The following is a 54211-nucleotide window of genomic DNA, read 5'->3' on the forward strand; positions in this document are numbered from 1 at the left end:
CGGTTCGTCGTGATCTCCCGGCCGGCGCGGACCGCGCCCGACAGCCAGCCCGACGCGAGCGGGCTCCAGGCCAGCACGCCGAGGCCGTACTCCTGCGTCACCGGCAGGACGTGCGCCTCGATGCCGCGTTGCAGGATCGAGTAGCTGGGCTGCTCGGTGACGTAGCGGCCCAGCCGGTTTTCCCGCGCGGCCCACTGGGCCTGCACGATCCGGTACGCCGGGAACGTCGACGAGCCGAAGTAGCGGATCTTGCCGGCGCGCTGGAGGTCGGTCAGCGCGGAAAGCGCTTCCTCGTCGCTCGTGGCGGGGTCCCAGCGGTGCATCTGGTACAGGTCGACGTGGTCGACGTCGAGCCGGCGCAGGCTGTCTTCGAGGGCCTTGAAGATCCAGCGGCGCGAGGTGCCGCGGTGGTTGCGCTCCTCGCCCATCGGCATGGCGGCCTTCGTGGCGAGCACCAGGTCGTCGCGGCGGTTCCTGATCGCCTGGCCGACCATGACCTCCGACTCGCCCTGGCCGTACATGTCGGCGGTGTCGATCAGGTTGACGCCGTTCTCGAGGGCGGCGTCGACGATGGCGGTGGCCTCGTCCTGGGTGGTGCGCCCGATCGCGCCGAAGTTCATCGCGCCGAGGGCGAGGCTGCTGACCTGGACGCCGGTGCGGCCCAGGGTGCGGTACTGCATGAGGGGATCCCTCCGTGGGATGATGGCAAGCGGAACGTTGCTCCGTTAACCATACGGAGCATTGTTCCGGTTAGCAACCCGGGAGGTGTGGTGTGAGCAAACCCAAGCGCGCGGACGCCCGGCGCAACGAGAAGACGCTGCTCGACGCGGCGGCCGCCGTCTTCGTCGCGTCGGGGGTGGACGCGCCGGTGCGGGACATCGCGGCGAAGGCCGGCGTCGGGATGGGCACGATCTACCGCCACTTCCCGACGCGGGCCGATCTGATCGTCGCCGTCTACCGGCACCAGGTGGAGGCCTGCGCCGACGCGGGCCCGGTACTGCTGGAGACGGCGTCTTCGCCGCACGCGGCCCTGGCGGAGTGGATCGACCTGTTCGTCGACTTCCTGGTGACCAAGCACGGGCTCGCGGGGGTGCTGCAGGGTGACGGCTTCGCCTCACTGCACGCGTACTTCCTCGATCGCCTGGTCCCGGTGTGCGCCCAGCTGCTCGAAGCCGCCGAGCTGACCGCGAAGGTGCGCCCGCTGGAGCTGATGCGCGGGGTCGGCAACCTGTGCGTCGGCGCGGAAGACGGCAATCCGGACTACAACGCTCGCCGGCTGGTCGGGCTGCTCATCGCGGGGCTGCGCGCGTGACGATCGAGCAGCTCACGACCGACCCGTACCCGCTGCTGGCCCGGCTCCGGGCGACCGAGCCGGTGGCCTGGCTGCCGGAGCTGACCGGCTGGCTCGTCACGCGGCACGACCTCGCACTGCACGTCATGCGTGATGCGGCGACGTTCACCGTGGACGACCCGCGCTTCTCGACCGCCCGGGTCGTCGGCCCGTCGATGCTCTCGCTCGACGCGGGTGCGCACACCCGGCACCGGACGCCGTTCGCCCGGCACTTCCGGCCGCGGGAGATTTCCGAGCGCTTCGAAGGGTTCGTCCGCGCGGAGTGCGCCCGGCTGGTCGACGGGTTCGCCGCCGCCGGGCGGGCGGAGCTGCGGCGGGCGCTGGCCGGCCCGCTGTCGGTCGCGGTGGTGGCCGACGCGCTGGGCCTGGACGGCACTGACACCGCGAAGGTGCTGGCCTGGTACGACGCCATCGTGTCCACAGTGGACGACATTTCGGCCGGACGGGAGCCGGGAGACCGGGGCGCGGCGGCGTTCGGCGAGCTGCGCGCGCACATCGAAGGAACGGTCGGGCGGCCGTCGCTGCTCACCGAGGCGGCCACGGCGCTGGAACTGCCGGAGGTGGTGTCGAACGCGGCGGTGCTGATGTTCGGCGGCATCGAGACGACCGAGGGCATGATCGCCAACCTCCTGCTGCACCTGCTGCGCGACCCGGCCCAGCTCGAGGCGGTGCGGGCGGACCGCGCGCTCGTCCCGGCCGCGATCGAGGAGTCGCTGCGCCTGGAACCCGCGGCGGCGGTGGTCGACCGGTACGCCACCCGGGACGTCTCGCTCGCGGGTGCGTCCATCGCCCGTGGTGACCTCGTGACGGTTTCGCTCACGGCCGCCAACCGCGACCCGGCGGTGTTCGAGAACCCGGACGTCTTCGACCCGGCCCGGCCGGACCTGCGCAAGCAGCTGGCGTTCGCGCACGGGCCGCACTTCTGCCTCGGCGCCGACCTCGCCCGGCTGGAGACGCGGATCGCCGTGGAGACCGTGCTCGACCGGCTGCCCGGGATCGAGCTGGCAGAGCCGGCCGCGCCGGCGGGACTGGTGTTCCGCAAACCCGTCGCCGTCCCCGCGCGGTGGCTGCCATCATGCCCGGATGACGGCGTGGCGTGAGTTCGAAGCGGCGGAACCGGAGTTCGCTCAGCGCGTGCGGACGTTGTTCGACGCGCGCAGGCACAAGACGATGGCGACCCTGCGGGCCGACGGTTCGCCCCGGATTTCGGGGATCGAAATGAAGTTCGACGACGGCGAGCTGACGTTCGGCTCGATGCCGAACGCGCGCAAGGGTGCCGATCTGCGGCGGGATCCACGGGTGGCGCTGCACAGCGCGACCGTCGACCCGGTCGACGGTGAAGAGGCGAAGTGGCCGGGGGAGGCGAAGATCTCCGGCCGGGCCGTCGACGACGGCGAGCGCTTCCGCGTGGACGTCGCCGAGGTGGTGCACACCCACTTGAACGAGGCGGCGACGCTGCTGGTCGTCGAGTGGTGGACGCCCGAGGGCGGCCTGCGCAAGGTCGAGCGCGAGTAGACCGGCCGGAAGCGTCCGGGCGCCCGTCATCATCGACATTTAAGTCAAGCGCTTGACGTAATCTAGTTTCGTGGCCATGCTGCATCACAGGGGTCATTCACCAACGAGGAGACCGCCATGACGCAAAGCCACACCGAGCTGCCGCGCTTCCCGTTCGTCGCCGACACCGCCCTGGCGCCGCCCGCGGAGTGGGCCGAGTTCCGGGCGAAGTGCCCGGTCGCGCCCGTGCGGCTGGCCAGCGGGGACGAGGCCGCCCTGGTCACCCGCTACGCCGACGTCAAGAACGTGCTGTCCGATCCGCGGTGGACCCGGCCCACGCCGGCCGACAACGCCGCCCGCGTCGCCGACACCGAGTCCGGCGGGGTGTTCAACAGCGAGATGGCGACCGTCCTCCCGCAGCACGGCGAGGCCCACCTCACCTGGCGCCGCACGATCGGGAAGTGGTTCACCGCCAAGCGGATGAACGCGCTGCGGCCCGGGATGGCCGCGATGGCCGAGCAGCTCGTCGACGACCTCGTCGCGAAGGGCGCGCCCGGGGACCTCAAGGCCGGGCTCGCCTTCCCGCTGCCCGTCTGGGTCATCTGTGACATGCTCGGCGTGCCCGACACCGACCGGGACCGGTTCGCGCACTGGTCGGACGTCATGCTCAGCATGACCCGCTACACCCAGGCCGAGTTCGACGCCGCGCAGCAGGAGTTCGGGCGCTACATGGGCGGGCTCATCGCCGCCAAGCGCGAAGACCCCGGCGACGACATCCTCAGCGCGCTGCTGCCCGAAGGCTGGCCGGACTCGATGCTGATCGCCACCGGCATCGGCCTGCTGATCGCCGGCCACGAGACCACCGCCAACATGATCGCCAAGATGGTCGCGATGCTGCTCGCCGACCGGACGCGGTGGGAGCGGCTGCTGGCCGACCCGGCGCTCGTGCGCACCGCCGTCGAGGAGTCCCTGCGGTTCGACGCGAACGCGGGGATCGGCATGTCCCGCTACCTTTCCGACGACTTCGAGGTCGCCGGCACCGTCCTGCCCGGTGGCACCACCGCGATGTGCAGCATGGCCGCGGCGAACCGGGACGAGACCGCGTTCGAGAACGCGTCCGAAATGGACCTCGGCCGCAGCCCGAACCCGCACCTCGCGTTCGGCGCCGGCGCGCACGCCTGCCTCGGGCAGCCGCTGGCCCGCACCGAACTGCAGGTGACGCTGGAAGTCCTGCTGCGCAAGCTGCCGTCGCTCGAGCTGGCCGTCCCCGCGGACGAGCTGCGCCGCGTCGAAGGGCTCGCCGTCGGCGGACTGCGGGAACTGCCCGTCCGGTGGTGACCGCGGTGGACCGGGCGTACGCGACGCGGGAGGCGATCCTGACGGCGGCGGAACGGCTCTACGCCGAGCACGGCGTGCTCGCCGTGTCCAACCGGCAGATCAGCGAGGCCGCCGGGCAGGGCAACAACACCGCCGTCGGGTACCACTTCGGCACCCGCGCCGACCTCGTCCGGGCCATTGCCCGCCGGCACTCCGCGGCGGTGGAAGAGCTGCGGGCGCGCATGCTCGCCGGGCTCGGCGCCGGCGCGGACCTGCGCGACTGGGTCCGGTGCCTGGTCCACCCGTCGACCGAACACCTGGCGCGGGCGGGCACGCCGAGCTGGTTCGCCCGGTTCACCGCGCAGGTGATGACCGAGCCGTCGCTGCGGTCGGCCGTCGCCGCCGAGACGCTCTCGTCGCCGTCGCTGGCGCGGACCGTGGAGGGGCTGAGCCGGTGCCTGCCCGAGCTGCCCGCCGACGTCCGCGCCGAACGCAGTGCCATGACCCGTCAGCTGCTGATCCACACGATGGCCGAGCGCGAACGCGCGCTCGCCGAAGGCAGCACTGCGCCGATCGTTGCCAATCCGATCACAGTCACGGCCGAATGGCTTCGTAGCAACGGTCGCGCGCCGCCCGGGGGGCGGCCTACTTTTGGCCGGATTGGCAACACCCCGCGAGCCAACTGGCGTGAAGCCGCCACCGGCCTCACCGACGCCCTCGTCGGCCTCTGGCTCGCTCCCGTGACACCCCGGAACCCAGGAGAGGAACAGGCATGAAGGTCACTGTGGACGAAGGAAAGTGCTGCGGCGCCGGCACCTGCGTGATGCTCGCGCCGGACGTGTTCGACCAGCGCGACGACGACGGCATCGTCATCCTCCTCGACGAGACCCCCGGCGAAGAGCTGCACGCGACCGTCCGGGAGGCGGCGAGCGTCTGCCCCGGCGTCGCGATCTCGGTCAGCGAGGACGCGTGAACGTCCTGGTCGTCGGCGCTTCGGCGGCCGGCCTCGCGACCGTCGAAGCCCTGCGCCGCAAGGGCTACGACGGTGGCGTGACCGTGCTGGGCGCCGAAACGCACCTCCCCTACGACCGGCCGCCGCTGTCCAAACAGGTCCTCGCCGGGAGCTGGACACCTACGCAGGCGAGCTTACGTACCCCCGACGCCCTGTCCGCGTTGGACGCCGAGTTCGTGCTCGGCGATCCCGCGGTGCGGCTGGACGCCCGCGCGCGGACCGTCCACACGGCACAGGGGCGGGCGCTGACCGCGGACGCTGTCGTGCTCGCCACCGGGCTCCGGCCCCGCACGCTGCCGGGCCAGGCCGGCCTCGCGGGGGTCCACGTGCTGCGCACCCTCGACGACGCGCTGGGCCTGCGCGCGGACCTGGCGCCGGACAAGCGGGTCGTGGTCGTCGGCGACGGCGTCCTCGGCGCGGAGATCGCGGCGACCGTGTGCGGCCTCGGCGTGCCGGTCACCCTGGCCGGTCCGCAGTCCGCGCCGCTTGCGTACCAGTTCGGGCCCCTGGCCGCGGGTCTGCTCGCGTCGCTGCACGCCGACCGCGGTGTCGCGCTGCGACTGGGGTCCGCGGTCACCGGACTGTCCTCCGAGGACGGTCGGGTCACCGGCGTCCGCCTGGAGACCGGTGAGGTGCTGCCCGCCGACGTCGTGGTGGTGGCGTTCGGCGCGGCCCCGGCGACGGACTGGCTGGCGGGCAGCGGGCTGCTGTGCGACAACGGCGTCGTGTGCGACTCCCGCTGCCGGGCGGCGGACGGGATCTACGCGGCCGGCGACGTGGCGCGCTGGCACCACGAAGGCCTGGACGCGCTGCTGCGCTTGGAAAACCGGACCAACGCGACCGAGCAGGCGGCCGCCGTCGCGGGCACCATCCTCGGCGACGACCGCCCGTACACGCCGGTGCCGTACTTCTGGACCAACCAGTTCGACGCCCGGATCCACGTGTACGGGACACTGTCCGCCGACGCCGAGGTGTCCATTGTGGACGGCGAGGTGGCAGCGAACCGGTTCGTGGCCGAGTACCGCGAGGGTGGCCGGGTGACCGGCGTGCTCGGCTGGAACATGCCCAAGCAGGCCCGGCTTCACTCCACCGTGACGGACTTGGCGAGGTTGCGCGGCTTGTCGATGTCGTAGCCCAGGGTCAGCGCCGCGTGGTAGGCGAGCAGCTGCAACGGGATGGTCAGCAGGATCGGGTCGAGCTCCGGCTCGGTCCGCGGCACGACGATCCGCGGGACGTCCAGCTCGCCGAAGTCGACGTCCTCGTGCGTCACGGCCAGGACGGCCCCGCCGCGGGCCTTGATCTGCTGCAACGCGGCCAGGTTCCGGCCGGCGAGCTCGTCGGCGGGCACGATCGCGACCGTCGGGAGCGTGTCGTCGATCAGGGCCAGCGGGCCGTGCTTCAGCTCCGACGTCTGGTACGCCTCGGCGTGGCGGTAGGAGATCTCCTTGAACTTCTGCGCGCCCTCGCGGGCCACCGGGTAGCCGCGGACGCGGCCGATGAAGAACAGGCTCTTCGCGGTGGCCGCGGCCTTCGCGTGCTCCGCGATCTCCGGTTCGGCGTCCAGGACGGCCTTGATCTGGCCGGGCAGCGCGCGGATCGCGGCGATGATCCGCTGACCGTCCGCATTGGACAAATCGCGGACCCGGCCGAGGGCCAGCGCGATCAACGCGAAACCGACGGCCATGTTCGTCAGCGCCTTGGTCGAGGCGACCGCGATCTCCGGGCCGGCGTGCAGGTAGACACCGCCGTCGCAGGCACGCGCGATGGTCGAGCCGACGACGTTGACCAGGCCGACCACCCGGCCGCCCTTGCGCTTGATCTCCTCGACGGCGAACGCGGTGTCGATCGTCTCGCCGGACTGGCTGACCGCGATGTAGAGCGTGTCCGCTTCGATGATCGGGTTGCGGTAGCGGAACTCCGACGCGGCTTCGGCGTCGGCCGGGATCCGGGCCAGCTCCTCGATCATCGTCGCGCCGATCTGGCCGACGTAGTAGGCCGAGCCGCAGCCGAGGATCTTCACGCGGCTGAACCCGCGCAGCTCCCGCGGCGTCAGGTTGAGCCCGTCGAGCCGGGCGACGCCGAACCGGTCGTCGAGCCGGCCGCGGATGATCCGCTCGACGGATTCGGGCTGCTCCTGGATCTCCTTGACCATGTAGTGCGGGAAGCCGCCGAGGTCGAGGTCTTCGGCCGCGATGTCGATCTCGGTGGCCGGCTTGGTGGTGTCGCTCTCGTCGACGGTGAAGGTGCGGTAGCCGGTGGCGAAGACCGTGGCGAACTCGCCGTCGTCGAGGTGCGCGACCTGCGAGGTGTGCCGGACCAGCGCGGCGAGGTCGCTGGCGACGAACATCTCGCGCTCGCCGACGCCGATGATCAGCGGGGAGCCGTTGCGGGCGATGACGAGCCGGTCGGGGTGCTCGCTGTCGGCGACGGCGATCGCGTACGTGCCGGTGATCCGCGAGACGGCCTCGACCACGGCGTCTTCGAGCGTTTCCGCGGCCGAGCGCGCGATCAGGTGGGCGAGGACCTCGGTGTCGGTCTCGGAGGTGAGGGTGACACCGGCGTCGGTGAGCTGGGCGCGCAGCGCGTCGGCGTTGTCGATGATGCCGTTGTGGACGACGCTGATCCGGCCGTCTTCGGACGTGTGCGGGTGCGCGTTGGCCTCCGACGCCGGGCCGTGCGTCGCCCAGCGCGTGTGGCCGATGCCGGCCTTGCCGGCCAGGCGCTTGGGCAGCGCGGCGGCGAGGTTGCGGACCCGGCCGACGACGCGGTGGACCTGCGGGGCGCCCTTGGCGCCGAGGACGGCGATGCCCGCGGAGTCGTACCCGCGGTACTCGAGCCGGGTCAGGCCTTCGAGGAGGATGGGGGCGGCGTTCTGGCCGCCGATGTAGCCGACGATCCCGCACATGGCGAACCTTCTTTCAGCCGTAGACGATGCGCCGCAGCTGGCGCTCGGACAGGTCGGGCGCGGCCACCAGCCGGCCCCGGAGCTCGGCGGCGATGAGCGGGAAGATCTCGGGGTTCTTCCGGCCCTCGGCCTGCAGCTCGGCGTGCCGGCGGCGGACGTAGGCCTCGGTGGGTGTCCGGTAGTAGGCGAGGACGTCGTCGACGACGCGGGCGGCGACCCCCGGCGGCAGACCGGTGGACGCGGCCACGCGCTCGACGATGTCGGTCTCTGCCACGTCGGCCATCATGCCTTGCGCGTGTCGACGACTTCAAATTCCTGCCCGAAATCGGGCAAGCTTTAATGGTTGGACAGGTTTAGGGGTGGCGGCGAGGGTGGGGATGTGCGTCAAGAAGACATCTGGGACGTCGAGGCCGCCGAACGCTACGACACCCCGGGCCGCGGCATGTTCGCGCCGGAGGTCGTGGACCCGGTCGTCGACCGCCTCGCCGCGCTGGCCGGCGACGGCCGCGCGCTGGAGTTCGCGATCGGCACCGGCCGGGTGGCCGTCCCGCTCGCCGCGCGGGGTGTGTCCGTCACGGGCATCGAGCTGTCGCGGCCGATGCTCGGGAAGCTGCGCTCGAAGGCGTCGATCCCGGTGGTCGTCGGCGACATGGCCACGGCGACGGCGCCGGGTGAGTTTTCGCTGGTCTACGTCGTGTACAACACGATCGGCAACCTGCTGACCCAGGACGAGCAGATCGAGTGCTTCCGCAACGCGGCCCGTCACCTGGGCCCGGGCGGCCGGTTCGTGGTCGAGCTGGGCGTCCCCGAGCTGCGCCGCCTCCCGCCGGACCAGGAGGCGCTGGTCTTCACGGCCGAGTCCGGGTACGTCGGGGTGGACACGTACGACACGGTCAGCCAGCACCTGGTGTCGCACCACTTCACGTTCGGCGAGGGGCGGCAGGCCCGGGTGAGCCGGTGCCCGCAGCGCTACATCTGGCCGGCGGAGCTGGACCTGATGGGGCGGCTGGCCGGGTTCGAGCTGGAGTCCCGGCACGCGGACTGGACCGGCGGGGAGTTCACGACGCGATCGCGGTCGCACGTGTCGGTCTACCGGCTGCCGTCGAGCTGACCTCGACCAGCGGGAGCCGGACCGTCGCGTGCGGGATGATCCCTCGCTCGGCCAGTGCCGCCTTGGCCGCCGTGGTTCCGGGGCCGGCTCGCATGATCGTCTCCACCAGCGGGATCAGTGACCGGGTGATGTCCCGTGCCGGCTCGAGGTCGCCGCGGTGGACGGCGGCGATCAAGGCCGCCGTGCGGTCCGCCGCCACGTTGGCGACCACGCTGACCACGCCCGCCGCGCCGCACGCGAGGTACGGCAGGTTCAGCTCGTCGATGCCGCAGTAGTACGCCAGTCCCGTGCTCGCCATGACCGTCATCGCCTCGAAGAGGTCGCCCTTCGCGTCCTTGACCGCCCGGATCCGGGGGTGCGCGGCGAGCTCGGCCAGCGTCGCCGGCGTCATCGCGATGCCGGCGCGCGCGGGGACGTCGTAGAGCATCACCGGCAGCCCGGTCGCGTCGGCCACCGCGAGGCAGTGGGCGACGACGCCGGCCTGCGTCGGGCGGGAGTAGTAGGGGCAGACGAGCAGGAGCCCGTCCGCGCCGGCCGCCTCGGCGTCGCGGGCCCGGCGGACGCTCGCGGCGGTGTCGTACGTGCCGACGCCGGCGATCACCCGCGCCCGGCCGGCGACCCGCGCCACGACGCTCCGGACGAGCCCGGCGGCTTCGGGCTCGGTCAGCGTGGGGGACTCGCCGGTCGTCCCACCCACGACGAGGCCGTCGCAGCCGGTGGCGAGCAGATGGTCGACGAGGCTCGCGAGGCCGGGGCCGCTGATCGCCCCGCCGGGCTGCATGGGGGTCACCATCGCGACGAGGTTGGCGCCGAAGTCGGTCATGACGTCGACTCTGCCCGGGGTGAATGCTGCGGTCCAGCGATGCTTTTTTGGCAGTATTGAGTAGCCTGGCTTGATGATCGAGGTGGGCGCGCTGCGGGCGCTGCGGTCGGTGGCGGCACTCGGCACCCTGGCCCGGGCGGCCGAGGAGCTGGGGTTCACGGCGTCGGCGGTGTCGCAGCAGCTCAAGCGGCTGGAGCGGCAGGTCGGCGTGCCGGTGCTGGCGCCGGCGGGCCGCGGGGTGGTGCTGACCCCGGCCGGCCAGGCGATCGCCGACTCGGCGCCTTCGGTGTTCCAGGCGCTGGAGCGGTGCGCGGAAGCAGCCCAGTCGGTGTCGGAGGGCGCGCCGCGCGGCACGCTCCGGGTGGTGGCGTTCTCGACGGCGATCCGCGGCTTGCTCGCGCCGGTGCTGCGGGGACTGTCGGAGCGTTGCCCGGACCTGCGGGTGCGGATCACCGAGCAGGACCCGGACGAGGCGTTGCGCAGCGTCGACGCGGGAACGGCCGACGTCGCACTCGTCCACGACGCCGACGGGCTGCCGGCCCCGGCGCCTTCGTCGTTGACGCAGCTTTTGGTGCACACGGACGTCGGCGACGTGGTGTTGAGCCGTGCGCACCCGCTGGCGTCGGCCACCACGCCGCTGGGCCCGCTCGATCTCGCGGGGCATGCGTGGGTGACCAGCCCGCCGGGAACGGTTTGCCACCAGTGGTTCCGCCGGTTGTTCGCGGACGCGCCGGAGGAGCCGGACGTGCGTCACCTGGTCGACGACTTCGCGACGCAGCTGGCGTTGGTCGGGGCGGGGGAGGTGATCGCGCTGATCCCCCGGCTGGCCCGGCCGCCGTTGGGGGAGGATCTGGTGACGCGTCCGTTGCGCCGTCAGCCGAAGCGGGAGGTCCACGCGGCTTGGCGGCGGAGCGCGGACGCGAGCCCGTCGATCCGGGCACTGCTCGCGGAACTCGGTTAAGCTGACCCCGAGCGGGTGCAGCGTCGGAACGCCCGCCCGGAATGCCCATGGCGCACACCTCAAAGGAGTGCGCCTTGATCACCTTCGCCGGCATGAGCCTGCCCGTCACCGACTTGGGGCGTTCGGTTCCCTTCTACGAGTCCCTCGGCTTCACCACCGAAGTCTGCAACGGCCGGTTCGTGTTGCTGCGCCTGGACTCCGGCACCCTCGGCCTGCTCGAGCTCGGCGCCGTCGTGGCCCGGGAAGCCGCCAACCTGAGGCAGTTCGTCCAGGTCGAACTGCTCGCCGACGACCTCGACGAGCTCTACCGGGACCTCCTCGCCCGTGGCGTCTCCGTGCCCAACCCGCCCCGCGACCGGGGCTTCGAACGGCAGCTCCAGCTGCGTGACCCGGACGGCTTCACCGTCGAGTTCGCCGATCGGAGCGCGCGAGGTCTCCGTTCCACGCCGGTGGGGCCAGGTCGGTGACTCCGACGCGGGCCAAAGCGCGGCGGGCCGTGTGGTCCACCACGTCGTCCAGGGTGGCCGGGTTCGGGTAGAACGCCGGGACCGGTGGGGCGATGATCGCGCCCGCTTCGGCGGCTGCGGTCATCGCCCGCAAGTGGCCCACGTGCAACGGTGTTTCGCGCACCATCAGCAGCAGCGGGCGCCCCTCCTTGAGGCACACGTCCGCCGCGCGGCTGACCAGGTCGTCGGTGTAGCTCCAGGCGATCGCCGACAACGTCTTGATCGAGCACGGCGCGACCAGCATCGCGTCCACCGGGAACGAGCCCGACGCGATCGACGCGCCGATCTCGCCCGGCCGGTGGTGCACCGAGGCGAGTTTTCCAAGTCCGACGGGGAAAGCCCGCACTCGTGGCGCACGGTCACCGCGCCCGCCTTCGACAGGACCAGGTGGACCTCGACGTCCGGCCGGTAGGCCAGCAGCTCGAGGATCCGCACGCCGTAGCACGCGCCGCTGGCTCCGGTGATCGCGACGACCAGCGTGGTCATTCGATCGCCTCGATGCGCCGGCCGGTCTTGTCCGGCGCCGCGATCGCGAGGACCGCGGCGGCGACCGGGCCGACGATGCCGAGCGCCAGCGCGAGCGGCACCGTGCCCGCCAGCGACAGCGCGACCAGCGGGAACAGCCCGGCGCCGAACCCGCGGCCGGCGTAGTAGGACAGGTTCGACCCGCTCGACCGCACGCGCGTCGGGAAGAACTCGGCCATCCAGATGCCCAGCACGCCGAACCCGCCGCTGCCGCCGGCGCACATCATCAGCGCCCAGAACGTCGGGTACGCCCAGAAGTCCGTGCCGATCCTGGCCGAGCCGCTCACGACGAGGCTGAGGAACCAGCCGAACCCGAGCACCCCGAACACCGCCGACGCGAACATCGCCCACTTGCGCTTGAGGACGTCGGACAGGATTCCCGTGAGGGGATAGGTGATTCCGGTGACGATCAGTCCCAAGAGGACGATCAGGCTCGCGGTGCCCAGCGGCACCTTCTCCACCTTGATCAGGAACGTCGACAGGTAGGAGATGAGCGAGTTCGTCGTCAGGAACAACGCCGTCGCCAGCGCCATGAACACGATCGTGCCCTTCGCGTAGCCGCCGCGGAACACGTCGAACAGCGGGACCTTGGTGCGCCGCAGCTCTTCCGGCACCCGCCCGGCCTTCAGCTCGCGCTGGTAGAGCAGCCACTGCTCGGACTCGGGCAGCAGCACGGCCGACGCCACGCCGATCACCAGCGTCGCGACGCCGATCAGGACGTACCCGGTGCGCCAGCCGCGGTCCTCGCCGAACGCGACGAGGCAGCCGTACACCACGCCTTCGGTCAGGATCTGGCCGACGAAGTACATCGCCTGGATCGAGCCGCCCATCATGCCCCGCTTGCGCGTCTTCCAGCACTCGGCGAACATCGAGAACGACAGGCCGAACAGGCCGCCCATCCCGACGCCGGCGAGCAACCGGGTCAGCAGGAACACGAAGTAGTTCGGCGCGAGCCCGCCGAGCAGCGCCGCGACGCCGAACGCGAGCACGGACCCGGTGTAGGTCCACCGCCTGCCGTAGAGGTCGCCGAGCCAGCCGCACAGGATCCCGCCCGCGATCGAGGCGAACCCCTGCAGCGTAGCGACCTGCACGATCTGGATGGTGCTGACGTGGAAGCTTTCGGCCAAATAGGACAGTGGGTAGCCGACGAGGTTGAGCTCGGCGCCGTCGAAGAGCGTGCCGAGGAAGGCGAAGAAGAGGATGCGGGCGGTTTGCGGGCGTGCCGAAGTGAGCCCACCGGCACCGGTGGGCGTGCGCAGGGTCGACAAGGAGGTTCCCTTTCCCGGGGATCAGTCAGGCAGCTGTTGGCCCCGGGTCTCGGGGCAGAACGGGGCGACGACGAGGCCGAGCACGTAGATCGACCCGACGGCGGTCGCGGCGACGCCGTACCCGCCGAGCTTCGAGATGATCGCGCCGGCGGTGAGCGGGCCGAGGAAGGCGATGAACCGCGCGGCGTTGAACACGAACGCCGCGCCGGTGGCGCGCAGGTGGGTGGGGTAGAACTCGGGCAGCCACACGGGCATCCAGGTGTACTGGCCGAGCGTGAAGAAGCCGTTGACGACGAGCACGACGACGATCAGGCCGAGGCTGTGCGTCCACAGGAACAGCACCGGGGTGAGGACGAGGGAAGCCGCGAAGTACAGCAGCACCGCGGGTTTCCGGCCGACCCGGTCGGCGATGAAGCCGAAGGCGATGTACCCGGCGATCGCGCCGGCGTTGTAGATCATCCCGGCGCCGCTGGCCCACGCGGTCGTGGACTGGCCGGAGCCGGCGGCGCGCGAAGCGACGTAGGCCGGGACCCAGGTCGAGATGCCCCACCAGCCGAGGGTGGTGACCAAGGACATCAGCGAGCCGAGGATGGTCAGCCTGCGCAGCTTGGGGTCGACCAGGATCTGGCGCAGGGTGAGACGGGTGAACGACTTTTCGTGGGTGGTCAGCTCGCCGTCCCGCTCCTTCAGCTCGCGGCGGCGGCGGTGTGCGCTGGTCCACGACTCGGACTCGGGCACCTTGCGGCGCAACCACAACGCGAACAGCGCGGGCAGCACGCCGATGAGGAACATGTACCGCCACGAGGCCGGCCCCAGCGGCGCGATGAAGTACCAGCACGCCGACGCGACGAAGAACCCGAGCCCGAGCCCGCACTGCATGAGGCCGGCGGCCTTGGCCCGCGCGTGCGCCGGCCAGGTCTCGGCGACCAGCGACGTACCGGTGCCCCACTCCGAGCCGAGCGCGAAGCCGGTGATGAACCGCAGGACGAGGAACGACGTCCACGACCAGGAAACCGCGGTGAGCCCGGTGAAGGCGGCGTAGAGCACCATCGACGTCAGGAGGGCTTTGCGGCGGCCGAAGTAGTCGGCGAACACCCCGCCGGCGATCCCGCCGAAGCCCCAGCCCAGCAGCGTGACGGCGATCGTGGCGCCGGTCAGGAACGACACCTGCGTGGCCGGGGCGCCGGGCTCGAGTGTCCTGAGGACGAGACTGGCGGTCAGGATGAGCGCGTAGGTCTCGAAGCCGTCGAAGAGCCAGCCGAGGTTCGCGGCGAGCAGGGACCGCCACTGCGTGCGGTCGAGTGTCTTGGCCCAGGGTTTCCGGACGAGCGCGACCTCGGACACGGGATCTCCTTTCCGGGCCGCCGTGGGCCGGATCTTGTCCTCCATCGAGGACATCGAGTCCTGCTGGCGGGAACGGTAGGCGAGCCGGCGGGCGAGGTCAAGAAAGTGTCGACAGTTGGCGTGGTCGCGAGGCGGCGAAAGCGGTGCTTTCTCGGTCTTGGATGCGCATCTGCGGACTTGCTGGGCTGCTGCGGCCGCGTTCGCGGATCAGTGCGCGGTGATCCACTGTGGACTCGGCGCCGGCGCATGTAGTGAATGACTCATTCATGTCGCCAGACGACAGGAATGAGTCATTCACTACATGCGAGAGGCTCAGCCGGAAACTTTCGCCGCGCCGCCGGTGCGCTCGGTGATCCGCAGCGCGCAGTCGCGGATCAGGGCGCCGTAGTGATCCACAGTGGACTCGTTGAGCTCCGAAGCGAACGCCAGCGAGCACACGACCATGCGGACGTGCCCCTGGGCGTCGAAGACCGGCGCCGCCACGCCGGACTGGCCGAGGTCGTACTCGCGGATGCTCTCGGCGTACCCGCGCTCGCGGGTGTCGTCCAGGACTTCGCGCAGCTCGTCGGGGGTCGCGACCGTCTCGGGGGTGAACTCCTCGACGCCGAACTGCGCGACCAGCCGGTCCACCTCGGCCGGCTCGGACCAGGCGTGGAACGCGCGCATGATGGCCGGCGCGGAGAACGGGAACGTGTCGCCCACGCCGACGGTGATCCGCACGCCCTTGCCGCGGTCGCCCTTGGCCAGCACCGAGTACTCGCCCTTCCCGTGCGGCTGCACGGCGAAGACGACGAAGTTGATCCGCTGGTTGAGCTCGTCGAGCTCCTGCTGGACGATCTCCGTCATCCAGTCCTCGGCCAGCCGGGCCATCGCGAGCAGGCGCGGCCCGAGCGACCAGCCGTCGCGGCTGGAGGTCCAGCCGGCGCGCTGCAGCGTGCCGAGGATGTTGTAGCAGGTGCTGCGGTTGAGCCCCAGCTCCTCGATCAGCACCCCGGAGGCCACCGGTTCCGGCCAGTCCCGGGCGATCCGCTCCAGGAGCCGCACGGCGCTCAGCACCGCTGGTACGTCGCTCGTCATCCTCGCCCCTCGTCGTTCTTCCTTCGCGCACGGTAGCCGAGCGGGTTTGCGTGTCGCCAGGACCGTGTTAGTGTCCTCTATATCAGACACCTAGTCCTCTCTGGCGGTCAGTAATTTGGTGGTCACATGAAGCTCGGATCCTCCTTCCTCGTCCCCGCCGGACACGATCGCGTGTTCGCGCACTTCCTCGATCCCGACTCGATGCGGGTCAGCGTGCCCGGCTGCACCGAGCTCGACCGCGCGGATCCCGCGCACTACCGCGGCCGGCTCGTCAACGAAATCGCGCACGTGCGGTTCAGCGCCGGGTTCTCCGCGGAGATCACCGAACTGGACGAGCCGAAGCTGGTGCGCGCGCTGCTCAAGGGCGAGGACCACAAGCTCGGCAGCTCCATCAAGATCGACGCCCGGCTCGCCGTCCAGCCCGACGGCGCGGACTCGTCCAAAGTGGACTACAGCCTCGACGTCGCGATCTGGGGCCGGATCGGCCGGCTCGGCGAGTCGCTCGTGCGCCGCCGGTCGCAGGAGGTCGAAAAGGAGTTCGTCGCGGCCTTCTCCGAGATCTGCGCCGCCGGCCCGCCGGGGCCGGACAACCCCGGCCTGCGCAGCGTCCTCGAGCGACGCAACGGTCCCTCGGAGAAGCCCGAGACGCCGGTCTCGTGGTGGCGCCGCCTGCTCGCGCGCCTGTTCGGGAAGAAGAGCTGATGCCCGTCTACCACTACCCGGACACGCTCGGCGAAGCCTGTTCGATCCTGGCGGCCGGCGAAGACGCGATGGTCTACGGCGGCGGAACGGCCGTCCAGATCCTGCTCAAGCAGGGCGTGCTCTTCGCGTCCGACCTGGTCGACATCGGCGCCGTCCCGGGCCTCGGGGAGATCACCCGCACCAAGGACGGCCTGCGCGCCGGTCCGCTGGTCACGTTGCGGCAGCTGGAAACCAGCCCGCTCGTGCGGGAGCTCGCGCCGCTGGCCGCCGAGGTCTACGGCCGGGTCGCCAACCCGCGCGTCCGCAACACCGCGAGCGTCGGCGGCAACCTCGCGCACGGCGACTACCGGCTCGACCCGCCGACCGCGCTGATGGTCCTCGACGCCCGTATCGAGCTCACGTCGTCGCGGGGCAAGCGGACCGTGCCCGCGCGCGAGTTCTTCGTCGACTTCCAGCAGACCGCCCTCGCGCCCGGCGAGATCATCACCGCGGTCGAAATCCCGCGACAGCCCGAAGACGCGGGCGCGCACTTCGCCAAGCTGTCCAGCCTGGCGGTCAACGACTGGCCGGCCGCGTCCGCCGCCGCGCTGGTCGTCCCGGTCTCCCGCGGCCGCCGCCAGGTCCGGCTCGGGCTCGGCGCGCTGGCCCACGTGCCGGTGTTCACCCAGTTCGAGCTGGCCGCCGACACCCCGGCCGACGAAGCCGTGGCCACGGCGAAGGAAGTCGCCCGGCCGCTGATCGACCCCCTGCCGGACGTGCGCGGGGGAAACGCTTACAAGACGCGGCTCGGCCTGGTGGCCGTCGAAGAAGCCGTGCGAGGTTCCTGGAAGGAGCGAGACGATGAGCGACGGATCCCGTTCCTCGGCCGGCGTCGCCGTCGGTGAGCGGTGGGCCCGCACCGACGGGCGCGCCAAGGTCCGCGGCGAATTCCGGTACGCCGCCGAAGAACCCGTCCGGCCGTGCCTCGACGTCGCCGTCCACCGCAGCACCCGGCCGCACGCGAAGATCGTCGCGGTCGACACCTCCCGCGCGCTCGCGGCCGAGGGCGTCGTCGCGGTCGTCACCGGCGCGGACCTGTTCGCCCTGCTCGGCGACCGGATGATGACCGGGCCCGCGTTCTCCGACCAGCCGTGCCTGGCCGTGGGCAAGGTCCGGTACGTCGGCGAGCCGGTCGCGGCCGTGCTGGCGCACAGCGTCGCGGCGGCCCGCCGGGCGGCCGAGGAGATCCAGGTCGACTACGACGAGCTGGACCCGGTGCACGACGTCGACGCCGCCATCACCGGAACCGCCTACGTGCACGAGGAACTCCGGCCGTCGGCGGTGTTCGGCGACCTCAAGCACCTGCGCGGCAAGCGCGACACGAACGTCAACTACGAGTTCACCCTGCGCCGAGGCGACCCGGACGCGGCCGGGGGAACCAAGGTGAGCGCGGAGTTCTGGGCGCCGCCGACCCACCACGTGCCGATCGAGCTGCCGTACGCGGCCGCGTGGCCCGAGGGCGACCGCGTCGAACTGCTGGCCACGACGCAGACGCCGTCGTACGTCCGCCAGAGCCTCGCCGACCTGCTCGACCTGCCGCTCAACCGGGTCCGGGTGCGGACCGCGCCGCTCGGCGGCAGCTTCGGCGCCAAGATGTACGACCGCCTCGAACCGCTGGTCGCGGCGCTGGCGTGGACGCAGCGGAAAGCCGTGCGCATCACCGCCACCCGCGAGGAGGCGTTCCTGCTCACCACGCGCCACGGCGCCGCGGTGTCCGGCAGCATGACCGCGGGCGAGGACGGCCGGATCGTCGCCGCCACCGCCGACGTCCGGTACGACACCGGCGCGTACGCCGACGTCGGGCCGCGCATCACCGCGAAGTCCGGCATGGTCGCCACCGGGCCGTACAAAGTGGACAACGTGTGCGTGCGGTCCCGGTGCGTCTACACGAACAAGCCGTCCGCCGGGCCGTTCCGCGGCTTCGGTGTCCCGCAGGTGACGTGGTCGCACGAGTCCCTTGTGGACGAACTGGCGCGCGAACGCGGCGAGGACCCGGCCGAGTTCCGGCGGCGCAACCTGCTGCGGGAAGGCGACATCGCGCCTGTTGGCACGCCCATGCACAGCGCGGACTTCGTCGGCTGCCTGGACGCCGTCACCGAAGCCATCGGCTGGGCCGAGCCGCTGCCGCCGGCGGACGGCCGGTTCGTGCGCGGGCGGGGCGTGGCGGTCGGGATCAAGGCCGTGCTGACCCCGACGATCTCCAACGCGACCGTGCAGCTCAACCAGGACGGCTCGGCGACCGTGCTGATCAGCACCGTCGACATGGGCCAGGGCAGCGACACGATCATGGCGCAGATCGCGGCCGAGGTGCTGTGCCTCGGGGAGGGCCGGGTGCGCGTCATCGGCGCGGACACCGACGTCACGCCGTACGACACGATCACCGCGGGTTCGCGGTCGACCTACCACACGGGCAACGCCGTCCGGCTGGCCGCGGAGTCCATGCGCGACAAGCTGTTCGCGCTCGCGGCGAAGCACTTCGACGTCGAGCCGACCGACCTCAAGATCACCGGCGACGGGCTGGTCAGCGCCCAGAACCAGGCCACCGTCAGCATCCCGGACCTGCTGCTCGCGCACTTCGGCGCCCGGGGGACCACGCTCACCGCCGAGGCGAACTTCAGCACGACGTGGCAGCCCTACGACCACGAGACCGGGCAGTCGCCGCAGGTCACCGAGCACTGGTTCGCCGGCGCGGCCGCCGTCCAGCTGACCGTCGACACCGCGACCGGGCGCGTGCACGTCGAGCACCTCGCGGTCGCCGGCGACGTCGGCCGCGCGATCAACCCGGCCATGGTCGAGCAGCAGCTCTCCGGCGCCGCGATCATGGGCCTGGGGCACGCGCTGTTCGACCAGCTCGTGTTCGACGAGGGCCAGATCGTCAACGGCACCCTGCTGGACTACCAGCTGCCGTCCATCAAGGACATGCCGGACAAGCTGACGCCGATCGTCATCGAAAGTCCCCATCGGACCGGCCCGTTCGGCGCGAAGGGCGTCGGGGAGACCGCGATCATCCCGCTCGCCCCGGCGATCGCCAACGCCGTGCGCGACGCGACCGGCGTCCGGCTGACCGAGCTGCCGCTCACCCCCGAGCGGATCCTCACCGCGATCACCGAGCAGGAGCAGCCATGAGGGAGATCCAGCTGACCGTCAACGGACGGCGCCGCCGCCTCGCCGTCGCCGACGACGAACTCCTGCTCGACGTGCTGCGCCGCGAGTTCGGCGTGACGAGCGCCCGCGAAGGCTGCGGCGTCGGCGCGTGCGGGGCCTGCACTGTCCTGGTGAGCGGACGCAGTGTCTCCAGCTGCCTGACCCGCGCCGCGCGGTACGACGACGCCGAGATCACCACGGCCGACGGGCTGCCGGACGACGACGAGGTGGTCGAGGAGTTCGTCGCGGCGCGGGCGATGCAGTGCGGCTACTGCATCCCCGGCTTCGTGCTGATGGCGCACGAGCTCCTCGAAGAGAACCCGCGCCCGACCGACGACGACGTCGCCGAGCACCTGGAAGGCAACATCTGCCGCTGCGGCACCTACGGCGAGATCCGCACCGCGATCAAGGCCGCGGCCGCCCGCCGGGAAGCCCGCGAGGGAAGGAAGAGCGCGTGAAAGAGCTGCACGTCCACCGCACCGGGACCCAGGGGCGGCCCGTCGTTCTCCTGCACCCGCTCGCGCTCAGCGGCGCGGTCTGGGACCCGGTCGCGGAGTACCTCGGGCCGCAGCACCAGGTCCTCGCCCTCGACGCGCGCGGGCACGGGGAGTCCTCTTGGGACGGCGCCGAGTTCTCGGTGGAAGACATGGCCGCCGACGCGGCCGCCGTGATCGAGGACTTCGGCGCCGGACCCGCCGACGTCATCGGGCTGTCCATGGGCGGCAGCACGGCGCTGGTGCTCGCCGCGAGCCGGCCGGACCTCGTGCACCGGCTCGTCCTCGCCGACGCGACCGCGTGGTACGGCCCGGACAGCGCGGCCGAGTGGGCGCAACGGGCCGAGCGCGCACTCGGCCTGGACCGCCACGCCCAGCTCGAGTTCCAACGCGACCGGTGGTTCGCCGACGCGTTCCGCGCGGCCCGGCCCGACGAGGTCGAGCGCGTGTGCGAGATCTTCGTCGCGACGGACTCGAAGGCGCACGCGGCCGCGTGCCGGGCCCTCGGTGGGCTGGACGCGCGAGACCGGCTCGGCGACGTCCGAGCCGAGACGCTGGTGCTGGTCGGCGCAGAGGACTACGCGACGCCGCCGGAGATGTCCCGTGAACTGGCGGCCGGGATCGCGGGCGCGCGGCTGCGGGTGCTCGACCGCGCGCGGCACCTGAGCCTGCTGGAACGGCCGGACCTCTGGCCGGTCGTCGCCGCGCACTTCGCCGGGGAGCCGTCGTGACGGAACCGCTGCTGAGCCTGCGTTCGCACCTCGACGCCGTCGCCGGGTTCGGGGAGCTGCGGACCGTGCGGGGCGCGCACTGGGACCTCGAGCTCGGCGGGATCGCCGAGCTGAGCTACCGGCTGCCCGGGACGCCCGCGGTGCTGTTCGACGAGATCGCCGGCTACCCGGCGGGGATGCGCGTGCTCACCGGCAGCACCGGCTCGCCGCGGCGGTTCGGGCGGACTCTGCGCCTGGGCGACGACCTCGACGACGTCGGCGTGGTCGAAGCGCTGCGCGGCAAGCCGTCGCGCTGGGCGGCGGCGGCTCGGGCCTTCCCGGTCCGGCCGGTCGGCGACGCTCCGCTGCTGGCCAACGAGGTCCCCGGCGAGAAAGTCGACTTGTTGACCTTTCCGGTGCCGCGCTGGCACGAGCACGACGGCGGCCGGTTCATCGGCACCGGCTGCTTCGTCGTCACCAGCGACCCGGACACCGGGGTCCACAACGGCGGGTGCTACCGGATGGAGGTGGCCGACGACGGCCGGTCCGTCACCCTCGCCGTGGTGCCGGGCAAGCACGGCGACCAGAACATCCGGCGGTGGTTCGAGCGCGAAGGCCGCGCGCCGGTGACTGTCTCTTTCGGACACGACCCGCTACTGCTCGTGTTGGGCGGAACCGAGGTACCGCACGGGATTTCCGAACTGGAGTACGCCGGTGCGGTGCTCGGCGAGCGCGTTCCGGTCGTGACCGGGCCGGACACGGGCCTGCCGATCCCGGCGGGCAGCGAGCTGGCGATCGAGGGCTGGCTGCGGCCGGACCACCTGCGCGAAGAGGGGCCGTTCGGCGAGTGGACGGGCTACTACTCGGGCCGCCGCCGGCCGAACCTCGCGGTGGACATCACGCGGCTGTACCACCGCGACGACCCGATCCTGCTCGGCGCCCCGCCGGGCAAGCCGCCGCACGACTACTCGTACATGCGCACGGTGATGAAGTCGGCGATGATCCAGGACGAGCTGGCGGCGTCGGGTGTCCCGGGCGTGGTCAAGGCGTGGGCCCACGAATCGGGTGGCGGACGGCTGTTCGTCGCGGTCTCGCTGAAGCAGCGGTACGCGGGTCACGCGCGCCAGGTGGCGTACCTGACCGCGCAGTGCCCGGCGGCGGCGTACATGAACCGGTACGTCGTGGTGGTCGACGACGACATCGACCCGGCGGACCTCGACCAGGTCATCTGGGCGATGTCGACGCGCAGCGACCCGGCCGGCGACATCGAAGTGCTGAAGCGGACGTGGGGCAGCAAGCTGGACCCGTTGTCGGTGGAGGGTGAGCCGCCGTTCAACAGCCGCGCGATCATCGACGCCTGCCGCCCGTACGAGCGGCTGGAGAGCTTTCCGCGGGTGGCGGAAAGCCCTCCGGCCTTCTTGCGGGAGCTCGAACGCAAATGGCGTGCCGAGCTGGGGTGAGCGGTACTACGTGCGGTAGCGGAAGAGGATGCGGCCCCGGGCGAGGTCGTACGGGCTCAGCTCCACCAGGACCCGGTCGAACGGCAGGATCTTGATGTAGTTCTTCCGGATCTTCCCGCTGATGTGCGCGAGGACGTGGTGCCCGTTCGGCAGCTCCACCTTGAAGGTGGCGTTGCGCAGGCACTCGATCACGGTGCCCTCGACTTCGATGCCGCCCTTATTCGCCATGGCGCACCAGTTCCAGGGTGCTGCTCGCCCGCCGGCCGCCGACGCTCTCGAACAGCGCCGTCGCCGCCGGGTTGGCTTCGTTCACTTCCGCCGACGCCGTCGGGATTCCCTCCGCGTGCAATGAACCCAGCACGTCGGCCAGCAGCGCCCGGGCGATACCGCGGCGCCGCCGGTCGGCGCGGACGGCGATCAGCCCGATCCGCGGCAGCCGCGTCACCTGGACGACCCGGACCAGGCCCACGTACGAATCGCCCGAGGCGGCGGCCGCGTACAACGCCGGGTCCACGATGGTGTCCCCGGCCGGCCGGGGCAGCACCTCGGCCGGCATCTCCTGCCAGCCGACGCTCGCCTCGACCTCGGCCCGGACCACGCGATCCAGCGCGCGCAGCGGACCCTCCGTCGCCGAGCCGCGGGGCACCAGAGTCACCCCCGATGGCGGAGTTGTGGCCGCCTGCTGAGTGGGCACCAGGTAGTCCCACTCGCGACGGCGGATCGTGAAGCCGGCTCGCTCCCACCCCGCCGTCAGGTCGGTGTGGGCTTCGTCGACGACCGTGTGCAAGGGCGCGGGCAGGTCCGCGACCATCGCGTCGGCGAGCTGGTCGAAGACCGAGCGGTGCCAGGCGTCGATGCTCAGGAACGTGCGCCCGTCGGGGCGGGTGGTGGCCTCGCCGCGGCCGACGACGACGTCGTCCTCCAGCGCGTGCCAATGCCGTGGCGCGACTCGCGTGATCGCCACCGCGGGTTCGCCCGCGGTGAAATGCGTGGTTTGCATGGGTTCGTACCTCTCGGGAGTGCTCGAAGCGCTCCCGGCGACCCCTACGTCAGTCGCCCGACCGTGACGACGAGGGGAGCACCCACATCGAAACAGCGTTCATGGGGCTCACCTCCCGGCGTCGAGTCACGGTCCCCGGCACGATAGCGACCCGGCACCCCGGCGCCCAACTCATTTACCGGCGGTGCGGCGCTCCCGCAGCCAGAAGGCGATCCGGGCGGGGAAAATCAGCAGCAACAGGACGTAGTAACCGAATCCGGGCTTGATGAAGCCCACCACGACCGCGAGCGCGAACACGACCGAGCTCAACGCGTGGTTCCAGAACACCTCGTCCGACACGGGCTCGGCGTCCCCGCGGATCGCCGGGTCGCGGCGGATGATGAACACCATCGTCGTGTGGCACAGGCTGCTGGCCAGCAGCGTCCCGAGGTAGAACAGCACGGTGAAGCGCTCGGACTGGTACGCGCCGATCAGCTCGGTGGGGAAGGGCAGCAGGGCGATCGTCAGCAGCCAGAGGAAGTTGACGCGGATGAGCGCGGTGCTGTACGAGCGCACGTGCTCGAAGATCCGGTGGTGGACGCCCCAGAAGCGGCCGATGACGACGAAGCTGAGCAGGAAGCTGACGATCTTCGACCAGTTGTGCGTCACCGCCTCGACCGCGGGCTTGTGCTCCGCGACCAGCTCGGGCACCAGGTCGGTGAGCGGCAGGACCAGCAACGTCAGGGCGATCGCGACCACGGCGTCGGTGAAGAACACCAGCCGCTCGGCGGACTTCTTCTGCTCCACGCGATCATCCAACACCACCGCGGCCCGGCTCACCGCCGCGGCAGCACCAGCAGTGCGTCGCCGACCGGGCGTTCGCCCGTCGCGTCCGAAGGCGAGCTGACGAGCTTGCCGTCGATCGCCATCGCCGTCGAGCCGCCGCCGTCGAGGTTGATCGCCGTCACCGCGCCCAGGCGCGCCATCAGCTTTGCGCCCTCGATCAGGGACAGCCCTTCGGCGAAGCCCGGCTGACGGCCGTCGGCGGTGACGATCAGCAGCCGCCCCCGGCGGTCGAGGCCGACCATCGTGCGCGGGTTGCGCTTGACGCCCCAGCCGTACACGAACGACGGGTCGCCCGGGTGCACGATGCCGTCCGAGGCCGCGTTCACCGCGATCCGGCCGTCGTGGACCAGCCACGGGCCGCCGTTGACGACGCCGGTGGGGTGGATCGGCCGGCCGGCGTCGAAGACGCGCGTCCCGACCGGCAGCCTCGTGCCGGGCCGCGCGTGCCCGGTCAGCCACGTCGCCGCCGCGCCGATGCCCTGCACGGTGTGCCCGCCGGCGGGCACGTCGCCGCCGGCCGGACGCACCGCCGTGACGACGTCCCGGGCATCCAGCACGGCTTCGACGCCGTCGCCGGCCGGGGTCGGCGTGCCGAGCTGCGGGGTGAACAGCACCAGTTCGTCGGGGTGCGTGCAGGTCGTGTCGTGCAGCGGCCGGTCGGTCGGGACGTCGCCGGGCTCGCCGCAGTTGCGGATCAGGCCGGGCTTGCGGTTGACGCCGTTGACCTCGCGGCCGCCGACGGTGAGTGCGGTCCGCGGGACGCCGATCGACGGCCGCTCGCCGAGCAGCAGCGCGGGCCGTCCGGCGGTGGCTTCGCTCTGCAGGAGGCCCTGGTAGACGCCGATGCCGGCCGGTTCGCCGGGGATGCCGTCGCGCGGGTCGATGACGAAGAAGCCGCCGTTGGTCCCGACGAGCGCGCCCGCGGCGGCCGCGAGTGCCGACGTCGTGCGCCGGCCCGCGACCGACTCGCCGTGCGAGGCCACGACGTCGCCGCGGAACCGCCGCGGATCGACGACGGCGACGCGGACGCGTTGCGGGCCCTGCGCTTCCGGCCCGTCCTGGCCGGTCCACTCGACGGCGCCGGTGAAGCCGTTCGCGGCCATGGCGCTCGCGGTGGCGGCGGCCTGCGCACGGTCGGCGAAGGAGCCGACCCGCACCCGCCAGCCGAGGGCACCCCGCGGGGTGTCGGCGAAGGCGGGCCAGTCGACCTCTTCGGCGCGCGCGGCGAAACCCTTGCCGCGCAGGGCGGTCACGAGTGCTTCGGCGTGCTCGCGGGTGCCGAGCACCGACGGCGGCGCGTCCGGGTCGGGGCTCGACCCGCCGGGCACCTGCGTGGTGACGGTCCAGGAGTTGTGGCCGGTGCCCTCACCGGTGACGGTGGCGGAGACGGTCAGGCCCGGCGCGAGCACGTCCTCGCCGTGAGCTTGGGCCGGCGAACCCAGCGCGAGGGTGAGCGCGGCGGACAGAACCAGGGCGAGCGGCATCCTCGTCTTCACGCGAAGCAACGTACCCGGGCCACGACGGATTCCACACGGCTCTCGGCGGAATTCCCGGTGTACAGCAGCGTGCCGGTCTCAGCTCGGCGGACGGGAGGACGGCGACCGGCCGGTCCGGTTCGGCCCGCCGGCGCGCCGGGTGACGATGCGTTCGGTGCTCGCCGGGGGCGCCGGCTCGGGGCGGTCCAGCCATTCGATGGGGTTGCGGAACTCCCACTGCTGCGGCCGGCCGGGCGAGATCTGCTCGAAGACCATGGTGCGGAGGGTGTTGTCGTCCAGGAACGGGTAGTGGTACTGGCGGAGCAGGTCGACGTGGCGCTGGACGAGCCGGTCGAGCTGGGAAGCGGCCTCGCGGTGGCGGCGGCTCGCTTCGGAGCTGCGCCGCTGCTGCGGCGGCCGCGCCTGGCCGCGGAGCGCGGCGACCTCCGCGCGTAGCGACTCGTTCGCCGCTTCGAGTTCCCGGTAGACGCGGACGGTGGAGAGGAGCAGCGTCGTCGTGTTGTCGAGCTTCTCCCGCAGGCGGACGACTTCCGCGGTCGCGTTCGGGTGGGCGTCGTCCGCGGTGGGCGCGGGCGAATTCCGGCGGATCGTGCCGACGTCGACCGTGGCCGCGGTCGCCCAGTCCGGCAGCCGGGGCTCGATGCGCTCGCCGGCCGGGAGCTCGCACCCGGTCGCCCGTTCGTAGAGGGCGGCGGCGACGGCAAGTGCTTCCGGCAAGTGCTCGGCCGGCACCCGGACGGTGAGGGCGTCCCGGATCCGGTCCCAGCTCGCGCACCGCACGGCGGACTTGCCCAGCCACTTGCTCATCGAGTCGCGCAGGGACGCGGCCGATCTGCCGAACGCCCAGTGGCCTTCCCGGTCGGCGTACGTCTCGTGCAGCCGCTGCGCCACGGTCGTGATGCGTCCGTGGTCGTCGCTGAGCACGACGACGAGGTACAGCACCAGGACCCGCACCGCCGGGGTGAGCTTGTCCCGGTGCCGGAAGTCTTCGGTCGACGACAGCCCGGTCAGGACCGAGCGGCCGCGCCGGGCCGGCCACCGCGGCGGCGGTTCGGCTGCCGAGCCGCTCTCGCCGGGTTCTTCCTTCGTGCGGTGCGCCTCCACCAACGCCCGTCCTCCCGCTCGCACTCGTGGTGCTCCCCCTCGACGGGCGCCATCGCCGCTCGTCCCGACCGCGGAAGAGGAGACCTTTCCCGGACTGGCCCGTCGGGTCACGATGGGTGCGACCGGACTTCGCGGTGTCGCTCGGTGAGGAAGTGCCGGTCTGGCGTCCACCGGTCGGGTAGGGGTGGGCGTCCCCGTTGAGGGGACAACCTAACGGGTGACGGACGACCACGCCGCAGTGGCCTGGTCGTACCCGGTCCGGCTCGGCCGCGCACCGCGGAGGCGTCCGGCGGATCGCGGAGCGGACGGGCGAAAGCGCGGCGGAAACCGGATGCCGGCCGGGCTTTCCCGGTCACCGGCCGCTGCGTCGAAGAGCCGGTGCGGGCGCCGAGCCCGGGTGGTCCCCGTGCACCCGGAGACCACCCGGGAGCCCGGCCACTCGATCCTCACCCGCGTCGAGGGTGCGTCGAGAGATCACGAATCCCCGTTCCGGCGCAGCGCGATTATCGCCGCTTCCGGATTGAAATGTGCCGCATTGATCAATGTAGCCGCTGGTCAGAACGAGGGCTATACCTTTCACCCGCTTATCGGAATAGATCCGGACAGGATGCGGCTCCGAGGGGTGGACGCAGAGTGTTGCTGAGCTGCTGTTTCCTGGACGGCGGTGATCCGGCGGGTAATGCGGCATGTGATCCGGAACACAACCGATCGGTAACTTGTACCAGCCGTTTCACTTGCCGTCCGGGCCGGACAAAGCCGGACAATGGAAATTGCGGCCGGGCGGCTTGGAAAACGTGACCCGTTCGTGTTCGATTGCCGGTGAACCCGATCGAGTGACTCGGCGCGTTACGGCGGTGCACCCCGCCGCGCCCGGTCACCCGGCCGGCGTTCGGTCGTCCCCACCCGCGTCGGCGTCCGGTCCGGGCGCGCAGGAATCAGCTGAGGATCCCCATGGAGATGTACTCGTCGTCGCAGTACCCGCGGCCGGCCGTCCGGCGCCGCAGATCCGGAGCCCGCGCGGCCGAGCGGGTGGTGGGACGCCTGCCGTGACCGCGGATCCCGAGTTCGCGGCGCGGGACCTGTTGCGCCGCCTGCACTTGCTGATCGCCGGTTACCCGGTCGAGCGGCACCGGGTCGAGATCATGGCCGCCCTGCCCGACGTCCCCGAGCACGTGCTCTGCCGGGCCTGGGACCTGCAGGCGACGGTGCTCCTCGCGCCGGAGATCTACGTCGCCGTCGTGCGCGCCTGCGGTGGCGACGACGCCGCCGTGGGCCGGATGTTCGTGCTCTACGTCCGCGCGGTGCTGGCCCGGGACGCGGTCGAGGCCGGCGGGCCGGCGGGGACCGACGACCGCTTGGACCCCGCTCGCATCGACCTCGCCCTCACCGTGCCCGCGGTGCCGGCGGCCCGGCCGGAACCGCTCGTCGCGTCCGGTCCGCGGGCCGCCGCGCGGAGTTCCGTCGACCAGCCGACCGTGCCGCGGCTGAGACTGCCCCCTTCGGGGCTCGGGTTGCCGCCGGAACTGCAGGAGATCGGTACCCAGGCCCAGTTCGCGAACTACCTCAAGACCCTCATCGCCGAGTCCGGGTTGACGCTGCGGCAGGTCGAGAAGGCCACCAAGGAGCACGACGAGACGGCGGTCACCTGCCGCAGCACGCTCTCCGACGCGTTCGGCCGCGGCACCGTGCCGAAGAACGAGCGCACGCTGGAGGTGCTGCTCACCGTGCTGATCAGCCAGGTCACCGGGCGCGACGCCGGTGGTGCCATGGTGCGGCGGCGCGTGGCCGAGGCGCTGCAGGTCTGGCACCGCGTCCTCCGCGTGCGTCCGGAAAACGCGCCGGTGCTGGTCGCCGGCCGCGCGAACGGCTGCCCGCCGGTGTGCGACGCCGTCCTCGACGAACTGACGCGCGCCACGCGGGCCGCGATCGCCGAGGGCTCACCGGACGCCGCGGGACTCGCCCGTGCGCAGCGGATCCTCCGCGGCATCGGGTGAACCGGCGGCGGGCGCGTGGCCGGTGGGCTCGCCCGGCCGGGCCCGGTGCCGGGCGGGCCGGGCGAGCCCGGCGACAGGACGCCGCGGCAACAGCGTCTCCTGTCGGATCCCCGATGCTCCGGCCGGTCACAGCAGCAAGCCCAGGGAGGTGCCGGTCCGGACGGCGCCGGACGCGACCCGGCTCGAACATACCCCCTCGCGGCGCGGGTGCCGTGCTCGAGTTGGACAGCGGAACGGGTTCCCACCTGCGCAGACGCGGCGTCGACCAGCCACGTTCCGGGCTTCGCGGGTCCTCGGCGGACCGGCATTCGGTGTCCAACTCGGCCGCCGAGGTGGACAGATTCGTTGCGGTGCAAGCCTTTTCCCGCTCGATCTTCGCCTTCGGGGCACCCGCGCACGACCTCGTCGTGCAAAGATGTCGGCCAGGCGCTCCTCCTCGCGTGGTGTGCACGCGGAAAGCGCCCCGCCCGGCGGGACGGCAATCCCGGCGGCGGCGACCCGAGATCTCAGTCTCCGGCCGGTCACTTCGCAGAACGCCGCCCGGCACACCCGGGCGGCGCCGAAGTCCACGATGGGAACGAACCATGTCCGCACACCCGCCGCCGGCCACCGCCTCGGCGGCCGGCCGCGACGAGCCCCGACGGCGAAGCTGGGAACACCTCGAGGTGGACCGGCTCGTCCGGGCGCTCAACGAGCTCGACACCACGGCCCGGCGAGCCGAGTTCCTCTCGGCGCTGACCGATTCACCGCACCGCGGGCGCCCGCCTGCCCGGCCCGCTCCGGCGAACCCGGCCGTCCACTCCGGAAAACTGGTCCTGCCCCAGCACGAGCTGGTCGTGGACAACCCGGTCGACCTGGCCCGGCTGCTCGCGCGGTGCATGGCGGGCGCGGGACTGACCGCGGGGCAGGTCGCGGCGAAGTCGGGGATCCCGCGTTCGCAGACGTACAACCTGATCGATCCGAAGCGGAATTCGCTGCCACGCAAGGAAAGCCAGGTCGAAGCGTTCCTCACCGCCTGCCGCCTGCACGGCGAGCAGATCGGCTTCGTGCTGGCCCGGTGGCGCCGGCTCGACGCCGATCGGGGGCGCTTCAAGGCCACGATCACGGCTCCCGCGCCGAAGGTGCCGGACCGGTCGGCACCGGCCCCGGTGAGCGCGCCGGAGCCGCCGCCGGACCGGCGAGAGCCGTTCGGAGCTTCGCGCCGCGGCCTGGCCGGGTCGGTCGCCGTGGTGCTGCTGGCCGGGATCGCCCTGGCCGTCGATCCGGCCGCGATCTGGTCGGTGGTCGTCACCGCCATGGCCACCGCGATCGTCGCCGGGAAGGTCCTGCGCCTGAAGGAGCGGCTCAGCTTCGCGCTCCGCGGGTGGGTGATGCAGGCGGTCTCGTCCGGAGGTGACCGCTCTCACCGGCGGTGACCCCGAGGGGACGGGCACGGCGCGGCCTCGCGGCCGCGCCGTGTCCGTCGGTCAGGAGCGGACGTTCTGCTGGGCTTCCTGCGCCCGGTCGGTGACGTCGCCGGTGGCCGAGCGCGCCTCCTCCTTCACCGTCGACGCGCTGTCGGCGGCTTCGGACTTCACCGACTCCACCGCCTGCTGCGCCGGCTCGCGGAGGTTGTCCTTGAGTTCCTCCGCCGCCTGCTGGGCGACCGGGGCCAGCTGCTCGCGGGCCAGGTCCGTCGCCTGGCTCGCCAGCTTGCGCTCCGGCTCGCTCGCGGGCAGCAGGGACGACACCAGCCAGCCGGCGCCGAACGCGATCAGGCCGGCCGCCAGCGGGTTTCCCTGCGTGCCGCGGCGGATCTGCTGCGGTGCTTCGGAGACCGCGTCGGCCGCGGAGCTCACCTTGTCCTGCGCCGTCGAGGCGACCGAGCCGACCTTGTCGCCGGCGACCGAGGCGTGGTGGTCCGCGGTACCCATGACTCGGTCCTTCGCGCCGCCGAACGCCGCGCGCACCCGGCCGACCCGGCGTTCGACGATGCGGCCGGGGCTCACCTTCTCGGTCAGCGCGTTGACGTCGGTGCTCAGGTTCCGTTGCGTGCCTTCGATTTCCCGGCGGATCCGGTCCGGTTCGGTCATGGTCGTTCGCCTTTCAGTGCGTCCGGGACCTGCTGCAGGGTCTCGACGGTGCGTTCGGGTTTCGGGTTGATCCGGCGGAATTCGCCGCGCCCGGTGGCGTACAGGACCGCGCCGGCGATCGCCCAGACCGCGGCCACGATGAGCGCGGCCCAGCCGCCGTCCAGCACGTTCTCGAGGGCCTGCCAGAGCGCGACGGACAGGAACAGCAGCACCATGTAGCCGGCGAACCCGGCGCCGCCGAACATGCCGGCGCCCTTGGCCGCCTTGGTGGCCTCCGCCTTCGTCTCGGCCTTGGCCAGCTCGACTTCCTGGCGCACCAGGGTGGAGAGGTCCTTCATCACGTTGGACATCAGCTCGCCGACCGAGCTGTCGGCGACGTCCGGGTGGGGACCGGGGGACTGCGTCATCACGGCACCTGCCCGGGTGCGGTGTGGCGGCTGGGCTGCGGAAGCGGCTGCGGCGTCGCGTACCCGCCCGGCTGCGGCGCGGCGAACCCGCCGGGGGTGGTCGGCGGCGCGTCGAGCCCACCGGGACCGGGCTGCGGCGCGTTGTACCCGCCCGGCGCCACGGGCGGCGGGTAGCCCGTCCCGTCCGGCCCGGGCGCCGGGGGCACCGGCGGGACCCCGGCCGGCCCGGGGTGCGCCGGCGGGGTGGCCGCGGCGGCCTGGCCGTTCGAGGAGTTTTCCTGCTGCTGCTGGGCGACGACGCCGCGGGTGAGCCGTCCGACGAGGGCACCGGCGACCGCCGCGCCCACCAGGAAGGTGCCGGGACGGCGGCGGGCGAAGCGCCGCACCTCGTCGAGCAGGTCGCCGGGTTCGCGGTGCTCCAGCCAGTCCGCGACCGAGCGCGTCCGGTCGGACACCTGCCGCGCGACGTCGGCGGCGACGCCGGGGGAGTCGGTCTGCTCGGCCATCCGGTCCAGCTGGCCCGCCAGCTGGTGGAGGCTCTGAGCGGCCTTCCGCTGGCCGTCTCTGGCTTGGGACTCCAGCTGCGCGCGGCCTTCGCGAAGGAGGTCGCGGGCTTCGTGCTGAGCGTGCTCGGCGACGTGTTTCGCTTCCTGCGCGGCGGTTTGCGCGACCTCGCCCCCGCGGTCCGCGGCCGTCGTGGCCACTTCGCGGGCTTCGTGCTTGGCAGTGTCCGTCGTCGACGGCGGCGACTGGCCGCCGGATCCCTGTGACATCTCGATCTCCTTGCGGGAGAGGCACATCCGGTGCCCTCGGCTTCGTAGAGCGGCGGGCTACCCGGGCGGGACCGGCATAAACAGGCATGCGTGTCCGGCCGGGAACGGGGTAGCCCCGCTCACGGGAGGTGGTGGATGTGCGGGAGGCCGACGCGTTCGGTCACGCCGCATTCGTGCCCGCGAAGGCGGCGTGACCGCCGTCAGCCGCCGACGTGGATGCCCGGCCGGCGGGCCGGGTCCTTCTCCGCGCTGCGGATGATCTCCCGGACCACCGGCGCCGTGTCGCCGCGGCCCAGGATCAGGTAGCGGAACAGGTGCCCGAGCGGGTTGCCCTCCGCCCACTCGAAGTGGCACTGCGGCCGGACGCCGGTGACGTCGCGCAGGGCCAGGAGGATCGCCGCGATCGCGTTCGGCGCCGCGGGACTGTCCGCGCGCAGGATCCGGTAGCCGCCGATGTCGACGCCGCGCACCTCGAGCACGTTGCTGAACTCCGACGGGTCCACCACGTCGATCTCGAGGAAGATCACGTCCGCGGCGCCGGGGACCGGGTTCATCGAGCGCTGCTCGGCTTCCTTGGCCGAGTACTCCGCCTCGTCGCCGCCCTGGCGCCGGTTGGCGATGATGTGCAGGTTGCCGTCGTGGGCCAGGGATTCCGCGATGAACCGGCGCGCCTCCTCGTCGAACTCGATGCGCTCGGCTCGCAGCTCCGTCGTCCGCGAAACCCGCGACACCAGCGAGACGACGATGATGCCGAGGATGAACAGCGCCGAAATGGCGATGCCGTCCGGCTTCTCGATGACGTTCTCGACGAGCGCGTACAGCAGGACGAGCGTCAGGACGCCGAACCCGATCGCCGCGCCGCGCTGGTGCCGGCGGATCGCCGAGATGGTGACCGCGACCGAGCCCGACACCATCATCGCGAGGATGCCGGTGGCGTACGCCCCGGCCTGCGCGTTGACGTCCGCGCCGAACGCGACGGTGATGAGGATGCTGATCACCGTGTAGACGATCACCACCGGCCGCACCGCGCGGCCCCACTCGGGCGCCATGCCGTAGGACGGCAGGTACCGCGGGACGATGTTGATCAGCCCGGCCATCGCTGACGCGCCCGCGAACCACAGGATCAGGACGCTGCTGATGTCGTAGGCGGTGCCGAAGATCTCGCCCAGCTCGTGGTGGGCGAGGTAGGCCATGGCCCGGCCGTTGGCCTCGCCGCCCTCCTTGAACGCGTCCGCCGGGATCAGCACCGTCGTGACGAAGCTGGTCGCGATCAGGAAGACGGACATGATCAGCGCGGCGGCGGTCAGCAGCTTGCGCGTGTTGCGGATCCGCGACTCGAGCTTCTCTTCCGGCGTCTTCCCCTCCGCGGCGACCAGCGGCATCATGCTGACCCCGGTTTCGAACCCGGAGAGGCCCAGCACCAGCAGCGGGAAGGCGATCACGGCCGGCCCGACGATGCCGCCGAACCCGCCGCCGCCCGCGGTGAGCGCGTCGGTCCAGCGGGACAGCGCCGCGGAGTCGCCGAGCAGGTCGATCACACCGGCGACCGTCACCACGGCGTTGAGCACCAGGAAGACCGCGACGAGCGGGATGGCGACGCCGACCGCTTCGCTGAAGCCCAGCAGGAAGACCCCGCCGAGGATCAGCAGCAGCACGACGGTGATGAGCACGGCGTGCCCGTGCAGGAAGCCCGGCAGGTACGGGTTCTCCAGCATGTGCACGGTGGCGTCGGCCGAGGACAGCGTGATGGTGATGATCCACGACGTCGCGACGAAGCCGAGGAGCGTGAGCACGAAGAGCTTCCCGCGCCAGAACGGCAGCAGGTCCTCCAGCATCGCGACCGAGCCCTGGCCGTGCGGGCTTTCGCGCGCGACCCGGCGGTACATCGGCAGCATGCCGAGCAGCGTCAGCGCGACGATCAGCAGGGTCGCCAGCGGCGAGAGCGCCCCGGCGGCGAGCGCGGCGATGCCAGGCAAGTAGGAGAGCGTGGAGAAGTAGTCGACGCCGGTCAGGCACATGACCTTCCACCAGGACTGCGGGGTGCCGTGGTCCTCGCCGCCCTGCCGGCCGACGGGGGCGACGCGGTGCTCCAGCAGCCACCGGGCCAGCCCGGAGGCCGGCGGTTTCGGCGGCACGGGGCTGTCGACACTCGCCGGCACGGTCACCTCGGGTGAAGCACCCATCCTCGTCCCCTCTTCGCTGGACAACTCCGCGCACAAGGATGCCGGATGGGGGACGGGCGGGCCGCGCAGGCTGGGTAGTGGGTTGTCGCGCGTCCGAGGTTCGTCGACCGGGCGGCGGCGAGTGCGGCCGTCTTGAATGAGTCATTCAGGTCTTCGGAGGTCCTGAATGAGTCATTCAAGACCGTTGGGCGAGGTGCGCGACCTTCCCGCTGAGCGGTGCGTACTCGAGCCGGTGCGCCGTCGCGCCGGCTACCCCGGCCGCCCGTCGATGTGCCCGTCGAGGCAAGAAAGTGCGTCGCCGAGGGTGGCTGGGCGTGCTGCCCGTCCGGGGCGAGGCGGCCAGCCCGGTCCGGCCAGCACGAGCCGGGGCACGCGGAGCCGGGGCGGCGGTGATGCCGGGCGGCCGGCCCACAGCACGGCGGCCACCGCGTGCGTGCGGGCCACCGCGTCCCGCAGCGCCGGGTCCGGAATGGACCCGCCCAGGAACAGCGCCGCGCGGCCGTGTTCGGCCAGGGCCGCGCGCAGTGCCTCCAGCGGCAGGGTGTGCCGCTCGCCGTCGGCGCAGGCCAGCAGGACCGGCGCCGCCGTGCCGCCCGGGGCGGGGACGCGGTGCAGGGCCGCCGCGATGGCCCACGACAGCCCGTGCACCAGGTCGATGCACCGGTCGCCGTCGAGGGCACCCAACGCGGGCCGGCACAGCTGCTCCCACGTGCCGACGACGTCGTGGCCGCCCAGGTGGGCGTCCAGCAGCGCGGTCGCGGTGTCGAGCTTCAGCTGCCGGACCGCGGTCAGCAGCGTCTCGACGTCGGTGCCGCCGGCGTGGAACGCGCGGGCGGCCGCGGACTCCGCGCCGAGCCCGGAGTCGATCAGGTGCTTCATGCGGAGCAGCGCGTCGACGTCGGCCCGGCCGTACCGGCGGTGGCTGCCCGTCTGGGGCGTGGTGAGCCGCAGGTCGTAGCGGCGGTGCCACGCGCGCAGCGTCGACGGCGGCAGGCCGAGCAGGCGCGCGACCGCCCCCGCCGTCCACGTGACGGCGGGGGCGGTCGCCGGCGTGCCCGTCGGCTCAGCTCCCGGGCCGCTCGACATCACCGCGCCACGCGCCGGTCTCCCGGCCGCCGCGCTCCTCGATGAAGGTCTTGAAGCGGCCCAGGTCGCCCTTGACCCGGCGGTCGAGGACGCCGAGCTTGTCCGCCACGTTCTCGACGAAGCCCTCGGGGTCGATGTCCAGCTGCGCGGTCACCCGCGTGTGCCGGTCGTCGAGGCGGTGGAACGTCACCACACCGGCGTGGTTCGGGCCGGTGTCCGACTTCCAGGCGACGCGTTCGTCGGGGTGCTGCTCGGTGATCGTCGCGTCGAATTCGCGCGTTTGCCCGCCGACGCGGATCTTCCAGTGCGTGTGCGTGTCGTCGAGCTGCCTGATCTCGTCGACGCCTTCCATGAAGTGCGGGAAGGACTCGAACTGGGTCCACTGGTTGTACGCTGTGCTGACATCGGTTTCGACGTCGACGGTCTCGGTCACGGTGCTCATCGTGGGCGTCTCCTTCCTGATGTGGTCCAGGTCCGGTTACCCGGCGAATCGATGACAAAACGATGCGGGCCGCCTAAAGTCGGCCACCGGCGGAAGGAGGGCGCGGTGACCGGCGAACGGACGCTGACCGTGCGGGTGCGCACAGTGCCCGAGGCCGTCGTCGTCGCGGCCGACGGCGACCTCGACCTCGGCACCGCACCGGTGCTGCGCGAGCGGACCGGGGCCGTGCTCGACGACCGGCCGGGCGCGCTCATCGTCGACCTGGACGGGATCGGGTTCTGCGGTTCGGCCGGCCTTCAGGTGCTGGCCGAGCTCGCCGCCCGGACGACAGCGGACGGCGTGCCGCTCGCGGTGGTCGCCGACCGGTACCCGGTGCTGCGCGCGGTGCGCCTGAGCCGGCTCGACGAGGCGTTCGCCGTGCACGCGTCGGTCGACGCCGCCTGCGCCTGGATCCGCGAAGCGCCCTGACGTCCACAGTGGACGTCCACTGCGGAATCACGCCGCCGTACGCGAATTCCGGGCGGTGCTCGTGACGGCGGCGAGCACCGCGTCCGCGTCGAGGGCCGGGTCCCACAGCGCGCAGCCGACGACGTGCGCAAGCCGGCGCCGCCGGTGCGGCCCGGAGTCGGTGAGCGCGACGTCGGTGGGGCGGCCGTTCTTGACGGCGTGCACCGCGCGGGTGACGAGCACCGCCTCCTGGCGGGGGGTGCCGAGTTCTTCGGCCGCGGCGAAGATCCGCTCCGCCGCGGCGTGCGCGGGATCGGTCATGCTGTTCCTCGAAAGCCCTTCGCGGCGGACCGGCCGGTGCCGGTCCGCCGCGGCCGGGTGCGTCAGGCCTTGATCTGCTTGCGGTCGGACTCCGCGCCGGTGATCTCGATGCGGCGTGGCTTCGCCTTTTCGGCGACCGGGATGCGCAGGGTCAGGACGCCGGCCTCGTAGTCGGCCTTGATGTGGTCGACGTCGAGGGTGTCGCCGAGGAAGAGCTGGCGCGAGAAGACGCCGAGGGGGCGTTCGGAGACCTGCATCTGGACGTCGTCGCCGCCGGGCAGGGGCCGCCGTTCGGCCTTGACGGTCAGGACGTTGCGCTCGACGTCGAGCTCGATGGCGTCCTTGGTGACGCCGGGCAGGTCGAAGCAGACCACGAACTCGTCACCGGCGCGGTAGGCGTCCATCGGCATCGCGGCCGGCTTGGACCAGGTGCCGGGGCTGCCGAAGACCTGCTGGGCGAAGCGGTCGAGTTCGCGGAACGGGTCGGTGCGCATCAACATCGTTCTCCTCCTGTTCGACATCGGGGTGTCAACACGCACTACCGTTTTAACATGTCGTCCGAACGATGACAAGAGGGAAGTCGTCGAAGTGATGACGTCAGCCGGCGGGCAGGTCGATTTCGGTGTGCCGCTCGGCGAGGGTCCGGGCCAGCTCCGCCAGCTTGACGTTCAGGTCCTGGGAGGTGCGCCGCAGAACGTCGAACGCTTCGTCGGCCGAGACGCCGCGGCGGGCCATGATGATGCCTTTCGCCTGGCCGATCACGTCCCGGCTGTCGATCGCTTTGCGCAGGTGCGCGGCCTGCAGCTCGGCGCGCGTGACGGCGTCGGTGGCCGCCAGCGCCAGCGACGCGTGCGTGGCCAGCAGCAGCAGGACGTCGCGGTCGGCTTCGTCCAGCCCGTTCGGGGAGCGCGAGTACACGTTGAGCGCGCCGATGGACCGGCCGGCCGGCGGGCCGGGGATGAGCGCGGTGGAGACGACGGCCCGCACGCCGAGCTCCGCCGCGGCGGGGGCCCACCGCGGCCAGCGGGGCTCGTCGGCGAGGTCGGGCGCGATCGCGACCGCGGGCCCGGCGGGCTCGGCGGACTCGACGCACGGCCCTTCCCGGAACCGGTACTGCAGCAGGTCCAGCTCGACGGCCACCTCGCCGGTCTCCGCGGGCGTGTGGAACTGCCCGTCGGAGCCGATGAGCGTGAAGCTGGCGAGGTCGGCGGAGGGGACCATCAGGGTGGTCGCCTCCAGGACGCGCTCGAGGACGTCCTCGATGCTGGGGGCGGTCAGCAGCCGGGCGGTCAGCCGGGCGAACTCCCCGGCCAGCGGGCCGGGCCGGGCTTCGCCGGCGACGAAGGTTTCCTTGTCACGCTGCCATTCCTGCTCAGTGGCCATGGTGTCCCGTCGCGCCGTCGAGCGTGCGGTGCAGCGGCAGCTCGTCCTCGAGTCCGAGGGCCTGGACGGGCCGCAGCACCGCCCGGCCCTCGGCGACGACGGCCACCGGCACCCCCGCCGCGCGGGCCGCCGACACCGCGTCCAGCACCACGCCCAGCCCGCGGGCCGAGCAGAAGGTCAGCCCGGTCAGGTCGAGGACGAGCGCTCTCGGCGCCAGGTCGAGCTCTTCGGCGAGCAACGCCGCGAGCCGGTCCGTCCGCGCCAGGTCCAGTTCGCCGGCGACGGCCACGACCGTGCGCTCGGCCGTCGTCGTGATCGCCGTCCGGGACGGCGAGCCCGCCAGCAGGGCGATGCCCGGACGGGTGATGGTGGCGTGCATGGTTTCTCACCTCGGTCCCGGCCCGGCGCGGGATCGCGCGGGCCCTCGGGGTTCCAGGAGGCGGCTGCTGTGCTCAACCGCAGCGACGACGACACTACCCCGCACGGCACCCCGAGTCACCAGCCGCGCGCCGGTACCGTGAGCCGCGTGGGTGACGACACCTGGGCCGCGTTGGCCGGCCGGTTCGCCGACGACGCCTACGCGTCGGTGAAGGGCCGTGTGCGCACGTACGTCCTGCACCGCCAGCTGCTGGAACACCTCCCGTCCCCGCCCGCCACCGTGCTCGACGTCGGCGGCGGCGCCGGGCACCAGTCCTTCCCGCTGGCCGAAGCCGGGTACGAAGTCACGCTGCTGGATTCGTCGCCCGCCATGCTGGCCAAGGCGCGGGAGCGGCCGGGTGCCGAGCGCGTGGCCTTCGTCGAAGCCGACGGCGAGCACGCCGAGGAGGCCGTCGGCGGCCGGCGCTTCGACGCCGTCCTGTGCCACGGCGTCCTCGGGTACCTCGAGCGGCCGGAACCGGTGCTCGACCAGCTGTGCCGTCTCGCCGCGCCCGGCGGCGTCGTCTCGATCATGGCGGGCAACGCCCACGCCATGGCGGTCCGCCCGGCGCTGGAGCAGCGGTGGGACGACGCGCTGGCGGCGTTCGACGCCCGCGGCGAGATCGGCGTGCTGGGTGTCCCGACCCGGGCCGACACCGTCGAGGAGCTCAGCGAGCTGATCCGCACCCGGGGCGTGGAACCCGTGCGCTGGTACGGGGTCTGGCTGTTCGTCGACTGGCTCGGGTTCGGCGGCGCCGAGGTGGCCGCGGCCGACGCCGAACGGGTCGCGGCCGTCGAGTTCGAAGCCGGCCGGCGCGATCCCTACCGCCGGCTCAGCCGCGTCTTTCACCTCGTGGGGCGCAAGGCCTGAGCGGCCAGCGTCAGCAGCTCGGCCAGGACTTCGGCCGCGATGTCGGCCAGCGACCGCTCCTCCCGCAGCCATCGGGTGAAGGCGATCCCGAACACGGTGGCGCCGGACTCCGCGGCCAGCGTGGCCGCGACGTCGTCGACGCCCCGGGCGCGCAGGGCGGTGGCGACCGTCGTGGCCAGGGTCGTCAGCTTGTGGTGCTCGCGTTCCTGCAGCGCGGGGTTCCGGTCGATCACGGACTGCCGCGTGCGGGAGTGCGGGCGGCGCTCGTCCGGGAAGAAGGCCGCCGCCGACCGCAGCGCGCAGGCGACGACCTCGAACGGCGACGCGTCCGCCGGGGCGGCGTCGATGCCGTCGAGGAACGCCTGGACCAGCAGTTCCTGGCCCTGGAAGAGCACCTCGCGCTTGTCGCTGAAGTGCCGGAAGAAGGTGCGTTCGGTGAGGCCGACGGCCTGGGCGATCTCCGCGGCGGTCGTCTGCTCGTAGCCGCGGGTGGCGAACAGCTCGAGCGCGGCCTTCTGCAGCCGTTCCGCGGTTCCGGGTTCCCAGCGCACCATGCGGTCGAGTCTAGGTGATGACAGCGGCTGACATGGAGGCGTAGGGTGTGGATGTCAGCAACTGACGTCGGTCACTGACATCATGTCTCTCTCGAAGGAGTTCACGCCATGCGCGTTTTCGTCACCGGAGCCTCCGGCTGGATCGGCTCCGCCGTCGTCGACGAGCTGCTGGCCGCCGGCCACGAGGTCGCCGGGCTGGCCCGGTCGGCCGCGTCCGCCGCGAAGCTCGAGGCGAAGGGCGTCGAGGTCCGCCGCGGCGACCTCGACGACCTGGCCGGCATCCGCGCCGGCGCCGTGGCGGCCGACGCCGTCATCCACCTGGCGAACAAGCACGACTTCGCCAACCCGGCGGTGTCGAACGCGGCCGAGCGGGCCGCGGTCGAGACCATCGGCGACGCGCTTTCCGGCAGCGGCCGCCCGCTGCTGCTGGCGTCCGGGATCGCCGGCATCCGGCAGGGCCGCCCGGCGACCGAAGCCGACGCGTCCCCGTTCCACGGCCCGGACTCCCCGCGCGGCGGCGCGGAGAACCTGGCGCTGGAGTACGCCGGCCGCGGCGTGCGGCCGGTGAGCCTGCGGTTCTCCCCGACCGTGCACGGCACCGGCGACCACGGGTTCATCGCCGTCCTGTCGGCGATCGCCCGCGAGAAGGGCGTGTCGGCCTACCCGGGCGACGGCACGAACCGCTGGGCGGCGGTCCACGTGACGGACGCGGCGCGCATGGTCGTCCTCGGCCTGGAGAAGGCCCCCGCGGGCGCGCGGTTGCACGCGGTGGCCGAGGAGGGCGTGCCGACGAAGGAGATCGCGGAGGCGATCGGCCGGGCGTTCGACCTGCCGGTGGCGTCGGTCGACCCGGCCGACGTGGCGGCGCACTACGGGTGGATCGGCGGGTTCTTCGCGATGGACCTGGCGGCGACGAGCGCGGCGACGCGGGAACTGCTGGGCTGGGTCCCGGACGGGCCGACGCTGCTCGAGGACCTCGCCGCAGGTGCCTACTCGGGCTAGGAGCCGCGGTTGACGGTGCTGATCCGGGCCTGGAGCCGTTCCCGCGTCGGCGAAAGCGCGTCGCGCGGTGCCGGCTCCGGGACCGCCTGCCCGGTCGCCTCGCCCGCCGGGCCGGTCACCGGGTACACCGTCTTCTCGCCCGGGAGCGGCACCCCCGGGCAGATCGTCGCCGCCGGGCGGGGGGCGCCCAGGAAGTAGCCGTTCACCAGACCGTCCACACAGGAATTCTTGCTGACCGCGTACTGGCCGTGGAACGGCGAATCCGCCACCGACACCATCGGGACCCCGGCCGCCCGCGCCGCCGCCTCGGCCTGCTCGTAGCCCGTCTGCGGGTCGAACTCGCCTTGCACCACCAGCACGTTCTTCGCCGCCTCCGCCGGCAACGTCGGCAGCTGGTGGCGCGGGAGGTCGGACCAGAACCCGCACGGCTCGCTCAGCCCGTACGCCCAGCCGAACAGCGGGTACGCCGGGCCCTGCAGGTCGCTCAGCAGCTTGTACCAGGTGGCCGCGCGGGTCGGCTGGTCGCCGCACGCCACGGCCAGGCGGGTGCCGCCCACGTCCGCGTAGTCGGGCTCGGGCGGCGCCACGTCCGCCGCCGTCAGCCGGGCGACCGGGACGCCGAACTCCGCGCGGGACACGCGGTCGAGGTCGTCCGCCAGCGCGGCCGGCGGGGCCGGCTTGGTGCCGTCGAGCGCCGCCACGCCCTTGGTCAGCACCAGCGCGCCGACCAGCCACTGCCGCGAGCTGCCGTTGCCGACGAAGACGTGGTCGAAGACGTCCGGCGAGACGCCCTGTTCGCGGAAGTAGCCGCGCACCCGCTCGTAGGTCTTCTTGACCTCGCCGACGGTCCTGCCGAGCTGGTCCGGGAACCGCCGGGCCAGCCACGGCGCGTAGACGCGGTCGAACTGGCGCTGGTCGATCTTCGGGAACGCCTCGAACGCGGCCTGCAGCCTGCCCTCGAAGTTGACGCTGGAGTCGAGGACGATCCGGCCCGCGTGCTCGGGGAACAGCGACGCGTACTTCGCGCCCAGCCAGGTGCCGTAGGAGTAGCCGAGGTAGTTCAGCTTTTCGTCACCCAGCAGGGCTCGGATCAGGTCCATGTCGTGCGTGGTCTGCCAGGTCGTGACGTACGGCGCGAGCGCGTCGCTCTGGCAGGCCTCCGCCACCGCCCGCGGCGTCCGCTGGTGGGCCAGGATGCTGGCGGCCGAGCGGTCGCGCGCGTCGAGGCCGGCCTCGGTGGGCAGCCGACCGGTCGGCACCCGGCAGACGAACCCCTCGTCGTCGCCGCCCTCCTGGCCGGTGCCGCGCGGGTCCATGCCGATGAAGTCGTAGTGCTCGTTCACCGCCGGTTCCAGGCCGGCCAGCGCGCCCGCGAGCGAGGTGCCCTGCCCGCCGGGCCCGCCCGGGTTGACCAGGATCGCGCCCCGCCGCTCGCCGGTCGCGGCGGCGCGGCTTATCGCCACCTTCAGGTCGGTCCCCGGCGACGGCGCGGACCAGTCCCGCGGGACGGTGATCCGCGCGCACTGGGCCTTCGCGGCCTTGAACGGGCAGCCGCCCCACTCGACCTTCTGCGTCAGGTAGGGCGCGAGGGGGTCGGGCGTGGTCGCCGCGGCCGGTGCCGTCGCCGCCACCAGGATCGAGACGGCGATCGCCAGCCCCGCTTTGGACGTCCGCACCGCAGCTTTCCTTCCTCGTTCCCAGGCAACCCGGGAACACCCAAGCACGGCGGGACGGGCGCGGGCAGCCCGAAGACCCCCGACGGCACCGGGATTTCCCTCGATCCGGTGATCAGCTCGGCGGTTCGGGCTGCGCGGCGTCCTCGTCGACGTCCTGGTGCTCGGGCTCCTCGCGGTCCGTCTCCGGGACGGGGACGTCGAGGTCGAGCTCCGGCGTGCCGGGCGGGCGCGGCGCGTCGGGGGTGATGGGTCCGTTCTCGGCTTCGGTCATGGGACCCGGTTACCCGGGAACCGCCGGGCCAAGCGGGCCGCTCAGGAGCAGAACGCGGTGTCCACTGCGGACAGGACGGCCTTCTCCGCCTTCTCGGGGTCGCCGAACGTGCCCGGCAGTGCGGTCACCGCCAGGCCGACCGAGCGGCCGTCCTCGGTGGCGCCGCCGCGGGTCTCGTAGCCGGGGATGTCGCCGCCGTGGCCCCAGTAGACGCCGCCGCAGCTGAGCGGGACGCGGAAGACGCCGAGGCCGTACTGCCAGCCCGGGAACAGCGGCGCGTCGACCGTCTTGCGCATCTCCGCGAGCTGCGCGGGCGGCAGGAGCTTGCCCTCGAGCAGGGCCCGCGCGACCTTCGCGAGGTCGCTCGGCGTCGAGATCAGCTGGCCGGCCGCCCCGCCCCACGACGGGTCCATTTCGGTCGCGTCGACGACCTTCGTGCCCGTGCTGTCCGCGAGCGCGTAGCCGTGCGGGTGCGGCCCCTGGATCGTCTGGTCACCCGGCTGCGGCCAGTACGTGTCGCGCAGCCCCGCCTTCTCGATCACGCGCTCGGTGATCTGCTCCTGCACCGGGCGCCCGGTCACGCGCTCGATCAGCAGGCCCGCCAGCAGGTAGTTGGTGTTGCTGTACTCCCACTTCGTCCCGGGCGCGAAGTCCGCCGGGTGGGCCAGGGCCGCGGCGAGCAAGTCGTGGGGCTGGAAGAACTTGTGCTGCACGTCTTCGAAGTTCTCGACGCCGAGGTACGCGGTGTAGTTCGGCAGCCCGCTGGTGTGCTGCAGCAGCTGCCGCACGGTGATGGCGTGGCCGTCGATGCCCTCGCCGCGCACCAGCCCGGGCAGGTACTCCTCGATCGGCGCGTCCAGCGCGACCTTGCCCTCGGCCACCAGCTGCAGGACGACGACCGCGGTGAACGTCTTCGTGTTGCTGCCCGCGCGGACCCGGCCGTCGCGCGGCACGGGCACCCGGCGGTCCAGCCGCGCGGACCCGGCGACCAGCGACGTCGAACCGCCTCGGTCGCCCACCCAGGCGAGGGCGGCGGGGAACTTCTCCTGGCTCACCAGCGCGTTGAGGCTGCCCTGCACCGGGGACTTCGGGTCCGCGGCGGCCGCCGCCGCCGTGGTGACGGTGCCCAGCAGGCCCGCCACGGTCAAGATCGCCACACCCTTGCGCATCGTTTCTCCTCCAGGTCCGGATCGATAGCGGAAATGCTGCTCGAATCCGGCACGAAGATCAGTAGCGCGGGCCACCGGATCGCGGGTAGCGCTGGCACTACCCCGCGAAAAGGCGTTGCCGAACCGATCTTCGCCGTGGCACGGTCGCGCGCGTGAGCACGACTATGCGCGCGGCGGTCTGCGTCGGAGCCGGTGGCCCGGAAGTCCTGGAAGTCCGCGAGGTGCCGGTGCCGGCGGTGCGGGCCGGCTGGAGCCTCGTCCGGGTGCTGGGCGCGGGCCTGAACCGGTCGGAACTGCGGACCCGGCAAGGGCATTCGCCGAACGTGCGGTTCCCGCGCGTGCTCGGGATCGAGTGCGTCGGGGTCGTGGCCGAGTCGACCGATCCGGCGCTGCCGGAGGGCACGACCGTCGCGGCGGTGATGGGCGAGATGGGGCGGGAGTTCGACGGCGGCTACGCGGAATACGCGTTGCTGCCCAACGCTTTGCTCATGCCGATCACGACGGCGTTGCCGTGGGACGTCCTGGCCGCGCTGCCCGAAACGTACCTGACCGCGCAGGGCGCGTTGGACACCCTCGGCATCGGCCGGACCCGGCTGCTGATCCGCGGCGGGACGTCGTCGGTCGGGCTGGCGGCGGCGTCGATCGCGGCCGGCCACGGCGCCGAGATCGCGGCGACGACCCGCCGCCCGGACAAGGCGGCCGCGCTGACCGCGGCCGGCGTCACCCACGTCCTGATCGACGACGGCGGGCCGCTGGCGCTGCCGTGGCCCGACGGCCCCGACCACGTGCTGGACCTCGTCGGCGCCCGCACCGCGGTGGACTCGCTGAAGCTGGTCCGCCGCGGCGGCACGGTCTGCGTGGCGGGCTCGCTGAGCGGCTGGTCGATCGCGGACTTCCAGCCGGTGGCGATGATCCCGTCGGGCACGCGCCTGACGGCCTTCCACAGCGACGACATGAAGGGCCGCGCGGACGTGCTGCAGCGGATCGTCGGCGAGGTGGAGGCCGGGGTGTACCGGCCGAACGTCGACCGGGTCTTCGCGCTGGCCGAGATCGCCGCCGCCCACCGGTACATGGAGGACGACCAGGCGAGCGGGAAGCTGGTCGTGGTTCCCTGACGTCAGCCGAACACCGCCTCGTCCTTCCAGCCGTAGGGCTTGACGACGTCCCCGGCCGCCAGCGCGGCGTGGAAGGCCTCGGTCGCGGTCACCTCGCCGCGTTTGGTTCCGGCTGCGATGGCCCCGCTGACCGTGGCCGTGGCGAAGGAGGTTCCCTTCCAGGTGGCGTAGCCGTGGAACTCCTGCACTCCACCGGTGCGCAGCCGGACATCGCCGGGGAGGTAGGTGCTGGTGAGCCCGTCGCCCAGGGCGGTGCAGGAGACCCACGGCAGGTCCGGGCTGTACGGCGCCGGTGCGCCGTTCGCCCGGGTGGCCCCGACCGCGACGACGCCGGTGAGCGCCGCCGGCCAGGTCGGCGCGGTCCGCGTGAGGCCGTTGCGGAGGCCGGGGATCTCACCGTGGTTGCCGGCGGCGGCCACGATCACCATGTGGGGGCTCAGCCGCTCGATCGCGCGTCGCACGGCCACCGGGCAGTCACCGTCCTCGTCCTGTGCCGCCCGCGTGCCCATGGCGAGGTTCAGGATGTCGATGTCGTCGTCGAGGAATTCGGCCAGCTTCCCCACGGTGGCCCACACCGGGGCCCGGCCGTCCGACTTCAGGACGTCGCGTACCACCAGGGTCGCCGCCGGGGCCTGGGCGAGGATCAGCCCCGCCACGAACGTGGCGTGCCCGTCCTCCCAGGGGGTTTCCGTCCCCGGGGCCGGGGTTTCGAAGGTGGTGCCGCTGGCCGGCGTTTCGTAGTGACCCTCGAGATCGGGGTGGCGGTAGAGCCTGGTGTCGAGGATCCCGACCCGGACGCCGTGGCCGGCCGCCGGGCCGGCGCCCGTACCCGCCGGCCGATCCGCGGGGGAGGGGTCGAAGTCCGACTGCGACCGGGTCTGCGGGTAGGCCCCGAACTGGTTGCTCAGCGTCCGGTTCTTCCCCAGCAACGGGACCCAGCCGCCGCACCGCGCCGCGAACCGGCGGCGCAGCTCGGCCAGTACCGGGTCGATGGCCATCTCGAAGCCGAGGCCTTCCGGGTAGGCGAGCTTCAACTTCGCCAGGTCGAACGGCTCGATCCGGTCTTCCTCGGCGATGGTGATGCCCAGCTTCTCGAGCGCGGGCCCCACGAGTCCGCGTTCGCGCAGGTCGATGATCAGCTCGTCGGGCTCCACGTGTTCGGCCGCGTCGGGCTGGTAAGGGCCGTTCTCGGACACCGCGATCCCCTCCTCGATGTGGTGGCACCTCTTCAGACGCGCGCGGGGCCCGCTCTGATACGCGCTGGCGGAGGACCGCGCCGCCGGGAATGCTGGGACCCATGGTGGCGGACTCGGCCCTCGCCGAAGCCCGGATGGCCATGCGGCTGGCCGATCTGCAGCCCGGAAGGGCAGTCCCGGTCGCGGCCGGGGCCGTCCGGCGGGCGCTGCGCGAACGCGATCCCCACGCCGCCGCGCTCGCCGAACAAGCCTGGGGGCACGCGCTGCTGCAGTGCAGCGAGGTCGGCGAGGCTGTGCGGCACCTGCGCCGCGCGGTGCGGCACGGCGAACGTGCCGGCCGGCGCGCATTGGCCGGGGAAAGCCGGATGAAGCTGGCGTTCGCGCTGGTGCAGCGGGGCAGCTCGCGGGCCGCGCTGCGCGAGATCGACGTCGCCGTGCGGGAACTGGACGGGATCGGCAAGGTGCTCGCCCAGCGCGCGGTGATCCGGTACCACGTGGGCCGGCTCGACGAGGCGGCCGTGGACTACCAGGCCGCGGTCCGGGAACTGCGGCGCGCCGACGACCGGCTCGGGCTGCAGCGCGCCCTGATGAACCGGGGGATCCTGCACGCCGAGCGCTACGAGTTCGATGCGGCGGTCCGGGATCTCGCCGAGGCCGACGTCCTCGCGCGGGAGCTCGGCCGCGACCTCGTGGTCGGGATCATCGCGGAGAACCTGGGGTTCGTGGAGAGCCAGCGCGGCGACGTCCCGGCCGCGCTCGCCTGCCTGGACCGGGCCGAGGAGATCATCGGCGCGCACGGCGGCCAGCTCGCGCCGGTGCTGCAGGACCGGGCGGAGCTGCTGCTGTCGGTCGGCCTCGTCACCGAGGCGCGCCGGACGGCCGAGCGCGCGGTGCGCGTGTTCGCCGCCGAGAACCGGCGGCTGAAGGTCCCCGAGATGCGGTTGCTGCTCGCGCAGATCGCGTTGCTGGACGAAGACTGGCCGACGGCCGCGGAGCAGGCCCGCACGGCGTTGCGCGCGTTCACCGCGCAGGGACGGGCGCAGTGGGCCGAGCTCGCGCGCTCGGCTCGGCTGCGCGCGCAGCTGGGCGCCGGGGAACGCAGCCGGATCACCGGCGCCGCCGCGGAAACCATGGTGTCCACATTGGACGCCAACGGCCGGCCACTGGCGGCGGTGCAGGCCCGGGTGGACGCGGCCCGGCTCGCCGCGGCCCGCGGGCGCACGGCCGTGGCCGCGGAACACCTCGCCGTCGCGGCCCGGGCCCGGCGGGGATCGGGCCCGGCGACCCTGCGGGCGCGGGGCTGGTACGCCGAAGCGTTGCGCCGTCGTCAGGAGAATCCCCGCGGCGCGCTCACCGCCGCCCGGACCGGGCTGCGCATCCTCGACGAGCACCACGCCGCACTGGGCGCGAGCGACCTGCGGGCGTACTCGGCGTCGCACCGCGCGGACCTCGTCGGCCTCGGGCTGCGCGTCGCGCTGGACGAGGGCCGGGTGCGCGGCGTCTTCGAGTGGGCGGAACGCGGCCGGGCGAGCCGGCTGCTGCACCGGTCCGCGCTGCCGCCGGACGATCCCGAGCTGGCCGCGCTCCTGCCCCGGCTGCGGGCCACCGCCGGCGCGCTGGAGGAGGCCCGGGGCGCGGGCGCGCCCACCGGCCGGCTGCTGCACCGGCAGGTCGAGCTCGAACGGCGGATCCGCGACCGAAGCCGGCTGCTGCCCGCGGCGGGCGGGGACGCCGCGGCGCGCCCGGTGTCCGTCGACGACCTCGCCGCGGCCCTCGGCGAGCGCGCCCTGCTGGAGTTCGTCGAAGCCGACGGGACGGTCCTGGGGCTGAGCTTGGTCGACGGCAGGCTGCGGCTGCACACCCTCGGTTCGGTCGCCGAGGTGGCCGGGCTGCTGGACCGCATCCCGTTCGCCCTGCGCAAGCTTGCCGCCCGCGCGGCCGACCGGTCGCGGATGCCGGTCGAGCAGTTCCTGCACGGCGCGGGCGCGCGCCTCGACGCCCTGGTCCTGGGTCCGCTGGCCGAGCTCGGGGACCGGCCGCTGGTCGTGGTCCCGACCGGGATCCTGCACAACGTGCCGTGGGCGGTGCTGCCGTCGTGCGCGGGCCGCCCGGTGGCCGTCTCGCCGTCGGCGACGCTCTGGCACGCGGCGGCGACCCGGCCGCCGGGCCCGGGGCGCGACGTCGCCGTGGCGGGCGGCCCGGGACTCCCGGGCGCCCGCGAGGAAGCGCTGGCGGTCGCGGAAATCCACCGGCGAACGGCCTTGGTGGACGAAGCCGCGACGGTCGAAGCCGTGCTGGCCGCGCTCACCACGGCCGGCACCGTGCACCTCGCCGCGCACGGCCGGCTGGCGGTGGACAACCCGCTGTTTTCGGCGCTGCGCCTGCACGACGGGCCACTCCTGGTCCACGACGTGCGGCGGCTGCCCCGGGTGCCGGAGACGGTGCTGCTCGCCGCGTGCGACGTCGGCCGGTCGGTGGTGTGCCCGGGCAACGAGCTGCTCGGCCTGAGCGCCACCTTCATCGAACGCGGCACCGCCCAGCTCGTCGCTTCGGTCGTGCCGGTGCCCGACCTCGCCACGACGTCGCTGATGACCGAGGTCCACCGGCGCCTCGCGGCGGGCGAGGCGCCGGCGGCCGCGCTCGCGTCCGCGCAGCAGAAGGTGGCGGCCGACGGTCCCGGCGCGCTGGCCGCGTCCGCCGGGTTCGTCTGCATCGGCGCCGGGTCCCGCTAGTCACTTGCTCCGGGCCCAAGCGCCCCAATGTGGCCTTCGGTGCGTCTCACGCACCCAAGGCGGCCTTCGGTGCGTCTGACGCAACCAAGGCCACATTGGGGCGCATGCGGCCGTCACTTGCTCCGGGCCACGATGTCGCCGTACGACGTGGTGGCGCGGATGGCCAGCTCGGGCTTCCCGGTGTTCTTCAGCGCGTTGTCGATGCGGCCGTAGGACGTGCCCGCGTCGAGGGAAGCCGAGACACCGGGGGCCGCGCCGACCGTGATCGCGCCCTGCTGGGTGTCCAGCACGACGTCGCCGCGCACCGCTTCGGCGATGCGGATGTCGCCCCGGGCGGTGCTGATCCGCGCCGGGCCGTCCAGGCGGCCGACCTCGACGTCGCCGTCGGTCGCGGTGAGCTGGACGCCGGCCGCCTCGTCGAGCTGGATGCGGCGGTACGCGCCTTCGAAGGCGACGTCGCCGAGGCGGCCGGTGCCGACGAGTTCCGACGCGGCGGTCGTGGCCCGCACGTCGGAGCCGGCCGGCAGCCCGACGACGACCTCGATCGCGCCGGTCGGGCCGAAGTACCGGTTCTCGCCCTGCGGGGCCCGCACGGTCAGCACGCCGTCGCCGTAGCTGACGGTGGTCTGCTCGGCCGCCTTGACGTCGCGGTTCTTGGCCGGGTCGGCCGGCCGGACCTCGACGGTCGTGTCGGCGCGGTCGCCGGCGGCGAGGTGGACGCGCCCGGCGGGCAGGTCCAGGACGGCGGTGATCGGGGCGGGGGTGGTGAAGTTCGGCATCGTGGTCTCCTCGGTTCCGGTGTCCCCGTCGGTGGGGACGAGAACCACGATGTCCGGCCGCCCTGACACCCGGCGGCCACCGGCCTGACACGCCGGCTGACACGCGTCAGGCGAGGTCTCCCGGCGGCGCCCACAGCGGCGCGGCATCGGCTCGCTCGGGGTGCAGCCAGCGGTGCCGGCTCGCCGTTTCGCGGGCGATCCGCAGGTACTCCCGGACGGTCTCCGGCGGCTCGCCGTCCCGCCACGCCAGCGACCACGGGTAAACGGGCTGCAGCTCCCGGGGCCGGTGGACCGGGACACCGCGCTCGGCATACCGGCGCGCGTAGCTGTCGAACTCCAGCAGGAACGCGCTGTCCGTCGCGCGGCCCAGGGCGGCGTAGCAGTGCTCGAACGTGCCGGGGTTGCCCAGCCAGCGCAGGGCCAGGCCGGTCTGCTGCTCGAGCGCGGTCAGGTACCGGCCGTGCACGTTGTACAGCGCCGTGCCGGGAGCGTCCGCGAACACCTCGAGGGGACGCTCGTGCAGCGACGCGGTCGCCCGCCGCGGGTCGCCGGGGCGCCCGATCAGCCGGAACGGCTCGAGCCGCAGCCGCTCGTGCCGCCAGCCCGCCGGGTGCTCGGCCGTCAGCGCGGCGGTGACGCGGATGACCGCGACGTCGAGGAGGTCGTCGAGGAGCGCGGCGAGCTGGCGGGCGCTGTCCATCTGGCTCTGCACCAGCTGGACGCCGGGGTGGGCGGCGACGAACGCGTCGGCGACCACGCGGCTGGTGTCCAGCTCGAAGATGTGCGCGACCCGCACGCGGTTCGGCGCGGGCTCGCGCAGCATCTGCTCGGCGGTGGCCAGCAGCTGCCGCGCGTGGTGCAGGAACCGCTCGCCGCGCGGGGTCAGCGTGACGTGGCGGCTGTCGCGCACCAGCAGCGGCGCGCCGACGTCGGCTTCGAGCCGGCGGATCTGCTTGGACAGCGCCGGCTGGCTGATGAACAGCTTGGCGGCGGCCCGGCCGAAGTGGAGCTCGTCGGCGACCGTGACGAAGTACCGCACCAGCCTGAGGTCGAGGTCCATCCGGGCCTTCCCGCGCGAGGGGAACAGAGCGCCAACGATGCCATTCCGGCTATCGATGCGCACGCACCAGGTCCTGGACGCCGGGGCCGCGGACCGGTTGGCTGTCGGCAGGAGAACCGGCTCGAAGCGGAGGACGCGATGGCAGACACGGGAACCCCGGTCGTGTTCATCCACGGTCTGTGGCTGCACGCCACGTCGTGGGACCCCTGGATCGACCACTTCCGGGCCGCCGGGTACGCGCCCGTCGCGCCCGGCTGGCCGAACGAACCCGCCACCGTCGAGGCGGCGCGCGACAACCCCGACGCCGTCGCGGACACCTCCATCGACGACGCGACGGACCACTACGCGTCGATCATCGCCGGCCTCGACCGGCCGCCGGTGATCATCGGCCACTCGTTCGGGGGCCTGATCACCGAAAAGCTGCTCGGCCAGGGCATCGGGCTCGCCGGCGTCGCGATCGACCCCGCGCAGATCAAGGGCGTCCTGCCGCTGCCGCTGGCGCAGCTGCGGGCCGCCCTGCCCGCGCTGGGCAACCCGGCGAACCTCCACCGGTCCGTTTCGCTGACCGAGAAGGAGTTCCGGTTCGGCTTCGGCAACGCGCTGAGCGACGAGGAGTCGTCGGAGCTGTTCCGGCGCTGGACGATCCCGTCGCCGGCCCGGCCGCTGTTCCAGGCCGCGGCCGCCAACTTCGTGCTGCACTCCCAGGCGAAGGTCGACACCCACCGCGCGGACCGCGGCCCGCTGCTGCTGATCTCCGGCACCGCCGACCACACCGTCCCGGACGTGGTCACCCGCTCGACCCTCAAGCAGTACCGGGACTCCACCGCCGTCACCGAGCTCAAGCAGTTCGAGGGCCGCGGCCACTCGCTGACCATCGACAGCGGCTGGCGCGAGGTCGCCGACGCCGTGCTCGGCTGGCTGCGCGAGCACGGGGTCTAGGCCGGTGGACCTGGGTCTGGACGGCGCGGTCGCCGTCGTCACCGGGGCCAGCCGCGGCATCGGCCTCGCCGTCGCCGAAGCGCTCGCCGCCGAGGGCGCCCACGTCGTGGCCGGGGCCCGCGAGCCGGGGCCCGACCTGGAGGCGCTCGTCCACGCCGGGAAGGCGCACGCGCTGGCCGTGGACCTCGGCACGGCCGAGGGCCCCGGCCGGCTTGTGGAGCTGGCGTTGAGCGAGCTCGGGCGCGTCGACGTCCTGGTCAACAACGTCGGCGCCGTCACCCCGCGGCCGGACGGCTTCCTGCTGGTCACCGACGAGGAGTGGACGCGCTCGCTCACGCTGAACCTGCTGAGCGCGGTCCGGGCGACCCGCGCGGTGCTGCCGTCGATGGTGACGGCCGGGCGGGGCAGCGTCGTCACGATCGCGTCGATCAACGCCACCCTGCCCGACCCCGGCGTGATCGACTACAGCGCGGCGAAGGCGGCACTGGTCAGCTTCACGAAGTCCGTGTCGAAGGAGTTCGGTCCGCGCGGCGTCCGTGCCAACGCGATCAACCCGGGCCCGGTCGCGACGGACCTGTGGCTGGGCGCGGGCGGCGTCGCCGAGACGATCGCCGCGACCACCGGGGCGGACGCCGCGTCCGTCGCCGACGAGGCCGCCGCCCACGCCGTCACCGGCCGGTTCACCCGGCCGGCCGAGATCGCGAACCTGGCCGTGTTCCTGGCCAGTGACCGGGTGGCGGCGAACATCACCGGCACCACGGTCACCGTCGACGGGGGCTACACGACCGAACTGCACTGAAATCCCGCTGACGCCGGCTACGCCCCGGGGCCGGAGTAGATCTCGGACGCCTTGGGGGCGGTGACGGTCGTCGGCTTGTCCCAGTCGGAGAACTCGAGCGTGCCGCTCTTGGGCTCCTGCATGCGCAGCAGGTAGTGCGGCTCGCCGGCGGCGATGGTCGCCGTGCCGTCGGGGCTGGTGAACGTCAGGGCCGGGATGCCGTCGGTCGTGGTCTGGCCGCTCGCGGTGAACGTCGCCGAGTCCAGCTGGCCGACGGTGTTGTCGGTGAACGTCTTGTAGTCGAGGAACTGCTTGAACGCCTCGCCGATGCCCGCGCCGATCTGCGACGTCGAGGGCACCCACTTGTCCTTGAGCAGCTTGCCGACCGACGCCGGGACCCCGGCCTTCTTGACCAGCGAGTCGCTGAACCGGAAGAAGTACTTGTCGCCGGTGCGCAGGACCGGGATCTCCAGGCCGTCCTGCACGACGGTGCCGCTCGCGCTGTCCGGGTTGAGCTGCAGGTCGAGGTTGAGGTTCCCGCCCTCGGAGACGACGCCGCGGACGTGGACGGCCTTGGCCTGCTTCGCGGCGTCGACGACGGCGGAGCCCGCCTTCGCGGCGTCGAGCGAGGCGGCCGCGGGGCTCGCGGAAGTCGGCGCCGAGGTGGCGGCGGCCGGCTCCGCGGTGCCGGTGCCGGTGGTGCTGGAGCACCCGGCGCTGAGGAGGGCGGCGACCGCCCCGGTGGCGATGAGGGCTCCCAGGTGGAGACGAGACATGGTGAGTGGGTCCGTTCGTGAAGGTCCGGGTGTTCCGGACACGAACGGGTTATCGACCGAGTGGGTGATGCGTTACCGCCTGTCGGCCCTGGCGGCTACGTCAAGCTGACCACGACGCCGGTCCGGCCGGGCGGGACCGGGCCGTGGTGCGGGATGACCTGCCCGGCGGGGAAGGCTTCGATGATCAGCATCGGCAGGCCCGGGTTCCGGACGAACCCGCAGCCCCGCTCCTCCGAGCGGGTCGGTGCGGCGTAGCCGGCGGCCATCGCCGCGTCGATCTGGGCGCGGAGGACGTCGGGCCGCGAGCCGCCCCGGAGGGTGATCACGCCGAGCACGAGGGGACTGGTGGACCACCCGCCGCAGGAGAAGGAGTCGTCGAGCACGACACCGTCCCGGGCCCCGATGCGGTCCGCGACGGCCGACAGGTACCGGCGCCTCCGCCCGAACTGGCCGTTTTTGCCGAAAACCCCCATGCCGACCAGGGTAATCCCGCCGGCGTGCCCGAGGCGATGCCCTTGCGCGGCCGTGTGAACCGGGGACCGCCGGGTACTCGGCCGGGATCATGCCCCCGTTCGAGGAGTCAGCCGTGTCCCAGCCCGCCCAGCAGCAGAACCCGCCCGGCTCCACCGCGGAGATGACCCCGCGGCCCGACCACGGCGAACACTCCTACCGCGGCTCCGGGAAGCTGACCGGCAAGGCGGCCCTGATCACGGGCGCGGACAGCGGGATCGGCCGCGCGGTGGCGATCGCCTACGCCCGCGAAGGCGCCAATGTCCTGATCTCGTACCTGAACGAGCACGACGACGCCGAGGAGACGCGGCGCTGGGTCGAGGAGGCCGGGCGCAAGGCCGTCGTCGTCGCGGGGGACGTCGCCGACCCGGCGCACTGCCGCGCCCTGGTCGCCCGTGCGGTCGACGAGTTCGGCCGGCTCGACGTCCTGGTGAACAACGCTGCCTTCCAGATGACGCACGAGACCCTGGAAGAGATCCCGGACGAGGAATGGGACCACACGCTGGCGACGAACCTCAGCGCGTTCTTCCACCTCGCCAAGGCCGCGGTGCCGCACCTGAAGGCCGGGGCGTCGATCATCGGCAGTTCGT

General features: G+C 72.8%; 58 protein-coding genes and 1 pseudogene (2 of these 59 running past the window's edge). 26 read left to right on the top strand and 33 right to left on the bottom strand.

Going from position 1 to position 54211, the window contains the following annotated elements; all coding sequences use genetic code 11:
* Positions 1–680: the 5' portion of an aldo/keto reductase gene (locus ACERZO_RS11405; protein ID WP_372664510.1), read on the bottom strand. Its footprint begins 340 nt before the window's first position; only the first 680 of its 1020 coding nucleotides appear in the window; its start codon is at positions 678–680; its stop codon lies off the left edge, out of view.
* A 92-nt stretch (positions 681–772) separates the two neighbouring features.
* Between ACERZO_RS11405 and ACERZO_RS11410 the strand changes: the two genes are divergently transcribed.
* The 7 genes from ACERZO_RS11410 (at position 773) to ACERZO_RS11440 (ending at position 6307) form a co-directional block, all read left to right on the top strand.
* On the top strand, positions 773–1312 hold the full coding sequence (locus tag ACERZO_RS11410) for a TetR/AcrR family transcriptional regulator (RefSeq protein WP_372664511.1): 540 nt from the start codon (positions 773–775) through the stop codon (positions 1310–1312).
* Complete coding sequence (locus ACERZO_RS11415) at positions 1309–2451, top strand: cytochrome P450 (protein WP_372664512.1); 1143 nt, start codon at positions 1309–1311, stop codon at positions 2449–2451. The genes ACERZO_RS11410 and ACERZO_RS11415 overlap by 4 nt, the downstream gene beginning before the upstream one ends.
* Positions 2435–2866 (top strand): pyridoxamine 5'-phosphate oxidase family protein, encoded by a 432-nt coding sequence (locus tag ACERZO_RS11420; protein ID WP_372664513.1) that lies wholly within the window; start codon positions 2435–2437, stop codon positions 2864–2866. The genes ACERZO_RS11415 and ACERZO_RS11420 overlap by 17 nt, the downstream gene beginning before the upstream one ends.
* A gap of 117 nt (positions 2867–2983) precedes the next feature.
* A complete protein-coding gene (locus tag ACERZO_RS11425; RefSeq protein ID WP_372664514.1) occupies positions 2984–4183 on the top strand; it encodes a cytochrome P450 in 1200 nt (399 codons plus the stop codon).
* The gene (locus ACERZO_RS11430) at positions 4180–4938 is read left to right on the top strand and encodes a TetR/AcrR family transcriptional regulator (protein WP_372664515.1); all 759 of its coding nucleotides are present in this window, start codon (positions 4180–4182) and stop codon (positions 4936–4938) included. Before ACERZO_RS11425 ends, ACERZO_RS11430 begins: the two co-directional genes overlap by 4 nt.
* Positions 4935–5135, top strand: coding sequence for a ferredoxin (locus ACERZO_RS11435; RefSeq protein ID WP_372664516.1), 201 nt, complete (start codon positions 4935–4937; stop codon positions 5133–5135). Before ACERZO_RS11430 ends, ACERZO_RS11435 begins: the two co-directional genes overlap by 4 nt.
* Complete coding sequence (locus ACERZO_RS11440) at positions 5132–6307, top strand: NAD(P)/FAD-dependent oxidoreductase (RefSeq protein WP_372664517.1); 1176 nt, start codon at positions 5132–5134, stop codon at positions 6305–6307. Before ACERZO_RS11435 ends, ACERZO_RS11440 begins: the two co-directional genes overlap by 4 nt.
* Here the strand turns inward: ACERZO_RS11440 and glmS are convergent.
* Entirely contained in the window at positions 6256–8079 is a 1824-nt protein-coding gene (gene glmS / locus ACERZO_RS11445; RefSeq protein ID WP_372664518.1) for a glutamine--fructose-6-phosphate transaminase (isomerizing), read from the bottom strand. The genes ACERZO_RS11440 and glmS overlap by 52 nt on opposite strands.
* Positions 8080–8092: 13 nt before the next feature.
* Complete coding sequence (locus ACERZO_RS11450) at positions 8093–8365, bottom strand: hypothetical protein (RefSeq protein ID WP_364462832.1); 273 nt, start codon at positions 8363–8365, stop codon at positions 8093–8095.
* Positions 8366–8521: 156 nt separating this feature from the next.
* Between ACERZO_RS11450 and ACERZO_RS11455 the strand changes: the two genes are divergently transcribed.
* Positions 8522–9190 carry a class I SAM-dependent DNA methyltransferase gene (locus tag ACERZO_RS11455; protein WP_372664621.1) on the top strand — a complete coding sequence of 223 codons (669 nt, stop codon included), beginning with the start codon at positions 8522–8524 and terminating at the stop codon, positions 9188–9190.
* Here the strand turns inward: ACERZO_RS11455 and dapA are convergent.
* The gene (dapA, locus tag ACERZO_RS11460; RefSeq protein WP_372664519.1) at positions 9138–10013 is read right to left on the bottom strand and encodes a 4-hydroxy-tetrahydrodipicolinate synthase; all 876 of its coding nucleotides are present in this window, start codon (positions 10011–10013) and stop codon (positions 9138–9140) included. The genes ACERZO_RS11455 and dapA overlap by 53 nt on opposite strands.
* A gap of 73 nt (positions 10014–10086) precedes the next feature.
* Between dapA and ACERZO_RS11465 the strand changes: the two genes are divergently transcribed.
* Both ACERZO_RS11465 and ACERZO_RS11470 read left to right on the top strand, forming a co-directional pair.
* A complete protein-coding gene (locus ACERZO_RS11465; RefSeq protein ID WP_372664520.1) occupies positions 10087–10974 on the top strand; it encodes a LysR family transcriptional regulator in 888 nt (295 codons plus the stop codon).
* Positions 10975–11048: 74 nt separating this feature from the next.
* Positions 11049–11441 (top strand): VOC family protein, encoded by a 393-nt coding sequence (locus tag ACERZO_RS11470; RefSeq protein ID WP_372664521.1) that lies wholly within the window; start codon positions 11049–11051, stop codon positions 11439–11441.
* On the opposite strand, the gene ACERZO_RS11475 is transcribed toward ACERZO_RS11470, so the two are convergent.
* The 5 genes and pseudogenes from ACERZO_RS11475 to ACERZO_RS11495 all read right to left on the bottom strand — a co-directional run bounded on the left by ACERZO_RS11475 (position 11374) and on the right by ACERZO_RS11495 (position 15694).
* Positions 11374–11787 (bottom strand): UbiX family flavin prenyltransferase, encoded by a 414-nt coding sequence (locus tag ACERZO_RS11475; protein ID WP_372664522.1) that lies wholly within the window; start codon positions 11785–11787, stop codon positions 11374–11376. The genes ACERZO_RS11470 and ACERZO_RS11475 overlap by 68 nt on opposite strands.
* 92 nt (positions 11788–11879) lie before the next feature.
* Positions 11880–11966: pseudogene (locus ACERZO_RS11480) on the bottom strand (3-octaprenyl-4-hydroxybenzoate carboxy-lyase); the annotation flags it as partial.
* Complete coding sequence (locus tag ACERZO_RS11485) at positions 11963–13273, bottom strand: MFS transporter (RefSeq protein WP_372664523.1); 1311 nt, start codon at positions 13271–13273, stop codon at positions 11963–11965. The pseudogene ACERZO_RS11480 and the gene ACERZO_RS11485, both read right to left, overlap by 4 nt.
* A gap of 21 nt (positions 13274–13294) precedes the next feature.
* Complete coding sequence (locus ACERZO_RS11490; RefSeq protein WP_372664524.1) at positions 13295–14617, bottom strand: MFS transporter; 1323 nt, start codon at positions 14615–14617, stop codon at positions 13295–13297.
* 312 nt (positions 14618–14929) lie between these two features.
* Positions 14930–15694, bottom strand: coding sequence for an IclR family transcriptional regulator (locus ACERZO_RS11495; RefSeq protein WP_372664525.1), 765 nt, complete (start codon positions 15692–15694; stop codon positions 14930–14932).
* 126 nt (positions 15695–15820) lie between these two features.
* Between ACERZO_RS11495 and ACERZO_RS11500 the strand changes: the two genes are divergently transcribed.
* The 6 genes from ACERZO_RS11500 to ACERZO_RS11525 are packed head-to-tail and all read left to right on the top strand — an operon-like array spanning position 15821 to position 22243.
* A complete protein-coding gene (locus tag ACERZO_RS11500) occupies positions 15821–16396 on the top strand; it encodes a CoxG family protein (RefSeq protein WP_372664526.1) in 576 nt (191 codons plus the stop codon).
* The gene (locus tag ACERZO_RS11505; RefSeq protein ID WP_372664527.1) at positions 16396–17280 is read left to right on the top strand and encodes an FAD binding domain-containing protein; all 885 of its coding nucleotides are present in this window, start codon (positions 16396–16398) and stop codon (positions 17278–17280) included. The genes ACERZO_RS11500 and ACERZO_RS11505 overlap by 1 nt, the downstream gene beginning before the upstream one ends.
* Entirely contained in the window at positions 17237–19561 is a 2325-nt protein-coding gene (locus ACERZO_RS11510) for a xanthine dehydrogenase family protein molybdopterin-binding subunit (protein WP_372664528.1), read from the top strand. Before ACERZO_RS11505 ends, ACERZO_RS11510 begins: the two co-directional genes overlap by 44 nt.
* Positions 19558–20037, top strand: coding sequence for a (2Fe-2S)-binding protein (locus tag ACERZO_RS11515; protein ID WP_372664529.1), 480 nt, complete (start codon positions 19558–19560; stop codon positions 20035–20037). The genes ACERZO_RS11510 and ACERZO_RS11515 overlap by 4 nt, the downstream gene beginning before the upstream one ends.
* Positions 20034–20804 carry an alpha/beta fold hydrolase gene (locus ACERZO_RS11520; protein WP_372664530.1) on the top strand — a complete coding sequence of 257 codons (771 nt, stop codon included), beginning with the start codon at positions 20034–20036 and terminating at the stop codon, positions 20802–20804. The genes ACERZO_RS11515 and ACERZO_RS11520 overlap by 4 nt, the downstream gene beginning before the upstream one ends.
* Positions 20801–22243: a UbiD family decarboxylase gene (locus ACERZO_RS11525; protein WP_372664531.1), complete on the top strand. Its 1443-nt coding sequence runs from the start codon at positions 20801–20803 to the stop codon at positions 22241–22243. The genes ACERZO_RS11520 and ACERZO_RS11525 overlap by 4 nt, the downstream gene beginning before the upstream one ends.
* Positions 22244–22249: 6 nt before the next feature.
* Here the strand turns inward: ACERZO_RS11525 and infA are convergent, their stop codons facing one another.
* The 5 genes from infA to ACERZO_RS11550 all read right to left on the bottom strand — a co-directional run bounded on the left by infA (position 22250) and on the right by ACERZO_RS11550 (position 26692).
* Complete coding sequence (gene infA, locus ACERZO_RS11530) at positions 22250–22471, bottom strand: translation initiation factor IF-1 (protein ID WP_364462868.1); 222 nt, start codon at positions 22469–22471, stop codon at positions 22250–22252.
* On the bottom strand, positions 22461–23243 hold the full coding sequence (locus ACERZO_RS11535) for a GNAT family N-acetyltransferase (RefSeq protein WP_372664532.1): 783 nt from the start codon (positions 23241–23243) through the stop codon (positions 22461–22463). Before ACERZO_RS11535 ends, infA begins: the two co-directional genes overlap by 11 nt.
* 171 nt (positions 23244–23414) lie before the next feature.
* Positions 23415–24029, bottom strand: coding sequence for a TMEM175 family protein (locus tag ACERZO_RS11540; protein ID WP_372664533.1), 615 nt, complete (start codon positions 24027–24029; stop codon positions 23415–23417).
* A 29-nt stretch (positions 24030–24058) separates the two neighbouring features.
* On the bottom strand, positions 24059–25564 hold the full coding sequence (locus tag ACERZO_RS11545) for a phosphodiester glycosidase family protein (RefSeq protein WP_372664534.1): 1506 nt from the start codon (positions 25562–25564) through the stop codon (positions 24059–24061).
* Positions 25565–25642: 78 nt separating this feature from the next.
* Positions 25643–26692 (bottom strand): hypothetical protein, encoded by a 1050-nt coding sequence (locus ACERZO_RS11550; RefSeq protein ID WP_372664535.1) that lies wholly within the window; start codon positions 26690–26692, stop codon positions 25643–25645.
* Positions 26693–27714: 1022 nt separating this feature from the next.
* Between ACERZO_RS11550 and ACERZO_RS11555 the strand changes: the two genes are divergently transcribed.
* Together ACERZO_RS11555 and ACERZO_RS11560 are read left to right on the top strand one after the other, a co-directional pair.
* Positions 27715–28662 carry a hypothetical protein gene (locus ACERZO_RS11555; protein WP_372664536.1) on the top strand — a complete coding sequence of 316 codons (948 nt, stop codon included), beginning with the start codon at positions 27715–27717 and terminating at the stop codon, positions 28660–28662.
* 584 nt (positions 28663–29246) lie between these two features.
* On the top strand, positions 29247–30077 hold the full coding sequence (locus ACERZO_RS11560; RefSeq protein ID WP_372664537.1) for a hypothetical protein: 831 nt from the start codon (positions 29247–29249) through the stop codon (positions 30075–30077).
* A 51-nt stretch (positions 30078–30128) separates the two neighbouring features.
* Here the strand turns inward: ACERZO_RS11560 and ACERZO_RS11565 are convergent, their stop codons facing one another.
* The 6 genes from ACERZO_RS11565 to ACERZO_RS11590 all read right to left on the bottom strand — a co-directional run bounded on the left by ACERZO_RS11565 (position 30129) and on the right by ACERZO_RS11590 (position 35625).
* Complete coding sequence (locus ACERZO_RS11565) at positions 30129–30734, bottom strand: DUF3618 domain-containing protein (RefSeq protein ID WP_372664538.1); 606 nt, start codon at positions 30732–30734, stop codon at positions 30129–30131.
* The gene (locus ACERZO_RS11570) at positions 30731–31141 is read right to left on the bottom strand and encodes a phage holin family protein (protein WP_372664539.1); all 411 of its coding nucleotides are present in this window, start codon (positions 31139–31141) and stop codon (positions 30731–30733) included. The genes ACERZO_RS11565 and ACERZO_RS11570 overlap by 4 nt, the downstream gene beginning before the upstream one ends.
* Positions 31141–31914: a hypothetical protein gene (locus tag ACERZO_RS11575; protein ID WP_372664540.1), complete on the bottom strand. Its 774-nt coding sequence runs from the start codon at positions 31912–31914 to the stop codon at positions 31141–31143. Before ACERZO_RS11575 ends, ACERZO_RS11570 begins: the two co-directional genes overlap by 1 nt.
* Before the next feature lie 200 nt (positions 31915–32114).
* A complete protein-coding gene (locus ACERZO_RS11580) occupies positions 32115–34097 on the bottom strand; it encodes an amino acid transporter (protein ID WP_372664541.1) in 1983 nt (660 codons plus the stop codon).
* A gap of 249 nt (positions 34098–34346) precedes the next feature.
* The gene (locus ACERZO_RS11585; RefSeq protein WP_372664542.1) at positions 34347–35183 is read right to left on the bottom strand and encodes a MerR family transcriptional regulator; all 837 of its coding nucleotides are present in this window, start codon (positions 35181–35183) and stop codon (positions 34347–34349) included.
* Positions 35161–35625, bottom strand: coding sequence for an SRPBCC family protein (locus tag ACERZO_RS11590; RefSeq protein WP_372664543.1), 465 nt, complete (start codon positions 35623–35625; stop codon positions 35161–35163). Before ACERZO_RS11590 ends, ACERZO_RS11585 begins: the two co-directional genes overlap by 23 nt.
* 105 nt (positions 35626–35730) lie before the next feature.
* On the opposite strand from ACERZO_RS11590, the gene ACERZO_RS11595 reads away from it, so the two are divergent.
* Positions 35731–36093 carry an STAS domain-containing protein gene (locus tag ACERZO_RS11595; protein WP_372664544.1) on the top strand — a complete coding sequence of 121 codons (363 nt, stop codon included), beginning with the start codon at positions 35731–35733 and terminating at the stop codon, positions 36091–36093.
* A 27-nt stretch (positions 36094–36120) separates the two neighbouring features.
* On the opposite strand, the gene ACERZO_RS11600 is transcribed toward ACERZO_RS11595, so the two are convergent.
* From ACERZO_RS11600 to ACERZO_RS11615, 4 genes are all read right to left on the bottom strand, one after another.
* Complete coding sequence (locus ACERZO_RS11600) at positions 36121–36393, bottom strand: hypothetical protein (protein ID WP_372664545.1); 273 nt, start codon at positions 36391–36393, stop codon at positions 36121–36123.
* A 62-nt stretch (positions 36394–36455) separates the two neighbouring features.
* Positions 36456–36893 (bottom strand): Hsp20/alpha crystallin family protein, encoded by a 438-nt coding sequence (locus ACERZO_RS11605; protein ID WP_372664546.1) that lies wholly within the window; start codon positions 36891–36893, stop codon positions 36456–36458.
* Positions 36894–36990: 97 nt separating this feature from the next.
* Complete coding sequence (locus ACERZO_RS11610; protein WP_372664547.1) at positions 36991–37776, bottom strand: GAF and ANTAR domain-containing protein; 786 nt, start codon at positions 37774–37776, stop codon at positions 36991–36993.
* The gene (locus ACERZO_RS11615) at positions 37766–38155 is read right to left on the bottom strand and encodes an STAS domain-containing protein (RefSeq protein ID WP_372664548.1); all 390 of its coding nucleotides are present in this window, start codon (positions 38153–38155) and stop codon (positions 37766–37768) included. Before ACERZO_RS11615 ends, ACERZO_RS11610 begins: the two co-directional genes overlap by 11 nt.
* 147 nt (positions 38156–38302) lie before the next feature.
* On the opposite strand from ACERZO_RS11615, the gene ACERZO_RS11620 reads away from it, so the two are divergent.
* Positions 38303–39064 (top strand): class I SAM-dependent methyltransferase, encoded by a 762-nt coding sequence (locus ACERZO_RS11620; protein WP_372664549.1) that lies wholly within the window; start codon positions 38303–38305, stop codon positions 39062–39064.
* Here ACERZO_RS11620 and ACERZO_RS11625 read toward each other — a convergent pair.
* A complete protein-coding gene (locus tag ACERZO_RS11625; protein ID WP_372664550.1) occupies positions 39040–39618 on the bottom strand; it encodes a TetR/AcrR family transcriptional regulator in 579 nt (192 codons plus the stop codon). The two genes, ACERZO_RS11620 and ACERZO_RS11625, sit on opposite strands and share 25 nt — an antisense overlap.
* Positions 39619–39726: 108 nt before the next feature.
* Here ACERZO_RS11625 and ACERZO_RS11630 point away from each other — a divergent pair, with 108 nt between their 5' ends.
* Entirely contained in the window at positions 39727–40620 is an 894-nt protein-coding gene (locus ACERZO_RS11630) for an SDR family oxidoreductase (RefSeq protein ID WP_372664551.1), read from the top strand.
* On the opposite strand, the gene ACERZO_RS11635 is transcribed toward ACERZO_RS11630, so the two are convergent.
* The 3 genes from ACERZO_RS11635 to ACERZO_RS11645 form a co-directional block, all read right to left on the bottom strand.
* Entirely contained in the window at positions 40617–42296 is a 1680-nt protein-coding gene (locus tag ACERZO_RS11635; protein ID WP_372664552.1) for an alpha/beta fold hydrolase, read from the bottom strand. The two genes, ACERZO_RS11630 and ACERZO_RS11635, sit on opposite strands and share 4 nt — an antisense overlap.
* A 112-nt stretch (positions 42297–42408) precedes the next feature.
* Positions 42409–42567 carry a hypothetical protein gene (locus tag ACERZO_RS11640; protein WP_372664553.1) on the bottom strand — a complete coding sequence of 53 codons (159 nt, stop codon included), beginning with the start codon at positions 42565–42567 and terminating at the stop codon, positions 42409–42411.
* A 41-nt stretch (positions 42568–42608) separates the two neighbouring features.
* Positions 42609–43736 (bottom strand): serine hydrolase domain-containing protein, encoded by a 1128-nt coding sequence (locus ACERZO_RS11645; RefSeq protein ID WP_372664554.1) that lies wholly within the window; start codon positions 43734–43736, stop codon positions 42609–42611.
* Between the two features lie 152 nt (positions 43737–43888).
* On the opposite strand from ACERZO_RS11645, the gene ACERZO_RS11650 reads away from it, so the two are divergent.
* The gene (locus ACERZO_RS11650; protein ID WP_372664555.1) at positions 43889–44851 is read left to right on the top strand and encodes a zinc-binding dehydrogenase; all 963 of its coding nucleotides are present in this window, start codon (positions 43889–43891) and stop codon (positions 44849–44851) included.
* Positions 44852–44853: 2 nt separating this feature from the next.
* On the opposite strand, the gene ACERZO_RS11655 is transcribed toward ACERZO_RS11650, so the two are convergent.
* Entirely contained in the window at positions 44854–46047 is a 1194-nt protein-coding gene (locus tag ACERZO_RS11655) for a S8 family peptidase (RefSeq protein WP_372664556.1), read from the bottom strand.
* Positions 46048–46148: 101 nt separating this feature from the next.
* On the opposite strand from ACERZO_RS11655, the gene ACERZO_RS11660 reads away from it, so the two are divergent.
* Positions 46149–48779 carry a CHAT domain-containing protein gene (locus tag ACERZO_RS11660; RefSeq protein WP_372664557.1) on the top strand — a complete coding sequence of 877 codons (2631 nt, stop codon included), beginning with the start codon at positions 46149–46151 and terminating at the stop codon, positions 48777–48779.
* 113 nt (positions 48780–48892) lie between these two features.
* Here ACERZO_RS11660 and ACERZO_RS11665 read toward each other — a convergent pair whose 3' ends face one another.
* Positions 48893–49558 (bottom strand): DUF4097 family beta strand repeat-containing protein, encoded by a 666-nt coding sequence (locus ACERZO_RS11665; RefSeq protein ID WP_372664558.1) that lies wholly within the window; start codon positions 49556–49558, stop codon positions 48893–48895.
* A gap of 106 nt (positions 49559–49664) precedes the next feature.
* Positions 49665–50618 (bottom strand): LysR family transcriptional regulator, encoded by a 954-nt coding sequence (locus tag ACERZO_RS11670; RefSeq protein ID WP_372664559.1) that lies wholly within the window; start codon positions 50616–50618, stop codon positions 49665–49667.
* 138 nt (positions 50619–50756) lie between these two features.
* Here ACERZO_RS11670 and ACERZO_RS11675 point away from each other — a divergent pair, with 138 nt between their 5' ends.
* Complete coding sequence (locus tag ACERZO_RS11675; protein WP_372664560.1) at positions 50757–51557, top strand: alpha/beta hydrolase; 801 nt, start codon at positions 50757–50759, stop codon at positions 51555–51557.
* Between the two features lie 4 nt (positions 51558–51561).
* Positions 51562–52356: an SDR family NAD(P)-dependent oxidoreductase gene (locus tag ACERZO_RS11680; RefSeq protein WP_372664561.1), complete on the top strand. Its 795-nt coding sequence runs from the start codon at positions 51562–51564 to the stop codon at positions 52354–52356.
* A 17-nt stretch (positions 52357–52373) separates the two neighbouring features.
* Here the strand turns inward: ACERZO_RS11680 and ACERZO_RS11685 are convergent, their stop codons facing one another.
* Positions 52374–53111: a hypothetical protein gene (locus tag ACERZO_RS11685; RefSeq protein WP_372664562.1), complete on the bottom strand. Its 738-nt coding sequence runs from the start codon at positions 53109–53111 to the stop codon at positions 52374–52376.
* A 95-nt stretch (positions 53112–53206) separates the two neighbouring features.
* Positions 53207–53584 (bottom strand): hypothetical protein, encoded by a 378-nt coding sequence (locus tag ACERZO_RS11690; protein WP_372664563.1) that lies wholly within the window; start codon positions 53582–53584, stop codon positions 53207–53209.
* Between the two features lie 89 nt (positions 53585–53673).
* Here ACERZO_RS11690 and ACERZO_RS11695 point away from each other — a divergent pair, with 89 nt between their 5' ends.
* Positions 53674–54211, top strand: partial view of an SDR family oxidoreductase gene (locus ACERZO_RS11695; RefSeq protein ID WP_372664564.1) — the 5' portion only. Its footprint extends 326 nt past the window's final position; only the first 538 of its 864 coding nucleotides appear in the window; the start codon lies at positions 53674–53676; its stop codon lies beyond the right edge, outside the window.

This window comes from Amycolatopsis kentuckyensis, from assembly GCF_041679295.1.
In the GTDB taxonomy this organism is placed as follows: domain Bacteria; phylum Actinomycetota; class Actinomycetes; order Mycobacteriales; family Pseudonocardiaceae; genus Amycolatopsis; species Amycolatopsis kentuckyensis_A.

What these genes read in the sequence shown, in the direction of transcription:
- ACERZO_RS11570 (WP_372664539.1), bottom strand. Translation starts at nt 31,141, where the DNA reads ATGACGCAGTCCCCCGGTCCCCACCCGGACGTCGCCGACAGCTCGGTC.
- ACERZO_RS11565 (WP_372664538.1), bottom strand. Translation starts at nt 30,734, where the DNA reads ATGACCGAACCGGACCGGATCCGCCGGGAAATCGAAGGCACGCAACGG.
- ACERZO_RS11420 (WP_372664513.1), top strand. Translation starts at nt 2,435, where the DNA reads ATGACGGCGTGGCGTGAGTTCGAAGCGGCGGAACCGGAGTTCGCTCAG.
- ACERZO_RS11605 (WP_372664546.1), bottom strand. Translation starts at nt 36,893, where the DNA reads ATGTTGATGCGCACCGACCCGTTCCGCGAACTCGACCGCTTCGCCCAG.
- ACERZO_RS11675 (WP_372664560.1), top strand. Translation starts at nt 50,757, where the DNA reads ATGGCAGACACGGGAACCCCGGTCGTGTTCATCCACGGTCTGTGGCTG.
- ACERZO_RS11600 (WP_372664545.1), bottom strand. Translation starts at nt 36,393, where the DNA reads ATGACCGATCCCGCGCACGCCGCGGCGGAGCGGATCTTCGCCGCGGCC.
- ACERZO_RS11640 (WP_372664553.1), bottom strand. Translation starts at nt 42,567, where the DNA reads ATGACCGAAGCCGAGAACGGACCCATCACCCCCGACGCGCCGCGCCCG.
- ACERZO_RS11455 (WP_372664621.1), top strand. Translation starts at nt 8,522, where the DNA reads ATGTTCGCGCCGGAGGTCGTGGACCCGGTCGTCGACCGCCTCGCCGCG.
- ACERZO_RS11660 (WP_372664557.1), top strand. Translation starts at nt 46,149, where the DNA reads ATGGTGGCGGACTCGGCCCTCGCCGAAGCCCGGATGGCCATGCGGCTG.
- ACERZO_RS11465 (WP_372664520.1), top strand. Translation starts at nt 10,087, where the DNA reads ATGATCGAGGTGGGCGCGCTGCGGGCGCTGCGGTCGGTGGCGGCACTC.
- ACERZO_RS11450 (WP_364462832.1), bottom strand. Translation starts at nt 8,365, where the DNA reads ATGATGGCCGACGTGGCAGAGACCGACATCGTCGAGCGCGTGGCCGCG.
- ACERZO_RS11670 (WP_372664559.1), bottom strand. Translation starts at nt 50,618, where the DNA reads ATGGACCTCGACCTCAGGCTGGTGCGGTACTTCGTCACGGTCGCCGAC.
- ACERZO_RS11610 (WP_372664547.1), bottom strand. Translation starts at nt 37,776, where the DNA reads ATGGCCACTGAGCAGGAATGGCAGCGTGACAAGGAAACCTTCGTCGCC.
- ACERZO_RS11495 (WP_372664525.1), bottom strand. Translation starts at nt 15,694, where the DNA reads ATGACGAGCGACGTACCAGCGGTGCTGAGCGCCGTGCGGCTCCTGGAG.
- ACERZO_RS11625 (WP_372664550.1), bottom strand. Translation starts at nt 39,618, where the DNA reads ATGGTGCGCTGGGAACCCGGAACCGCGGAACGGCTGCAGAAGGCCGCG.
- ACERZO_RS11615 (WP_372664548.1), bottom strand. Translation starts at nt 38,155, where the DNA reads ATGCACGCCACCATCACCCGTCCGGGCATCGCCCTGCTGGCGGGCTCG.
- glmS (WP_372664518.1), bottom strand. Translation starts at nt 8,079, where the DNA reads ATGTGCGGGATCGTCGGCTACATCGGCGGCCAGAACGCCGCCCCCATC.
- ACERZO_RS11665 (WP_372664558.1), bottom strand. Translation starts at nt 49,558, where the DNA reads ATGCCGAACTTCACCACCCCCGCCCCGATCACCGCCGTCCTGGACCTG.
- ACERZO_RS11630 (WP_372664551.1), top strand. Translation starts at nt 39,727, where the DNA reads ATGCGCGTTTTCGTCACCGGAGCCTCCGGCTGGATCGGCTCCGCCGTC.
- ACERZO_RS11500 (WP_372664526.1), top strand. Translation starts at nt 15,821, where the DNA reads ATGAAGCTCGGATCCTCCTTCCTCGTCCCCGCCGGACACGATCGCGTG.
- ACERZO_RS11510 (WP_372664528.1), top strand. Translation starts at nt 17,237, where the DNA reads ATGAGCGACGGATCCCGTTCCTCGGCCGGCGTCGCCGTCGGTGAGCGG.
- ACERZO_RS11515 (WP_372664529.1), top strand. Translation starts at nt 19,558, where the DNA reads ATGAGGGAGATCCAGCTGACCGTCAACGGACGGCGCCGCCGCCTCGCC.
- ACERZO_RS11575 (WP_372664540.1), bottom strand. Translation starts at nt 31,914, where the DNA reads ATGTCACAGGGATCCGGCGGCCAGTCGCCGCCGTCGACGACGGACACT.
- ACERZO_RS11685 (WP_372664562.1), bottom strand. Translation starts at nt 53,111, where the DNA reads ATGTCTCGTCTCCACCTGGGAGCCCTCATCGCCACCGGGGCGGTCGCC.
- ACERZO_RS11535 (WP_372664532.1), bottom strand. Translation starts at nt 23,243, where the DNA reads ATGCAAACCACGCATTTCACCGCGGGCGAACCCGCGGTGGCGATCACG.
- ACERZO_RS11580 (WP_372664541.1), bottom strand. Translation starts at nt 34,097, where the DNA reads ATGGGTGCTTCACCCGAGGTGACCGTGCCGGCGAGTGTCGACAGCCCC.
- ACERZO_RS11505 (WP_372664527.1), top strand. Translation starts at nt 16,396, where the DNA reads ATGCCCGTCTACCACTACCCGGACACGCTCGGCGAAGCCTGTTCGATC.
- ACERZO_RS11425 (WP_372664514.1), top strand. Translation starts at nt 2,984, where the DNA reads ATGACGCAAAGCCACACCGAGCTGCCGCGCTTCCCGTTCGTCGCCGAC.
- ACERZO_RS11590 (WP_372664543.1), bottom strand. Translation starts at nt 35,625, where the DNA reads ATGAGCACCGTGACCGAGACCGTCGACGTCGAAACCGATGTCAGCACA.
- ACERZO_RS11645 (WP_372664554.1), bottom strand. Translation starts at nt 43,736, where the DNA reads ATGCGCAAGGGTGTGGCGATCTTGACCGTGGCGGGCCTGCTGGGCACC.
- ACERZO_RS11585 (WP_372664542.1), bottom strand. Translation starts at nt 35,183, where the DNA reads ATGTCGAGCGGCCCGGGAGCTGAGCCGACGGGCACGCCGGCGACCGCC.
- dapA (WP_372664519.1), bottom strand. Translation starts at nt 10,013, where the DNA reads ATGACCGACTTCGGCGCCAACCTCGTCGCGATGGTGACCCCCATGCAG.
- ACERZO_RS11560 (WP_372664537.1), top strand. Translation starts at nt 29,247, where the DNA reads ATGTCCGCACACCCGCCGCCGGCCACCGCCTCGGCGGCCGGCCGCGAC.
- infA (WP_364462868.1), bottom strand. Translation starts at nt 22,471, where the DNA reads ATGGCGAATAAGGGCGGCATCGAAGTCGAGGGCACCGTGATCGAGTGC.
- ACERZO_RS11435 (WP_372664516.1), top strand. Translation starts at nt 4,935, where the DNA reads ATGAAGGTCACTGTGGACGAAGGAAAGTGCTGCGGCGCCGGCACCTGC.
- ACERZO_RS11690 (WP_372664563.1), bottom strand. Translation starts at nt 53,584, where the DNA reads ATGGGGGTTTTCGGCAAAAACGGCCAGTTCGGGCGGAGGCGCCGGTAC.